Annotated in this window: 57 protein-coding genes, 4 pseudogenes and 2 other annotated features (2 of these 63 cut by a window edge); of the genes and pseudogenes, 14 read left to right on the top strand and 47 right to left on the bottom strand. The window is 34.3% G+C overall.

Annotation, left to right across the window (positions count from 1 at the left end):
- The 4 genes from ABH959_RS03875 to gntK all read right to left on the bottom strand — a co-directional run.
- Positions 1–24: the start of an NADPH-dependent FMN reductase gene (locus ABH959_RS03875; protein ID WP_002031805.1), read on the bottom strand. 513 nt of this gene lie to the left of the window's left edge; the window shows 24 of its 537 coding nt (coding positions 1–24); the start codon lies at positions 22–24; the stop codon falls past the left edge of the window.
- Between the two features lie 155 nt (positions 25–179).
- Positions 180–1,076, bottom strand: coding sequence for a phosphogluconate dehydrogenase (NAD(+)-dependent, decarboxylating) (gene gnd / locus ABH959_RS03870; RefSeq protein WP_113937795.1), 897 nt, complete (start codon positions 1,074–1,076; stop codon positions 180–182).
- 18 nt (positions 1,077–1,094) lie between these two features.
- The gene (locus tag ABH959_RS03865; protein WP_002136120.1) at positions 1,095–2,444 is read right to left on the bottom strand and encodes a GntP family permease; all 1,350 of its coding nucleotides are present in this window, start codon (positions 2,442–2,444) and stop codon (positions 1,095–1,097) included.
- Positions 2,445–2,458: 14 nt separating this feature from the next.
- Positions 2,459–3,997, bottom strand: coding sequence for a gluconokinase (gene gntK, locus ABH959_RS03860; protein WP_113937794.1), 1,539 nt, complete (start codon positions 3,995–3,997; stop codon positions 2,459–2,461).
- Between the two features lie 394 nt (positions 3,998–4,391).
- On the opposite strand from gntK, the gene ABH959_RS03855 reads away from it, so the two are divergent.
- Positions 4,392–5,294: an ABC transporter permease subunit gene (locus tag ABH959_RS03855; protein ID WP_113937793.1), complete on the top strand. Its 903-nt coding sequence runs from the start codon at positions 4,392–4,394 to the stop codon at positions 5,292–5,294.
- Positions 5,291–6,310, top strand: a complete 1,020-nt coding sequence (locus tag ABH959_RS03850) for an ABC transporter permease (protein WP_113937792.1) — start codon at positions 5,291–5,293, stop codon at positions 6,308–6,310. The genes ABH959_RS03855 and ABH959_RS03850 overlap by 4 nt, the downstream gene beginning before the upstream one ends.
- Before the next feature lie 152 nt (positions 6,311–6,462).
- Here the strand turns inward: ABH959_RS03850 and adhP are convergent, their stop codons facing one another.
- The 6 genes from adhP to ABH959_RS03820 all read right to left on the bottom strand — a co-directional run bounded on the left by adhP (position 6,463) and on the right by ABH959_RS03820 (position 13,071).
- A complete protein-coding gene (gene adhP / locus ABH959_RS03845) occupies positions 6,463–7,500 on the bottom strand; it encodes an alcohol dehydrogenase AdhP (RefSeq protein ID WP_113937791.1) in 1,038 nt (345 codons plus the stop codon).
- A gap of 525 nt (positions 7,501–8,025) precedes the next feature.
- On the bottom strand, positions 8,026–8,562 hold the full coding sequence (locus ABH959_RS03840; RefSeq protein WP_113937790.1) for a methyltransferase family protein: 537 nt from the start codon (positions 8,560–8,562) through the stop codon (positions 8,026–8,028).
- 548 nt (positions 8,563–9,110) lie between these two features.
- Positions 9,111–9,965 (bottom strand): MurR/RpiR family transcriptional regulator, encoded by an 855-nt coding sequence (locus ABH959_RS03835; RefSeq protein ID WP_001119626.1) that lies wholly within the window; start codon positions 9,963–9,965, stop codon positions 9,111–9,113.
- 276 nt (positions 9,966–10,241) lie between these two features.
- Entirely contained in the window at positions 10,242–10,877 is a 636-nt protein-coding gene (locus ABH959_RS03830; RefSeq protein ID WP_002031722.1) for a response regulator, read from the bottom strand.
- A gap of 14 nt (positions 10,878–10,891) precedes the next feature.
- The gene (locus tag ABH959_RS03825; RefSeq protein ID WP_113937788.1) at positions 10,892–12,010 is read right to left on the bottom strand and encodes a GAF domain-containing sensor histidine kinase; all 1,119 of its coding nucleotides are present in this window, start codon (positions 12,008–12,010) and stop codon (positions 10,892–10,894) included.
- A 167-nt stretch (positions 12,011–12,177) separates the two neighbouring features.
- Complete coding sequence (locus tag ABH959_RS03820; RefSeq protein WP_113937787.1) at positions 12,178–13,071, bottom strand: mechanosensitive ion channel family protein; 894 nt, start codon at positions 13,069–13,071, stop codon at positions 12,178–12,180.
- Between the two features lie 367 nt (positions 13,072–13,438).
- Between ABH959_RS03820 and ABH959_RS03815 the strand changes: the two are divergent.
- Together ABH959_RS03815 and ABH959_RS03810 are read left to right on the top strand one after the other, a co-directional pair.
- Positions 13,439–13,798: pseudogene (locus ABH959_RS03815) on the top strand (NUDIX hydrolase); the annotation flags it as partial.
- Positions 13,799–14,210: 412 nt separating this feature from the next.
- Positions 14,211–14,300 (top strand): annotated as a pseudogene (locus tag ABH959_RS03810) (NUDIX hydrolase); the annotation flags it as partial.
- 38 nt (positions 14,301–14,338) lie between these two features.
- On the opposite strand, the gene ABH959_RS03805 reads toward ABH959_RS03810, so the two are convergent.
- The 10 genes from ABH959_RS03805 to asnB all read right to left on the bottom strand — a co-directional run bounded on the left by ABH959_RS03805 (position 14,339) and on the right by asnB (position 22,946).
- Complete coding sequence (locus tag ABH959_RS03805; RefSeq protein WP_107887470.1) at positions 14,339–14,887, bottom strand: cysteine hydrolase family protein; 549 nt, start codon at positions 14,885–14,887, stop codon at positions 14,339–14,341.
- Positions 14,888–15,123: 236 nt separating this feature from the next.
- Positions 15,124–15,306: a hypothetical protein gene (locus ABH959_RS03800; RefSeq protein ID WP_404492298.1), complete on the bottom strand. Its 183-nt coding sequence runs from the start codon at positions 15,304–15,306 to the stop codon at positions 15,124–15,126.
- A gap of 151 nt (positions 15,307–15,457) precedes the next feature.
- The gene (locus tag ABH959_RS03795) at positions 15,458–15,946 is read right to left on the bottom strand and encodes a putative periplasmic lipoprotein (RefSeq protein ID WP_016092680.1); all 489 of its coding nucleotides are present in this window, start codon (positions 15,944–15,946) and stop codon (positions 15,458–15,460) included.
- Positions 15,947–16,206: 260 nt separating this feature from the next.
- Positions 16,207–16,854: a nitroreductase family protein gene (locus ABH959_RS03790; protein ID WP_113937785.1), complete on the bottom strand. Its 648-nt coding sequence runs from the start codon at positions 16,852–16,854 to the stop codon at positions 16,207–16,209.
- Positions 16,855–16,952: 98 nt separating this feature from the next.
- Positions 16,953–17,828 carry a D-amino-acid transaminase gene (gene dat / locus ABH959_RS03785; protein ID WP_404492297.1) on the bottom strand — a complete coding sequence of 292 codons (876 nt, stop codon included), beginning with the start codon at positions 17,826–17,828 and terminating at the stop codon, positions 16,953–16,955.
- 131 nt (positions 17,829–17,959) lie between these two features.
- Positions 17,960–18,922 (bottom strand): ABC transporter substrate-binding protein, encoded by a 963-nt coding sequence (locus ABH959_RS03780; protein ID WP_113937783.1) that lies wholly within the window; start codon positions 18,920–18,922, stop codon positions 17,960–17,962.
- A gap of 195 nt (positions 18,923–19,117) precedes the next feature.
- Complete coding sequence (locus tag ABH959_RS03775) at positions 19,118–20,107, bottom strand: N-acetylmuramoyl-L-alanine amidase (RefSeq protein ID WP_113937782.1); 990 nt, start codon at positions 20,105–20,107, stop codon at positions 19,118–19,120.
- A gap of 105 nt (positions 20,108–20,212) precedes the next feature.
- Positions 20,213–20,548, bottom strand: coding sequence for a hypothetical protein (locus tag ABH959_RS03770; protein WP_012260872.1), 336 nt, complete (start codon positions 20,546–20,548; stop codon positions 20,213–20,215).
- Positions 20,549–20,593: 45 nt separating this feature from the next.
- Complete coding sequence (locus ABH959_RS03765) at positions 20,594–20,953, bottom strand: GNAT family N-acetyltransferase (RefSeq protein ID WP_404492296.1); 360 nt, start codon at positions 20,951–20,953, stop codon at positions 20,594–20,596.
- A gap of 91 nt (positions 20,954–21,044) precedes the next feature.
- A complete protein-coding gene (gene asnB, locus ABH959_RS03760; protein ID WP_002085865.1) occupies positions 21,045–22,946 on the bottom strand; it encodes an asparagine synthase (glutamine-hydrolyzing) in 1,902 nt (633 codons plus the stop codon).
- A gap of 217 nt (positions 22,947–23,163) precedes the next feature.
- On the opposite strand from asnB, the gene ABH959_RS03755 reads away from it, so the two are divergent.
- A complete protein-coding gene (locus ABH959_RS03755) occupies positions 23,164–23,631 on the top strand; it encodes an Hsp20/alpha crystallin family protein (protein WP_002012708.1) in 468 nt (155 codons plus the stop codon).
- Between the two features lie 36 nt (positions 23,632–23,667).
- Here the strand turns inward: ABH959_RS03755 and ABH959_RS03750 are convergent, their stop codons facing one another.
- Positions 23,668–24,255 carry an SCO family protein gene (locus ABH959_RS03750; RefSeq protein WP_063219615.1) on the bottom strand — a complete coding sequence of 196 codons (588 nt, stop codon included), beginning with the start codon at positions 24,253–24,255 and terminating at the stop codon, positions 23,668–23,670.
- A 334-nt stretch (positions 24,256–24,589) separates the two neighbouring features.
- On the opposite strand from ABH959_RS03750, the gene ABH959_RS03745 reads away from it, so the two are divergent.
- Positions 24,590–25,564 carry an MBL fold metallo-hydrolase gene (locus ABH959_RS03745; protein WP_404492295.1) on the top strand — a complete coding sequence of 325 codons (975 nt, stop codon included), beginning with the start codon at positions 24,590–24,592 and terminating at the stop codon, positions 25,562–25,564.
- Positions 25,565–25,752: 188 nt separating this feature from the next.
- Here the strand turns inward: ABH959_RS03745 and ABH959_RS03740 are convergent, their stop codons facing one another.
- The 4 genes from ABH959_RS03740 to ABH959_RS03725 form a co-directional block, all read right to left on the bottom strand.
- A complete protein-coding gene (locus tag ABH959_RS03740) occupies positions 25,753–26,595 on the bottom strand; it encodes a DegV family protein (protein ID WP_033707617.1) in 843 nt (280 codons plus the stop codon).
- Between the two features lie 153 nt (positions 26,596–26,748).
- Positions 26,749–27,000 (bottom strand): DUF2535 family protein, encoded by a 252-nt coding sequence (locus ABH959_RS03735; RefSeq protein WP_002012715.1) that lies wholly within the window; start codon positions 26,998–27,000, stop codon positions 26,749–26,751.
- Positions 27,001–27,328: 328 nt separating this feature from the next.
- Positions 27,329–28,069, bottom strand: a complete 741-nt coding sequence (tatC, locus tag ABH959_RS03730; RefSeq protein WP_033708120.1) for a twin-arginine translocase subunit TatC — start codon at positions 28,067–28,069, stop codon at positions 27,329–27,331.
- A 57-nt stretch (positions 28,070–28,126) separates the two neighbouring features.
- Positions 28,127–28,306: a twin-arginine translocase TatA/TatE family subunit gene (locus tag ABH959_RS03725; RefSeq protein ID WP_002012719.1), complete on the bottom strand. Its 180-nt coding sequence runs from the start codon at positions 28,304–28,306 to the stop codon at positions 28,127–28,129.
- A gap of 209 nt (positions 28,307–28,515) precedes the next feature.
- On the opposite strand from ABH959_RS03725, the gene trhA reads away from it, so the two are divergent.
- A complete protein-coding gene (gene trhA, locus ABH959_RS03720; protein ID WP_113937779.1) occupies positions 28,516–29,172 on the top strand; it encodes a PAQR family membrane homeostasis protein TrhA in 657 nt (218 codons plus the stop codon).
- A 37-nt stretch (positions 29,173–29,209) separates the two neighbouring features.
- Here trhA and ABH959_RS03715 read toward each other — a convergent pair whose 3' ends face one another.
- From ABH959_RS03715 to ABH959_RS03695, 5 genes are all read right to left on the bottom strand, one after another.
- Positions 29,210–29,929: a lysophospholipid acyltransferase family protein gene (locus tag ABH959_RS03715; RefSeq protein WP_404492294.1), complete on the bottom strand. Its 720-nt coding sequence runs from the start codon at positions 29,927–29,929 to the stop codon at positions 29,210–29,212.
- Positions 29,930–30,040: 111 nt separating this feature from the next.
- Positions 30,041–30,676 (bottom strand): FMN-dependent NADH-azoreductase, encoded by a 636-nt coding sequence (locus tag ABH959_RS03710; RefSeq protein WP_002141626.1) that lies wholly within the window; start codon positions 30,674–30,676, stop codon positions 30,041–30,043.
- A gap of 238 nt (positions 30,677–30,914) precedes the next feature.
- Positions 30,915–32,900 carry a penicillin-binding protein 3 gene (gene pbpC / locus ABH959_RS03705; protein WP_113937777.1) on the bottom strand — a complete coding sequence of 662 codons (1,986 nt, stop codon included), beginning with the start codon at positions 32,898–32,900 and terminating at the stop codon, positions 30,915–30,917.
- Between the two features lie 156 nt (positions 32,901–33,056).
- Entirely contained in the window at positions 33,057–33,545 is a 489-nt protein-coding gene (locus ABH959_RS03700; RefSeq protein WP_000637202.1) for a dihydrofolate reductase, read from the bottom strand.
- Positions 33,546–33,564: 19 nt separating this feature from the next.
- The gene (locus ABH959_RS03695) at positions 33,565–34,521 is read right to left on the bottom strand and encodes a thymidylate synthase (protein WP_113937776.1); all 957 of its coding nucleotides are present in this window, start codon (positions 34,519–34,521) and stop codon (positions 33,565–33,567) included.
- Between the two features lie 198 nt (positions 34,522–34,719).
- Here ABH959_RS03695 and ABH959_RS03690 point away from each other — a divergent pair, with 198 nt between their 5' ends.
- Positions 34,720–36,177: a serine hydrolase gene (locus ABH959_RS03690; protein ID WP_113937775.1), complete on the top strand. Its 1,458-nt coding sequence runs from the start codon at positions 34,720–34,722 to the stop codon at positions 36,175–36,177.
- Between the two features lie 268 nt (positions 36,178–36,445).
- A pseudogene (locus ABH959_RS03685) lies at positions 36,446–36,893 on the top strand (helix-turn-helix domain-containing protein); the annotation flags it as partial.
- 220 nt (positions 36,894–37,113) lie between these two features.
- Here ABH959_RS03685 and ABH959_RS03680 read toward each other — a convergent pair.
- The 8 genes and pseudogenes from ABH959_RS03680 to ABH959_RS03645 all read right to left on the bottom strand — a co-directional run bounded on the left by ABH959_RS03680 (position 37,114) and on the right by ABH959_RS03645 (position 44,122).
- The gene (locus ABH959_RS03680) at positions 37,114–38,223 is read right to left on the bottom strand and encodes an alpha/beta hydrolase (protein ID WP_113937774.1); all 1,110 of its coding nucleotides are present in this window, start codon (positions 38,221–38,223) and stop codon (positions 37,114–37,116) included.
- Between the two features lie 132 nt (positions 38,224–38,355).
- Entirely contained in the window at positions 38,356–39,237 is an 882-nt protein-coding gene (locus ABH959_RS03675; RefSeq protein ID WP_113937773.1) for an AraC family transcriptional regulator, read from the bottom strand.
- 294 nt (positions 39,238–39,531) lie between these two features.
- Positions 39,532–40,464 (bottom strand): aminoglycoside phosphotransferase family protein, encoded by a 933-nt coding sequence (locus ABH959_RS03670; RefSeq protein ID WP_002136078.1) that lies wholly within the window; start codon positions 40,462–40,464, stop codon positions 39,532–39,534.
- 29 nt (positions 40,465–40,493) lie between these two features.
- Positions 40,494–40,583: pseudogene (locus ABH959_RS03665) on the bottom strand (aminoglycoside phosphotransferase); the annotation flags it as partial.
- A 22-nt stretch (positions 40,584–40,605) separates the two neighbouring features.
- On the bottom strand, positions 40,606–41,241 hold the full coding sequence (locus ABH959_RS03660; protein ID WP_181777944.1) for an HAD family hydrolase: 636 nt from the start codon (positions 41,239–41,241) through the stop codon (positions 40,606–40,608).
- Between the two features lie 108 nt (positions 41,242–41,349).
- A complete protein-coding gene (locus ABH959_RS03655) occupies positions 41,350–41,937 on the bottom strand; it encodes a YpjP family protein (protein ID WP_002012605.1) in 588 nt (195 codons plus the stop codon).
- A gap of 282 nt (positions 41,938–42,219) precedes the next feature.
- Positions 42,220–43,419: an ABC transporter permease gene (locus ABH959_RS03650; RefSeq protein WP_113937771.1), complete on the bottom strand. Its 1,200-nt coding sequence runs from the start codon at positions 43,417–43,419 to the stop codon at positions 42,220–42,222.
- On the bottom strand, positions 43,412–44,122 hold the full coding sequence (locus ABH959_RS03645) for an ABC transporter ATP-binding protein (RefSeq protein WP_113937770.1): 711 nt from the start codon (positions 44,120–44,122) through the stop codon (positions 43,412–43,414). Before ABH959_RS03645 ends, ABH959_RS03650 begins: the two co-directional genes overlap by 8 nt.
- Positions 44,123–44,275: 153 nt before the next feature.
- On the opposite strand from ABH959_RS03645, the gene ABH959_RS03640 reads away from it, so the two are divergent.
- Both ABH959_RS03640 and ABH959_RS03635 read left to right on the top strand, forming a co-directional pair.
- The gene (locus tag ABH959_RS03640; RefSeq protein WP_002136073.1) at positions 44,276–44,707 is read left to right on the top strand and encodes a GNAT family N-acetyltransferase; all 432 of its coding nucleotides are present in this window, start codon (positions 44,276–44,278) and stop codon (positions 44,705–44,707) included.
- Between the two features lie 29 nt (positions 44,708–44,736).
- On the top strand, positions 44,737–45,264 hold the full coding sequence (locus ABH959_RS03635; protein WP_404492293.1) for an HAD-IIIA family hydrolase: 528 nt from the start codon (positions 44,737–44,739) through the stop codon (positions 45,262–45,264).
- A gap of 55 nt (positions 45,265–45,319) precedes the next feature.
- Here the strand turns inward: ABH959_RS03635 and ABH959_RS03630 are convergent, their stop codons facing one another.
- The 6 genes from ABH959_RS03630 to ABH959_RS03605 all read right to left on the bottom strand — a co-directional run bounded on the left by ABH959_RS03630 (position 45,320) and on the right by ABH959_RS03605 (position 51,146).
- A complete protein-coding gene (locus ABH959_RS03630) occupies positions 45,320–45,760 on the bottom strand; it encodes a GNAT family N-acetyltransferase (protein WP_002085894.1) in 441 nt (146 codons plus the stop codon).
- A complete protein-coding gene (locus ABH959_RS03625; RefSeq protein ID WP_016102096.1) occupies positions 45,757–46,230 on the bottom strand; it encodes an SAM-dependent methyltransferase in 474 nt (157 codons plus the stop codon). The genes ABH959_RS03630 and ABH959_RS03625 overlap by 4 nt, the downstream gene beginning before the upstream one ends.
- A gap of 88 nt (positions 46,231–46,318) precedes the next feature.
- Complete coding sequence (locus tag ABH959_RS03620) at positions 46,319–47,017, bottom strand: aspartate/glutamate racemase family protein (protein ID WP_002012596.1); 699 nt, start codon at positions 47,015–47,017, stop codon at positions 46,319–46,321.
- 147 nt (positions 47,018–47,164) lie between these two features.
- A complete protein-coding gene (locus ABH959_RS03615; RefSeq protein ID WP_002141613.1) occupies positions 47,165–48,367 on the bottom strand; it encodes an iron-containing alcohol dehydrogenase in 1,203 nt (400 codons plus the stop codon).
- Between the two features lie 303 nt (positions 48,368–48,670).
- Complete coding sequence (locus tag ABH959_RS03610) at positions 48,671–50,110, bottom strand: GntP family permease (protein ID WP_113937769.1); 1,440 nt, start codon at positions 50,108–50,110, stop codon at positions 48,671–48,673.
- A 370-nt stretch (positions 50,111–50,480) separates the two neighbouring features.
- Complete coding sequence (locus ABH959_RS03605; RefSeq protein ID WP_404492292.1) at positions 50,481–51,146, bottom strand: HAD family hydrolase; 666 nt, start codon at positions 51,144–51,146, stop codon at positions 50,481–50,483.
- Positions 51,147–51,337: 191 nt separating this feature from the next.
- Here ABH959_RS03605 and ABH959_RS03600 point away from each other — a divergent pair, with 191 nt between their 5' ends.
- Together ABH959_RS03600 and ABH959_RS03595 are read left to right on the top strand one after the other, a co-directional pair.
- The gene (locus ABH959_RS03600) at positions 51,338–52,135 is read left to right on the top strand and encodes a lipid II flippase Amj family protein (protein ID WP_061673890.1); all 798 of its coding nucleotides are present in this window, start codon (positions 51,338–51,340) and stop codon (positions 52,133–52,135) included.
- Between the two features lie 24 nt (positions 52,136–52,159).
- Positions 52,160–52,735 (top strand): nucleotidyltransferase family protein, encoded by a 576-nt coding sequence (locus tag ABH959_RS03595; protein WP_113937766.1) that lies wholly within the window; start codon positions 52,160–52,162, stop codon positions 52,733–52,735.
- Positions 52,736–52,772: 37 nt separating this feature from the next.
- Here ABH959_RS03595 and ABH959_RS03590 read toward each other — a convergent pair whose 3' ends face one another.
- The 3 genes from ABH959_RS03590 to aspS all read right to left on the bottom strand — a co-directional run bounded on the left by ABH959_RS03590 (position 52,773) and on the right by aspS (position 56,897).
- Complete coding sequence (locus tag ABH959_RS03590) at positions 52,773–53,687, bottom strand: alpha/beta fold hydrolase (protein ID WP_404492291.1); 915 nt, start codon at positions 53,685–53,687, stop codon at positions 52,773–52,775.
- Positions 53,688–53,724: 37 nt separating this feature from the next.
- Positions 53,725–55,065, bottom strand: coding sequence for a sodium-dependent transporter (locus ABH959_RS03585; RefSeq protein WP_113937764.1), 1,341 nt, complete (start codon positions 55,063–55,065; stop codon positions 53,725–53,727).
- A gap of 116 nt (positions 55,066–55,181) precedes the next feature.
- Positions 55,182–55,430: a binding site (T-box leader), on the bottom strand.
- Positions 55,431–55,598: 168 nt separating this feature from the next.
- Positions 55,599–56,897, bottom strand: a complete 1,299-nt coding sequence (aspS, locus tag ABH959_RS03580) for an aspartate--tRNA(Asn) ligase (RefSeq protein ID WP_404492290.1) — start codon at positions 56,895–56,897, stop codon at positions 55,599–55,601.
- 105 nt (positions 56,898–57,002) lie between these two features.
- Positions 57,003–57,214, bottom strand: a binding site (T-box leader).
- 250 nt (positions 57,215–57,464) lie between these two features.
- On the opposite strand from aspS, the gene ABH959_RS03575 reads away from it, so the two are divergent.
- On the top strand, positions 57,465–57,671 hold the beginning of the coding sequence (locus ABH959_RS03575; protein WP_113937762.1) for a hypothetical protein. It continues 273 nt past the right edge of the window; only the first 207 of its 480 coding nucleotides appear in the window; its start codon is at positions 57,465–57,467; the stop codon falls past the right edge of the window.

Raw genomic sequence — 57,671 nt, 5'->3', positions numbered from 1 at the left:
ACCGTTAATAACGACTAGTTTCATAATTATTTCTCCCCTTTGTTTTCAAGTTATATTTATATATTATCAGAAATTTCTATACAAAATACAGTAAAAAGGGGTAATAGCTTTCATAAAATAGTATGAGAAATAAAAAAAGAACTCATACTTTCGTATGAGTTTCACAAAACTAATATTCCCTATTTTTTCACAACCTCATGTCCACCGAATTGATTACGAAGTGCAGAAACCACTTTTCCGTGGAATGTATCATCTTCTTGTGAACGGTAGCGCATAAATAATGACATAGCGATAACTGGTGCCGCTGCTTGTAATTCAAGTGCAGTTTCAACAGTCCATCTCCCTTCTCCTGAAGAGTTCATTACACCTTTAATACCATCAAGTTTCGGATCATCTGCAAATGCCTTTTCAGTTAAGTCCATTAACCAACCACGGATAACTGATCCATTTGCCCATACTTTTGCAACATCTTCATAATTGAAATCAAAATCACTTTTATCTAGTACTTCAAATCCTTCAGCGATTGCTTGCATCATTCCGTATTCAATACCGTTGTGAACCATTTTTAAGAAATGCCCACTACCGACGCGGCCTGCATATGAATAACCATTTTCTACTGCTAAATCTTTAAATAAAGGTTCTAGTTGATCATAAATTTCTTTTTCTCCACCAACCATTAAGCAAGCACCGTATCTAGCTCCTTCCACACCGCCTGATGTACCGATATCTACGTAATGTAAGCCAAAGCTTTTCGCTTCTTCAGCACGGCGTAACGTATCTTTATAGAATGAATTTCCACCTTCAATAACGATATCGCCTTCCTCTAATAATGGATATACATCTTTTAGTACTGACTCAACAACTTCTCCTGCAGGTACCATTACCCAAATTGTACGAGGTGCTTCTAGTTCAGCGATCATTTCTTTTAACGTATGACGTGCAGTAATCCCTAGTTTTCCTGCCTCTTCAACAAGTTCATTATTTACATCGTATACAACTACTTCATGCTTGTCTTCATATAAGTGTTCAGCTAATGGGAATCCCATTTTTCCTAATCCAATTAAACCTAGTTTCATATTAATCAATCTCCCATTCTATACAAATATATTTAATAACGAAATTAGCCCAAGTGCTACAACAGATAATATTGTCTCCATTGCAGTCCATGTTAATAATGTTTCTTTCACAGTCATTCCAAAATACTCTTTAATCATCCAAAATCCAGAATCATTTACATGCGATAAAATTAATGACCCTGCACCTGTTGAAAGTGCCAGTAACTCTACATTAACTCCTGGTGTACTTGCCGCAATCGGTGCCACTATTCCTGCTGCTGTCATCATGGAAACAGTAGCAGAACCAGTCGCGATTCGAATAAGTGCAGCAATTCCCCAACCTAATAATATCGGTGAAATATGTGATTCTTTCGCCATCTCCGCAATTGTAGTTCCAATTCCAGAATCTAATAACACTTTATTAAAGGCACCACCTGCACCGATAACTAACAGTATGTTTGCAATTGGGCCTAAACAATCATTTGTAACTTGTAAGACTTTGTCTTTAGAAAACCCTTTTGCATAGCCAAGACTAAAGAAAGAATATATCGTGGCAATTAATAATGCGACTATTGGATCTCCAATAAAATGCAATACTTGTGCAAGTTGGCTTGTTTTATTTAATGCTACTTCCGCTATCGATGCACCTAGCATAAGAAATACTGGAAGTAAAATAGTAAACAATGTATTTCCGAAGCTAGGAAGTTCCTTCTTCTTATCTCTTTCAATAAATTGCTCCGCTATATCTAACGGTACTTCTTTATGTATACGAGCACCAATCCATTTCCCGTAAAGCGGACCTGCAATTATTGCAGTTGGAAGTCCGACAATTAATGCATACAAAATTGTCTTCCCTACATCTGCTTTAAATATACCTACCGCTGCCATAGCTGCTGGATGCGGTGGAACAAGTCCGTGTACAACCGAAAGACCTGCTACTAGCGGAATACCGATTGTAATAAGTGATACCCCTGTTTCTAACGCAATTGTAAATACTAACGGAATTAATAGTACAAATCCAACTTGGAAAAATACCGGAATCCCTACTATAAATGCAACGAACATCATTGCCCAGTGAACACGCTTTTTCCCAAAACGTCCAATTAATGTGTTAGCAATTCGTTCAGCACCGCCAGACTCAGCCATCATTTTTCCAAGCATTGTTCCTAAAGCTAAAACAATCGCCAAAAACCCTAACGTATTACCAAGACCTAATTTAATAGAATCGATAATCCCTGGATGTTGTGGTGAAGTTCCAATTAAGGGCATCCCCATTGCTAGCCCTACACCGATTGCTGTTAAAATTAACGCGACAAATGGATGCCATTTTACTACCGTAATTAGTAAAAGTAATATAACAACAGCCGCTAGTACGATTCCAACTACCATTTCTCCCAATCCCCCTATTGTTTACGTTGGAAAGCAGCTATACAATCAAATTCTTCTTTCAAACGATTGTAAAGTCGTTCATACATATAAAACATCTCTAAATATAAAGCCGTATTTTCTTTATTCGGTACATGGTGATGGACAATATCAATCCAATCCTTCACCTCTTCAAGCGAATCAATTTTCCCAATTGCATACAAAGCAAGTGCCGCTGCCCCAAGCGCAGATGCTTCATGACTTTCTGGAACAAGTAATTCTTTCCCCATCATGTCAGATAACATTTGTCTCCAAAATGCAGATTTCGCAAAGCCTCCTGAAACACGTATTTCAGTAAGTGGCCCTGTACAATCTCGAATGGCAAGTGCTACTGAATACACACTCATACAAACACCTTCCATAACTGCTCGTATAAAATGTTCTCGTTTATGCTGAAGGTTTATACCGAAGAATGTACCACGAGCATTTGCATTCCAGTAAGGTGCACGTTCCCCAGATAAAAACGGTAAAAATAGCAATCCTTCTGCTCCAGCTGGTACACTTTCTGCATACTTAATTAATAAATCATAAGGATCAATCCCAAGCTTCCTTGCAACTTCTTGCTCTGGACTACCGAATTCATCACGTAGCCATCTTAATAAAATCCCGCCATTATTCGTCGGTCCACCGATTACCCAGTGCTCATCTGTTAATGCGTAACAAAAGGTTCTTCCTTTTTCATCTGTATTAACACTTGATGAAATTGTTCGAACCGCACCGCTTGTCCCAATCGTAATTGCAGCTGATCCAGGTGATATTGCACCGACACCTACATTTGCAAGAACACCATCACTCGCACCAATAACAACTGGAGTATCTTCATGAATGCCCATCTTTTGTGCTAATTCCGGTTTCATTCCCGATAAAATATATGTAGTTGGTACAGGTGTTGATAATTGTTCTGGTGACATATTTAACATAGTTAAAACATCTTCATCCCAGTTTAATGTTTCTAAATTAAATAACCCAGTAGCTGATGCGATTGAATGATCAACTACATAGCGTGAAAATAATTGATAAATGACATACTCTTTAATGGAAATAAATTTATAAGCAGTTCTGAATAAATCCGTTTCTTCTTCTTTCATCCACAGTAATTTAGAAAGTGGTGACATCGGATGAATTGGTGTACCAGTTCTTCTATAAATGTCATGACCATTCATTTGTTGTAATAGTTTTTCTGATTGCTTTGTGCTTCTATTATCTGCCCAAATAATAGAGCGCGTTAACGGCGCACCGTTTTCATCTACAGCAATTAAGGCATGCATCGCTGTACTAATACCGATTGAAGAAATATCTTCCGGTGACACATTACCATTTTTAATGGCAACGCTTACAGTTTTATATACAGCAGCACATATTACATCAGGATCTTGCTCAGCCCATCCGACGTTCGGTTGAATAATTGGATAATCAATTGCATGTGAAGCAACGACTTTTCCTTTTTCAGTGAATACAACCGTTTTCGTACTTGTGGTACCGATGTCAACCCCGATTACTCTCCCCCTTGTTTCCATGCGAACCTTCCCTTCGTTTCTAGCAAAATACGATCTAGTAAACCGTTTACATGAATTAGTATATAAAATATTTTTTCGTAAATCAAGTTATTAGAAGAAAATTTTTTTCAAATCAAAATGTACCTCTCATCTTCTAAACCATTCTCTTTATCTTTTTTAAATAACCTTTTTAATTTATCAAACATTCTTTCCCCTCCACCTAAAGATAATAATATATAAGTTCTCGTTTTCTTAGCTTGATGGACATAGGGCGTGGCTCCCTACTATCACTTTTTTACCTTGTAAATATATGTTCCATACTATAAAATCTAATAGTATTTATACTTTTCGGAAAAATCAAAACAGAATATGAACTTTATTGTATAATGTTGTAAAAAGATATCGGAGGGATTTAATGTTAAATACAATATCTCAATTCACAATTAAGCTTTCATCAATTCTTTTATCACTCTTACTGTTATTAAATTTACCTTATTTATTTATCACTCAACAAGGATTTACCTTTCAACCAATTTACTTTTTTAATCAGATCGTTATTATGTTAAAAGAGGTTTTCTCCCCTGAATCATTAGTGGTTATCGGATCAGACCCGAAATTTGGTAGTTTCAAAAAAACACCATTATTCCCAACTGTTTTAGAACCTTACCTATATTCATTTACTGTATTATTTATAGCCTTTTTGCTTGCACTCTTTCTATCATCTAGTATGGCATTTTTTTATTTTTTAGCAAAAGATTATATAAAAAAATGGATAAACCGAATTGTGTTCATATTAGAAGCTGTCCCTGATATGATGATGATGATTTGTTTGCAAATATTTTTCATATGGGTACTTCAGAAATTCGGGGAATCTCCTGTCACCATTATTTCTTTTAATGAAAATCGAGCTTATTTACTCCCTATTTTATCTTTAGCAGTCTTACCTACATTACAAATGTTTCGGATGATGGTGTTATACATAAAAGAAGAACATGAAAAACATTACGTAGAGGTTGCATATGGAAAAGGACTTTCATCAAGTTATATACTATGCATTCATTTATTCAAAAATATATCTATCCACTTCTTTCATCATTTAAAAACGATTTTTGTTTTCTTACTTTCTAACTTATTCATCTTAGAATTTGTTTTTAATATGGAAGGCATTATTCAATTTTTATTTAAGAAGGCGTTTATTTCACCTCCAGCTGCATTTATCATACTTGTTATGATTATCTTACCGTTTTATGCCATTTTTCAAATAATCTCATTCATGATGAATAGATGGCAAAAGCAATTGAAAGGAGCAGCATTATGAAATCTATTTGGAAATCAAAACGATTTTTAATCGGCTTTACTTATCTATTCATACTTGTTTCAGCTAGTTTTATTTATAGTTGGTTCTTTAAAGATAACATCCCAAAACCTCCTCAGTTACTTTACAATGACAATAACGAATTACTTGGAAAGGCCCCCTTTTCGCCATCGTTAATGCCGCCTTTTGGATCTGATCGTTTTGGAGATTCTGTTTTCTTACAAATTGTAGAAGGAGCAAAATTCACCATTTTATTAGCCGTGGCAATTAGCTTCTTTCGAATTTTATTCGGAACATGTATAGGAATCCTCTTAAGTTTATACGCTCCAAAATTCAAGAGATTTTTCCAGTCATGCTCAGAAGTTTTTTATTATATTCCAACTCTATTTATCGCATTTATACTCATCACGCCCGTTAATATTGTAATCACATCAAACGCTGATAGATTAGACCCAAATATTTCATTTATGTTTTATCAAGTACTCGTACTTATTTTCGTCGCTCTACCTACACTTTCTTTATATATATCCTCAGAGGTTGATGAATTTATGAAACAAGATTACATTTTAAGTTCTCAATTGCTGGGTGCTAGCCGCTTTCATATTATCAAAAAACACTTACGAGTCTTATTACTTGATCGCTTATTTGTGTTATTCATGGAACATATCGTACAAACACTCATACTCGTTATCCATTTAGCGTTGCTTAACATTGTAATTGGCGGGATACAAATGCGGGAACTCTATGACGGAGTGCCCAAACCTGTTTCTCTATCTAATGATTGGGCAGGTCTTATTGGATTAAATCGTTATGAAATGAATCTTTCATGGTGGATTATTTTTTATACTCTCGTTTCATTCTTTATTACGATTCTTTTTATTAAGCTTATGACAATCGGAATTCAAGATGCACTGAAAGCAAGAGATTCGCAAGTTGTAGCAATTCAAACCGTTCCAAATCATAAAAAATTTGTTGAAAATAAAGATTCTTTTTCGTTTGCAAATAAAGTGAATTTTTAATCATGTCTCATCAATCAAGTATTAATTGGCATTGATATTAGTAGAATATAAAAAAGATGATCCCTATTGAATACGAGGGATCATCTTTTTTATGCCGTCTAACTTTTTTACATGTCCTTTGCTAGACTCATGCTTTTTATATTTAAAATGAATTATTTACAATCACAATTATGCTGTTTAAAATCGATTACCATACGTCCTTGAATTCTACCTTGTTCCATTTCTTCGAATACATTTTGTACTTTATCTAGAGAACACGTTTGAACAACCGGCACTACTTTTCCTTCTGCGCCGAACATAAATGCCTCCTCCAGATCCTTACGAGTACCAACTAGAGAACCAACTACTTCAATCCCGTCTAATACAAGTCGTGGAATGTTTAAATCCATAGTTTCTACTGGTAAACCTACCGCAACTACTTTACCGCAAGCACGTACTGCATCAACTGCTGAGTTGAAGGCTACTTTAGAAACTGCTGTTACTACAGCAGCATAAGCACCACCAAACTCCTCTTGAACAATTTTATCAGCAGGACCTTGAGAAATTGGATTGATAGTCATATCAGCACCAACTTCTTTTGCTAAGGCTAATTTGTCGTCATTGATATCTACTGCAATTACCTTTGCACCAAATACGTTTTTAGCATATTGGATAGCTAAGTTTCCTAATCCACCGCAACCATAGATTACGATAGGTTGACCAGGTTTAATGTCTGATACTTTTATAGCTTTATATGTAGTTACGCCCGCACATGTGATTGATGATGCTTGAGCAGGATCTAATCCTTCTGGTACCTTCACCGCATAATCAGCTGTAACAATACATTGTTCAGCCATACCACCATCTACTGAATAACCAGCATTTTTCACTTCACGGCAGAATGTTTCTCTACCCGTTACGCAATATTCACAACGTCCACAAGATTGGAACATCCATGCAATACTTACACGGTCACCTATCTTTAGTGAAGTAACATCATCAGCAATTTTAGTAACAATACCTACACCCTCATGACCAAGGATGCGGCCATCGGTGTTTCCAAAATCATGATTTGCAACGTGTAAATCAGTGTGGCAAACTCCACAATACTCTACATCTACTAGCGCTTCACCCGAATGTAGCGAACGTAATTCCTTTTCAATAACTTCAATGTTTGCTTTGCTGTTTTTATTAACTACTACTGCTTTCATATGTGATCTCCCCTTTAGTGTTTTAGAGTTTTAATGAGTTTATCTCACAACTACTGTCCTCACTATTTTGGCTAATTATTGTGCCAAATTTAAGTGTTCAATCATCATTACAGGTTCATCATAACATGGAATTTCATAAGATTATTGTGAAATATTGAACAATATTTGAATTATTAACCAAGTATTTTCTTACTATATTTGAAAGGAAAACTGAAATTCCATCATATTTACATTGAAATTTATCAGGCATTTCTTTTTGGTTTATATGCAAAGAATATAGAGGTTTAAAAAATATTTTTTAAGCTTGGGAGATTATAAGTAATATATTTCTATAGACAATTAGAACCATTAAATCTAGCGGATATATCAACAACTATTCACCAATATAAAAATCCTTCTATCATTATATTTAGGTCGTACACTTTAGACTCAATAAAATCAAAGACAGGAACATATTTGTTCCTGTCTTTTTATAATGTGGTGGGACCCCGCATCCATCTATTTAAGAAATTTCTCCTATAATCCCTAGTATAAAAACGGAATAATTCGCCAAGTCTTGGACTGATATTGTTTATATTGTTCACCAAACAGCGTAATAAGAATTCTCTCTTCAATTTTTATACGATACGAATACACAAGGAAAAATAAAATAATATTTATGATAATGGCAATGAATGAAGATGAAGATATAGCAAATCCTAAAAAGGTCAAAAAAGACCCTAAATAACCAGGATGGCGAACATATTTATATAGACCGTTTTGAATTAACTTATGTCCCCCTTGCATTCCGACATTCCTACTGTAAAATCTTCCTAAGATTTTCATTGAAGAAAATCTTATCCATACACCAATTAGCCCGATAATAACACCCAAAAACAGCAATGAATTAATCTTATTTACTGTAATGAAATACATAATCTCTGGAATGGTTAACATCAATGCAAAGACTACTCCGATAAAAAAACTAGAACCACGATTTTGTTTTTCCTCTTTAACAGGTGAACTTCTATAAAATTCTAATAATAAATACAGAAAAATAGGTAAATACGCTATGAGAAACATAATTCTTTTTCCCTTCAATAAAAGTATTTTATAATTAACTCACTTATTTTTATCAATTAGGTCACAAAATTTGGAGATTCCTTCAGAAATAGCTAATTACTCTTCCTTGTTCAATGCCTTTATTTTTGCGAGTAATGGCACAAAATAATCAGAGATTAACTTTTCAATATAGTCTTTAACTTGTTCTAAAATGTAAAGACATGTATATCCCCGATCTAATTTATCAGTTTTTCGTTCTACTAAATTTTATTTTTCTAATCGGTCTATTACTAAGCTACTGATGTAACAGGTACCCCCTCTGAATCCACTAGTAGGAAAGCTTTTCTTTTTACCAATGTTTATTTCTTTAACCCTCATTAAAACACTCTCCGAGGCTTTGTCCCCCTCCCAAAAGCCAAACAAACGATTCAAATTCCATATCTACATTATACTAATCGAATTGAATATTCATTCTTTTTATTCATTATGTAAATAAAAAGGATAATCAGCCCCGTAATGGACTAACTACCCTATAAGTTATTATCTAAATTTAACATTTGAAGAGCCCTTTATATTCGTTTCATCGAAATTGTTTCACGTATACTTTGTAAATTTTGTAGTGTTTCCTCTTGTCGCTGCAATGACAATCCCACATACAAAGTATCTAATAAACTAAGCTGCGCTAATCGTGACGAACTTGCTTCTGTACGAAATTCCGTCTCACGCGTCGAAGTATATAGTGTTATATGAGCAAGTTGGCTTAATGCCGATTTTTGATAGCTTGTAATCGCAATAATGCGAGCCCCTCTTGCTTTCGCTACTTCTAATGCTTCAAGTAATCCTTTATTACTGCCCGAATGAGAAATTGCAATGACCACCGCTTCTTTTGTCAGCAAGCCAGCTCCCATAATTTGAAAATGTGAATCCGTATGAGCAATACAAGAAATACCCGTTCTCATAAACTTATGATAAGCATCCATCGCAATAATACCCGAACCACCATTTCCATAAAACTCAATTCGTTTCGCTTCATTCAGCGCACTTACTGCCTGTTCCAACGCGTTATCATTTAACAAATGTAATGTATCTTGCAGTCCTGTAATATGTGAATGAAAAACTTTTTTAGCAACAGTGACCATATTATCTTCTACCGATACTTCCTCATGAATATTTTGCATCGGGGTATGTACAATCTCACGAGCTAATGTAATTTTCAGGTCTTGAAACCCTTGAAAACCTAGGTGTTTGCATAAGCGGAATATCGTTGCTTCAGAACTATTCGTAACTTCCGCTAACTCCGTAATTGATTTATGTACAACATCTTGTGGATGTTTCAAAATATGTTCGGCAATACTTCGTAATTTCGGTGATAAACCATTTAACGAAGCCTGAATCTTTCCAATCCCACTTTTTGTACCAGGCATATCGTATCTTCCCCTTCCATAGTAGCTATATCCCGTATTAACGGGCAGTAAGACTCCCACCTCAAAATTCGATGAATGCAAGGGAGTTAGGTGGGAGATCAACTGCCCGTAAAAACCCGATTGGTTCAACTAATAATCAGTGGGGATGGCCCCCCACTGATTAAAGTTTCACTTTATTGTACCTAATAATCGAAAGAAGAAACACCTTTATTTAGCGATTTTATTTGCTCCTATGTATTCTGCCGTAACATATGACACAATTATTCATACTTATTTCTAGTTTTCCCCATGCTTTACTGCGTATAATGCAGCTTGTGTACGATCATCTACTTCTAATTTAGCCAATACGTTAGAAACGTGTGTTTTCACAGTTTGTTCTGTAATATGAAGCTCTGCTGCAATCTCCTTATTGCTTCTTCCTTTCGCAATTTCACGAAGTACTTCTTGTTCCCTTTTTGTTAACATAGAAAAAGGATTCTCTTTTTCTTTCTTGACAGCTGATCGTCCTAATAGTGCTGGTGTTACTTTCGGGTGAAAATTTGCATTTCCTTGATATACCGCAACGATTGACGCAACGAGTTGATCTGGCTGCACTTCTTTTAATTGATAACCATCTGCCCCAGCTTCTAATGCTGGTAAAACGTAATCTTGTTCTGAAAAACTACTGAGCATAAGAATTTTTATTGTCTCATCGTATTGTTTTATACGTTTTGTCGCTTCAATACCATCCATTTTCGGCATTGATAAATCCATTAATACTACATCCGGCCTTTCTGTTTGGACGAATGTTAATGCTTCTTCACCATTTGCTGCTTCCCCAATAATTTCAAATTCTTCTCTCGTCTTCAAAAAGAATACGAGTCCCCTTCGAACGATATGATGATCTTCTACAAGTAATAATTTAATTTTCACTGACGTTCTCCCTCTCAAACCGGTAATTGAATTTCTATCTTTGTCCCCTTTTCCGGTTCTGCTTTTATTCGAAAAATCCCCCTCATTAATTCAATTCGTTCTTTCATACTTTTCAAACCAAGTGCTGACTCTCTTACTTGATCCTGTATAAATCCTATTCCGTTATCTTCTATGTAAAAATGCAACTTATTATTTTCTATCCTTAAATGAATACATACTTTTTCACATGAGGCATGTTTTTTACAATTATGTAATGCCTCTTGGCTTATACGCCATAAAACTTCTTCTATTTCATCTTCAATTAAAACCATTCCATCAATTCGAACTTCCACTTGAATCCCTAACAGTTTTCCGTAATTTTGAATCGCTTCTGCTAAACCTTTCTCTAATCCTTCAGGCCTTAATTGCCAAATCAAAAGTGTCATCTCTTGTAATGCTTCCTGTGATAATTCTCCAATATAGCTTAACATCTCTTGCAAGTCTCTATCCTTCGTCATATTTAGAGTCCCTTTCGCTGTTAGCATAATTGAAAATAACAATTGTTTAACAGAATCATGTAAATCACGAGCCAATCGATTTCTTTCAGCTACAACTACATATTTTCGTTCTTTCTCAACTAATTGAATACGTTGTATTGTCGTTCCAATTTGAAATGCAATCGCTTCTAATAACGCTAACTCCTCCTCAGAAAAATGTGTTTTATGAGGCGAGGCTACATTTAATAGACCAAATTTCTCTGATCCAGATCTTAGCGGGATTGTCGCATGATGTGTAACATCTTCTGTCTCGCCCCAATTACATTCAATCGCATCCTCTATTCGTTTACATTCAATAATATTTGTCGCTTTTTCCAATCTTCCATTCACAAAACGTTCTACACACCAACAATCTCCTTCACACATCGGCTTCTTTTCCTGCCACGTAAGAGCTGGGGGTAAGTTTTGGTCTACAAGCATACGATGCTTTCCACTTTCATCAATAAAGAATATCCACCCTGTTTGTAAATTCATAACTTGTAATAATGTATGTAACACTTTTCCTAACATTTCCTGTAAGTTTGTTGCTTCATTTAGTAACTCAGCAATTTCTTTTAATGCCTCTAAACGATGCATCTCTTTTTCATCTATGCTCATTCTCATCACCAACTACCATTATAACATTAAGAAATTTCAAAATACTACAAACAAAAAAGAACCGAATTCCTTCAGCTCTTTTTTCGGAGATATCCCATACAGTACATTCAAATTTGCTGATTTGCAAATCTAAATTCTAAACCAAAACAGAAATTAGCTAGTTTTCATTAACTGTCTGATAAAGATTGTCCCACATGGATATGCTGTAAACTTTCAGTGTTAACGAACATATTCGCTGCTGGCATTTGCACTTGATTTTTATGGAACATAGACATTAATTCAAACCTTACTTGTCTAGAAGTTTCAAAATAATCTTCCGGTTTAATCAAACCTGTAATACAAAATTCATATCCAACATATTTAAGGTTAGGATTTAAGTCTGTAACTCCAACATATTTAAATGGTTCAACAGCTTCATCATCTACTCTATAAAGATTTTGGTCCGATTTTTCATTACAAATAACACATACTTCTTCTAACAATTCCTTAACTCTTGTAGGATTTTCCTGATAACTTACCGTGATGCGTTCAATAACTCGCATCCACCCTTTATTAAAATTCTGTATCGTTCTAATCTCTCCATGTGGTATGGTAAGGAGTTTCCCTGACCATTCACGAATTTGCATAAAACGAATACTAATTTCCTCAATAGTTCCTGAATTTGTTCCGTTAAAAGTTACAAAATCGCCAACACGAAACTCTTTGTCCGCTAATCTTGCGAAGCCTAATATGACATCTTTTAGCATCTGTTGTGCAGCAAAACCGATGACAACTCCCGCTATCCCTGCACCTGCAATAATACTTTTTATATCTACAAATTGACTAATTAAATATATGATCAGACTGATGATAATGATATATCTAAAAATAGATCGAATAACACTTTGAATCGTCTGCTCTACCTCTTCATCAAAAAAGCTTGATTTTTTAAAAAACCAATCAATAATGCGATTTATGACAAAAGAAATAATGATAAGAACTAAAGCAAATAGTAAAAATCTTAAAAGTAAAAATTCCCTTACATAATTAAAAAACTCTTCAGTATACGTTAATAAACTCATCCATCCACTTCCTTACTAATGAAAATTTCATGCAGAGCTACTCTATTTTAAATACACATTTATCATCTCAACACTTGTTTTCGAAACATCTTTTATCCTGATCTTAAATCGTACTTTCTTAACTATGTATTTGTATTCATTGTTCATCTTCAACAATATAACCATTTCATCAATCTTTCAACTTCAGATGTCCTTTTCTATTCACTATAAATATACCCTTTTTAATACCCTAAAGGGAGATTACAATAGAATTTTTTATAAACGACTTTCTTTTAAGTCCGCAATACTCACCTCGTTACAAGGAATATTTTCACATTACATCGAATATTGCATTTCATACTATTTTTACTCACGGAGGTTACAAACAATGGGATATATCGAAGAACTAAGAGAAGTTGTTGGATCAAGACCACTCAATCTAGCAGGAGTTGCTGTAGCTGTTTTTAATGAACAAGGACAAATATTACTCCAACAAAGACGAAATGACATTTGGGGTGTTCCTGGAGGTTTTGTGGAACTTGGTGAATCCACAGAAGAAGCTGGCAGACGAGAAGTGCTTGAAGAAACAGGTATTGAAATTGGTACACTTCAGTTAGTAAGTGTATTTTCAGGTAAAGAGTTTTTTGTACAATTACCGAACGGAGATGAATTTTATCCTATAACAATCGCATACCTTTGTAAAGACATTACAGGTGGCTCGTTAAAAGCAGACGGAGTTGAATTATTACAGAATTTACGATACGGGAAAGCCCACGCAGGACTTTAGTCCGTCTTTAGACGTGGGATGAAAGCATCGTTTTTGCATAGCAAAACATGGTATACTTTATTCATAGTCATGCAAAAGACTCTAAAACGACTGTTCTCTGAAAATAGAATACATATGAGGTTGGGGTAGCCAATTCTTCTACTCCGTAAAATGTATTAAGTCGTCATGCAAAAGACGTAAAAACAGTTGAGAACGAACAACCTGTACGGTATGGTCACAGTACCGTAGCCTACGAACCTATATGGTCTGTTGTGGGAGTGGTGATGGCACACCGCAATCTTGCACGTCAGCGATACCAGAAATGGACTTCGCCTTTGGTAGCAAGAATCCCACTGACGTTAGTCAGCTGGCCCCTTTAGGGGTGGGAGTGTCAAATGTACAATTTTTTGATTTAAATGGGCTACCAGAAAACATTAGCCCGTTCATAAAAAAACTAATTGAGCAAAATGTCGTCTCAATTTAAACGTAAAAAGAGGCCTTTTTGAAGGCCTCTTTTTCACTTCACTTCACTTCTGCATTTAAACAAGATTTAAAATGTCCAAGTGCATATTCATGCCCTTGCGCATTAAAAGATGCTACTGCTTTTTCATAAACCACAATTTGAAACCCTTTGTTATAAGCATCTACTGCTGTATGAAGGACGCAAATATCTGTACATACACCTACAAGATGCACTTCCCCTATTCCTCTTTCTCTTAGCTTCATTTCTAGATCCGTTCCTGCAAAAGCACTGTAACGTGTTTTGTCCATATAGTATACATTCTCTGCATTTTTATATTTCTCGCATACATCTTGTAATTCACCAAATAAGTCTCTCCCATTTGTACCTGCTATATTATGAGGTGGAAACAATTTCGCTTCTGGATGATATACATCATTGTCTTCATGTTTATCGATCGCAAATACTACGTAATCACCTTTTTCAATAAATTGTTTCGTTACACTTACAAGTTCCTTCTCAATTTCTTGACCTGGTTTCCCGCATGTTAAAGCACCTTTTTCAGCTACAAAATCATATGTATAATCAATATTTATAAGAGCTCTTTTCATAACTACAATCTCTCCTTCTTCTGTTTCACAGTAAACAATAGAAAATTTGTTATTACGACATCGTATGTACTATTCGACATTTCAAATGAAATCCCTACATTTCCAACTCAATACTTACCTTAATCCGAGTTTATCATAAAGCGAAACTTTAATCATAGGGGGGTATTATCCTTCACCAATCGGGCTTTTACGGGCGAGTTGATCTCCCACCTAACTTCCTCGCATGTGCCGAATTTTCAAGCGGGGTTCTTATTGTCCGTTAAGGCTTGATAAAACCGATACACAATGACAAAACATACAGCTCCAATTAAAAAGTCATGAATGTGATAATTGAGCGTAACTTCAACCGCCTCTTGTAAAGTAAACCAAATGACCGAAAACATTATAATAAATAAGAAAATACGAATAACTCGTTTCAAACTTTCAATCCCTTCCTCTTACATGATAGTAAAGAATAAGTTCTTCCTATTCATTCGTACTAGAAAGTGAAACAAATTATTCTCAACAACCTAATCCTATCCAAATTAAAAAGTACACTACCACTTTAAGTAATGTACTTTTTATCCATAATTAAGACGCAGGCTTTGTTTCAAACGTTGCTTGATTAAAGCTAATGACTTTTCCTTTCGGGTCATTGTTTTCAAACTGAGCTGCGGTAATCGTATGACTACCTGTCTCAAGCGTCTTTTCTTTTAATTGTACTGTTGTCTGTGTTGTACTAGTTACTTGATGTTTATCTGCAAATATTTGATCTACAAATACAAATGTTTCTTTATCGTTTTGAAAATTGGAAAGTTCTAATTCGACTTGCTGAATTAAAGTATCCTTTTTTATGAATACAGTTGGTATATTGCCATTTTCAGAAGTACCATCTGGAGTAGTTACTTTTACTTTCCCTTCTCCGATTGGCACTGCTCCTTCAGGAAATACGACCATATTCTCATCACTTGCATTTACAACTTGTTCTTCCTGGTTTGACTGTGCATCCTCTTTTTCCTTTGGAGTACCACAGCCTACTAATAACAATACAGACAATCCAGCGATTATGAATTTCTTCAAAATTCATTCCCCCTGTTATTTCATTATAATTTATTATACAAAAATAACTTCTTGATTTTAAAACTAGTTTTTAACACTTTCATGAACAAATATTAGCTTGCTCACGATTACTGTACCATACTTTCATTTTAAGAACATTAATTTTTTTAAAGAAATAAATAGTAATTCCAATCTATTCATCATTTTAGCCCAATTTACTAAAAAAATATCCATTCAAAATAAAAAGACATTGTCATTTCAATGTCTTTTCTACATAACATTTAGAAAATAAATGTTGTAATCTCATCAACTTCTTTTCGAGAAAGTTTCTTCGGCTTATCTTTCGGAAACCCGAGTGAAATTACCATATTAATTTGTTTTTGAGGCCCAATTTGTAAATATTGTCGCAGTTCATCCTGAGCTAATAATACAGGTCCTGTCATTGGACAAGTGCCAAGTCCTCTCGCATGTGCAGCTAGCATTAAGTTTTGTGCTGCTAGACAGCTACTCTTAATTCCTTCTTCTTCCCATACTGAATCAGGAACGAAGGCAATTGGATCAAATATCTTTTCACGAAACTTTGATTCATATGGTGTTGCTAAACATACGATTAATACTGGCGCCTCAGAGAAAGCTGTCGCATATGGACCGAAAGAACGTGTAAGTAATTTCCCTGCTTTCTCTTCTCCATTTTCTGCTGCTTTTGCCGCAAGTTTATGTAATGCATCCCATGTCATTTGTTCAATTTCTTTAATTTTCTCTCGATTCATAATGACCAAGAACTCCCACGTTTGTGAGTTCGTATCACTCGGTGCATAACGAGCACAATCAATAATTTCTTTTATATCACTAGTGGATACTTCTTGTTCTGTAAACTTTCTAACACTTCGTCTACCGTGAATTACTTCTTTAAAATCTTCATAATTCATACATTAAATCCCCTTTTTACAGCGTTTTCAAAAATTGTCCTATGGTTGAATTATATCATGAAAAAAAGCTGGAGGAATACCAGCTTTTTTCCTCATTATTAATTTGTCACTTTAAACAAACTAATACTTTCTTCATATGCAGCTTGTAGTTTTTTCGTAATTGGTCCTCTTTCGCCACTCCCAAACTTCTCATCACCAATTTGAACAACAGGGAATATTTCAAGTGGTGTTGCTGTGAAAAAGCACTCATCGGATTCGTACACTTCCTGTAATGAAAATTCACGCTCTTCTACCTCTATATGTAACGCTTTCGCTAATGTAATAACGTAGTGACGAGTAATGCCGTGTAGAATGAAATTATCGGCCGGATGTGTAATTAATTTATCATTTTTCACCATAAAGAAATTCGAATGACACCCCTCTGTTACAATTCCATCTCGCACCAATATCGCTTCTTGGTAGCCTTGCTCGTTTATTTTATTTTTAATCATGATATTAGGAAGCAGATTTAATGATTTTATATGGCAGAACTTCCAGCGTATATCCTCTTCGACAGTAACCTTTATTCCTTGTTCCATAGTAGCAGTAGGTCTTGGAAAAGAAACGATATTCGCAAAATATGTTGGTTGTAAATCTTTTTCATACACATGATTTCGTGCTTGAACACCACGTGATATTTGAAGATACACATTCCCATCTTCTTGAAATTGATTTCTTTCAATCATTTGATGTAACTCTTCCACTAACTCTTCTTTAGTAAACGGTGGAATTAGTTTTATTTCTTCCATAGAATTAAAAAATCGTTCCAAATGTAAATCCAATAAATGTGGCTTCCCATCATATAACCTAAACACCTCATATATACCATCACCAAATTGAAAGCCCCTCTCCTCTAATGGGACCATCGGCTGTTCTTCTTTCGTATTCACAATTCTTCCGTTAAATAAAATCCAATCTTTATGAGTAGCTTTCATTCCTTCCCACTCCTTTATTCCATAATTGATTTTATTGTACAACTTATCCACACTTAAAAGAAGGAATTTTCTGTATTTAACTAAATTAAAAAGTACATCACCTATTTAAAGTGATGTACTCAACCATTCATTTATTTCAGAAAATATTTTTCAATATCATCTAACATTAAGTTTGCAGCTTTAATACCGCCTGCTGTATTCCAAATTACTTCATCCACTTGGAATACTTTATTGTCTTTAGAAGCCTGCAGCTGCTTAAAGAGTGGGTCTTCTGTCCATTCTTTTGCTAACGTGGTTCCTTCGTTATTCTTATCTGCATCTTTATCAGATGTGAAGTAGAATATGTAGTCCCCATCCATATTCGAAATTTGCTCTTTTGTAATTCCTTTTATCGCAAATTCATCTTTATCTTGTAGTGGTGGTCGCTTAAATCCAATATCATTTAAAACAGCACCTGAGAATGAGTTTTTCTGATAAATACGAACGTCACCTGGTACGAAGCGAATAATAGAAACTTTAGAATTCAATTTATCTCCTAACTTCTCTTTCATTCCTTCAATACGTTTTTTATAATCTTCAAGAGCCTTTTGCCCTTCTTTTTCTTTATTTACAGCTTTTGTATAGAGTGTAAAGTTTTCCTTCCAATCCCCGCGCAATGTTTCAGCGTATACAGTTGGCGCTATTTCGTTCAATTGCTCATATATTTTTTCATGACGCATTTTATTCCCGATAATTAAATCCGGCTTAAGCTTCATAACTGCCTCTAAATTAATATCACGCTCAGTTCCTACAACTTTCGTATCTTTTAAATCTTTCGCTAAATGAGGATACCATTCATCACCAGCACGTGGTTTTGTAGTTCCAACTGGCGTTACTCCAACAGCTAAAAGTGCCTCCGCACCCTCATTTGTTAAAACAACTACTTTTTTAGGTGTACCATTTACTGTTGTTTCACCCATTGTATGCTTTACAGTATACGAATCTTTTGCTTTAGCTGATGGATCATTTCCTTTTTTCTCTTCTTTGCTACACCCTGCGATTATTACCATAAGTATCATAATGCATAACATAAATATTTTTTTACTATGTACCATATGTCCCCCTAGATGAAATTGATTATCATTAACAATCAAAGGTTAATGTATGTAATATACATTTTAGATTCTATCCGCTATTCAAATGTTTATTTTTAAAATAAAGTATATAAGTATGAAAACAATAAACGTTCTTAAAATGCGTATCTACGTTATACATAAATACGCATTCATATTACATTATAAATTTATTTCCTAATATTGATTATATTTAATATATGATGGATCATTATACACCCACTGATTTCCACCAAGGTTCAACCAACCGTTTTGATTAATATATACTAAATAAGATTCCGGATTATTTAATTTACGAATAACTGAAGAAGATGTTGATGGACCACTTCTTAAATTCACATTTGTTCCTTGTATATATGCAACACCAATTGCGCTTCCATCACTATTGCTCGTCTTTACAAAATTAATATACGAAGGGTCATTATACACCCATTGTCCATTTCCTAAGTCTAACCATCCGTTACTTTCCTGATATACGACATACGATTCTGGGGCGTTTAGTTGACGAATAACTGAAGAAGACGTTGATGGGCCACTTCTTAAATCCACATTTTTCCCAAGTATATAGGCAATCCCCTTCGTTTGTGGGTTTGGAGGTTGTGGATTTGGAGGATTCGGATTTGGAGCTACTCCAAAAATAGCTGCTATTCCGTTTGCATACGCTTGGCTTAGATCTTCGATAAATTGTGGATTTTTCAATAAATTAGCATCAAACGTTGTATCAATAAAGGCAGTCTCTGTTAAAATTGCATCCATTGCAGTCTCTCTTAGTACCGCATAATTTGCTTTTTTGGCTCCTCGGTCACGAAGACCGTATTTTGTTAATACAGGATTGACTGCTGCATGCATCTTTTGTTGCTTTTCATATGCGGAACTACTATTAGATAGCGCGTTGTAAATATAACTTTCAAATCCAGTTCCACCGCCACTATTAATGTGAAATGAGATAAAATAATCTGCACCAAATGAATTAGCAATATTAGCACGTTCTGATAAAGAGATAAACACATCACTATCACGTGTCATTTTAATATTGATTGGATAATTTGCAGATAAAATATCTCGCACACGTCTAGCAATTTGAAGTGTTAACTCTTTTTCCACTAAACCATTACCAACAGCACCAGAATCATATCCACCATGCCCTGCGTCTATAACAAGTTTCATATATCTTTTTCGTTCCTTTCTTTATTGTAATAAGCTTTCATTTCTACTCGTCCTATTTTATGATAATTGTACAAGTTCCGTTACAAGTACAAATAAAAAACCCCCTTATGTAAGGCGGTTTCTATCGCTTTGCTTTAGCCAATTTAAAATGAATATATACGATTGATAATGGATGTAACGTATGCAAAATAAAAGAAATAAAAGAAATATCCCACCGCCGCTATATAGCAACCCAAACTTCAAAAAGATGTTCAAAAGAGGTGGGAAATACGTTATGTTTTGCAATACAAATAGCATACAAAACAAAATTAAAAATACGGGAATATATTGTAATTCATATGGTCTTCTCTTCTTATACATTCTTTTCCGAATAAAAGTCTGGCATAGTTCTGCTACTATAAAACAACCTCCAACTAATACAAGACCAGAAGTTATCGTCATACGTCCACCTACCTTATATTCATATCATCACCTAATCAATATTCACTATATTTTCTTTACATATATTCCATTTCCCTCAATAAAACCAGATCCCTCTATGAAAGATTTAGCTTGTTCCGTAAACATCTCTTGCAATACTTTTATTTCTTTCACATTTCTCTGTTTCATCATTTCTTCAAATGTAAAATACGTATTTGTCCCGTAGCCATAACCTTGATAATCAAAATGAATAATTAACTGTGACAAAATAGCACTCTCTTCTTGAACGCTATAATCTATTACACCAATATATGTATCATCAACTTTTACACAATACTGAACCTTTTTCTCATCTAAGGTGTGTGAGTGAAACATTTCTTTTACAGCGCTTTCATTTTCTGTATTTACTTTCTCGAACGTAATCATATGTTGTCCACCCTTTTACTATTATTGTATCAATAATAAATGCAATTTATGAAAAAAACCTTAAGATCGAATGCGACCTTAAGGTTTTTTATTACACTAAGCTATACGCACGCTTTGTTTCTTCGTGGAACTTATTCGTATCGTATTTATGCTCAACATAAATTTGATGCCATACCATAAACGCAAGTACAGTCCAAATTTTACGGCTATAATCGCCTTTATCTGCACAATGTGCTTCCAGTAAGTTTAATACATACTGTTTGTCGATTAAATGATCCGTTTTGCTTTCTTTAATAATATTTATAGCCCAATCGTGCATTTCATCTTTTAACCAGTGACGAATTGGTACTGGGAATCCAAGCTTTTTACGATCTAATACGTGATCTGGAACAATGCCACGTGCTGCTTCACGTAAAATAGCTTTCGTAGTTCCGTTAGCAATTTTAAATTCAGTCGGAATTTTAGATGCAACGTCAAATACTTCTTTATCTAAGAACGGTACACGAAGTTCTAATGAATTTGCCATCGTCATTTTATCAGCTTTTAATAAAATGTCGCCGCGTAACCATGTGAACATGTCAATGTACTGCATTTTACTTACATCATCATAATCTTTAATTTCGTTATACAATGGTTTCGTGATATCCATATAGTTAACACTTTCATCGTAATACTTCATTAATTCAGCTTTCTCTTCTTCACGGAAGATTTTCGCATTTCCATAGTAACGCTCTTCAATTGGCGTACATCCACGCTCTAAGAAGCTTTTTCCTTTAAACCCTTCTTTAAGAGCACCACTTAATGCCTTTAGAACACTCTTTCCTGGGCTAGGAATGTAAGAGAACATTTTTAACGAGTTTGGCTCACGATAAATGTTATATCCACCAAATAGCTCGTCTGCACCTTCACCAGAAAGAACAACCGTTACATGTTTACGCGCTTCTTTCGCAACGAAATACAATGGTACAGCTGCTGGATCCGCTAAAGGATCATCCATATGCCAAATGATTTTTGGGAACTCATCCATAAATTCTTGCGCTGTAATGAATACGTTATGGTTTTTAACTCCTAATTTCTCAGCAGTTTCTTTCGCAACATCAACTTCACTGAAACCGCGTTGTTCGAAACCAATAGAGAATGTTAATAGATTTGGATTCATTTCTCTTGCGATAGAAGCAATAATAGATGAATCGATACCACCAGATAAGAAAGAACCTACTGGTACATCACTACGCATATGTACTTTTACAGAATCGTATAATACATCACGAATTGCTTGGATATGCTCCTCTTTCGTTGCGCTTGAAGCGTTGAAATAAGGATTCCAGTAGCGATGGATTTCCATCTCTTTACCGATTTCTTTTACGAAGTAATGACCAGGCTCAATTTTGTTAACATCAATTGTTAATGTTTCTGGCTCTGGACCATATTGGTACGTAAAGTAGTGTTGTAGTGACTTTGGGTTTACCCCTTTGTCTTCCATTACATGCATAATACTTTTCTTCTCAGATGCGAAGAATGTAGTATCGCCTTGTTGTGCGATGTATAAAGGCTTAATACCGAAGTGGTCACGTGCACCGAAAAGTGTCTTTTCTTCACGATCCCAAATCATAAATGCGAACATACCACGAAGGTAGTCTACACATTTTTCTTTCATATGTGCATACAATGCAATGATAACTTCTGTATCAGATTGTGTAGCAAACGTTGCACCTTTTTCAAGTAACATTTCACGTAGTTCTACATAATTGTAAATTTCACCATTAAAAATAATTACATATCGATCATTTTCATAAGTTAACGGCTGATGTCCTGCCTCTAAGTCAATGATACTTAAACGGCGGAAGCCAAATTGTACATGTTCATCACGAAAATATCCTTCGTCATCTGGACCGCGGTGGAAAATCATCGTGTTCATATTTTCAAATTGATGTTTTTCTGTTTCTGAAAACTCTCTAGGGTTTTCACATAAACATCCTACAAAACCACACATACTTCTTACCCTCTTTCAGTTTTCATTCTGTCTCAATACTACTATATCAACCCTATTTATACTAGCATAATCAACTGAATATGGCGACCAAAAACTATAAAAAACTCACTCCATTTCACATTTTTAACATTTTTTTATGAAAACATGAAAACTAGGCACTCACCTTTCTCCGCTTTTGTCATATGATATTGCAAATTGATTTCTAGGAGGTAATACCATGAGTGAAGAAAAAAAAGATTCTTCTCGCCCACCAGTTCGTAATTATTTAAAACAAATTGATGATTTTTTCGAACAAACGCCTCTTCGTGGCGTAATTGCTGATTTAAATCATTTTTTCCAAAAAGGAAACCGTTTATTAACATTCCCAGTAGATTTATACGAAGTTGGTGACGAACTCGTCGTTACAGCCGAACTACCAGGTATACAAAAAGAACAAATTCAAATTGAAATACAAAGCGAATACTTAAAAGTCTCTGTAAAAGAAGATATACTTGAAGAGACGGAAGAAGAACAAACATCTCATAACTATTATCGCCGAGAACGTTCCATTTCAGAAGCGTCAAGAATTATTAAGTTACCATATTTAATTAATAAAAAAGCAACGAAAGCTTCTTATCAAAACGGTGTATTAGAAATTCGCGCACCGAAATTACCACAACAGCATGACATATTATCCATAGACTGAATACTAATAAAAGAAGGGTGCTTAGCACCCTTCTTTTTAATCAGCTAATCGCTTCATATCACGTATAATATCTTCGTATGGCGTATTGCTAATGCCACTATATTTTTTCATTACTTTTCCATTTTGATCGACTAAGAAAAATGATGTACCGTGTATTACTTGCCCATTCTCTGGTTTATCTACAAGCGATTGGAAGTTATCTTTTGAAAACTTTGTAATATCCTCCAGTGAATAACCTGTTAACAAGTTCCAATTACTTGTATCCTCTGTAAACTTTTGAATGAATGCTTTCAAATTTTCTGGTTTATCAAGTTCAGGGTCTACACTAAACGAAACAAACTGAACGTCTAATTTCTCTTCCTTAGCCATTTTCTGTAATTTCGCCATATTAGCAGTCATTGGCGGACAAACTGTTTGACAGTTTGTAAACATGAAATCAGCTACCCAAACTTTCCCTTTTAAATCTTTTGTACCAAACGGCTTTCCTTCTTGATTTGTAAATTGGAAAGTTTCCAAATCCCAGTTTAACGGTTTACGGAGTTTTGCCCCTGAACTGCTACAACCTGAAAGTACAAAGAGACAAAATACAACCATAAGACCAATTAACTTTTGATAACGCTTCATTATTAAACCTCTTTTCTCTATCCTTAATTTATGTAAGTTATGTATATCATAACAAAAGTAAACACTATGAGAAAATTGTTTACATCATTTGTTCACGAAATCGTACGAATTTACGTATGTTACTTCTTTATTTCAAGCGAATTACTAGACAAAATATATTTTACTACTATTATTTCTCTAACCATTATTTGCGAAACGAAGTTCATTGTTAAATTTGTAAATAAATTCCCTATTTTTTTACAATTACTTAAACATTAATCCATGTTAAACACTGTATTCCTTAACAACATTTCGGTACAATACAACTACAACGATTTTAAATGAGGTGATGTTCATGGCAAAGCGCTATGAAAATATGGATAATGCAAGTACAAAAAAATCAATTCGCTCCTTCTTACGTTGGCGTAAAGAGAGAAAGCAAAACAAAAAAGACTTTTCTTTTCTAGTAGAACAATCACCTGTTAAACAAAGTAAATTTCTACTAAATAACTTTGAAAAAACGACTGTCACATGGATTGGTCATTCAACTTTTCTCATTCAAACGAACGGCTTAAATATTTTAACAGATCCAGTATGGGCAAATAAATTAAAGTTAGTTCCACGACTTACTGAGCCAGGGCTCACTATAAAAGAACTACCTAAAATCGATATCGTTCTTATTTCACACGGTCATTACGATCATTTAGACTTTTCATCTCTTCGTCAACTAAATGATGATACCTTATACCTTGTTCCTATTGGGCTAAAAAAATTATTTACTCGTAAAAAATTCACCAATGTAGAAGAATACAACTGGTGGGAAAGTACAACAATTGATGAAGTCTCTTTTCACTTCGTACCTGCCCAGCACTGGACGAGAAGAACATTATTTGATATGAACACCTCTCACTGGGGAGGATGGATCATTGATAATATGACTTCTTCAGAAACCATTTATTTTTGTGGTGATAGTGGTTATTTCCAAGGATTTAAAGAAATCGGCAAACGTTTTTCAATCGATATTGCACTTATGCCAATTGGTGCCTATGAACCAGAATGGTTTATGAAAGTGTCTCACGTTTCACCAGAAGAAGCTGTGCAAGCGTATCTAGATATAAAAGCTACACATTTCATTCCCATGCACTACGGTACTTTTTCTTTAGCAGATGAAACACCAAGGGAAGCAGTAACACGACTACGAAATAACTGGAATTTACGAATGCTACCGTGGGAACAGCTACATGTTCTCTTTTTAGGTCAAACTTTCACTTATAGCCCTATTGTCCCAGTTAAAGAACCAGCAAAAATCACAGAAACTTCTCATGTATAATAGTACTAATTTTTGCCAGTAATTTATCATATACTTTAAAAAATTGAAAAGGGTGTTTTCCATGAAAGATTATTTACAGACTCGCTATATAATTAGCGGTAGCGCCTGTATTGCCCTTCTCATTTCTTATTTTCTGTCCTGAAATAATAAAAAAGCTACTTGAAAATTCATTTCAAGTAGCTTTTTTATTACTCTGCTAAATACATAAAACCAATTGCTCCTGGTCCTGTATGAGTACTGATAACTGGTGTTGTATAGAAAATCTCTGATTGAGTGAATCCATTCACTTTTTCAACAGCAGCTTTTACACTTTCTGCTAAAGGAATTGCTTTAGCATGTGGAATCGCAACAGCTTTCACCACTTTTCCAGCAGTATCTTCCTCGAATAGTTTAGCCAACGTTTTTACAATCTGCCCTTGGCTACGTACTTTCGTTACCGGATTATATACGCCGCCTTCTAAACTTGCAATTGGTTTAATATTAAGTAAAGAACCAATAAGTGCCTTACCTTTACCGATGCGTCCACCTTTTACTAAGTTTTCTAATGTATCTACGACAACATATAAACGAGTATTCTTTCTTACTTCATCAATACGTTTTAAAATATCTTCTAGTGAGCATTCTTCTTTTGCCATTTTTGCCGCTTCAATTACTTGATATGCTAAAGCATGTGTAATAAATTGAGAATCAACAACTGTTACTTTTGTATCTGTCATTGATGCAGCGCTATTCGCTGTTGCGACAGTACCGCTCATTCCACCTGTCATATGAATGGAAAGTACTTCACTTCCATCTTCGCCTAGCTTGTCATACATTTCTACAAATGTACCCATAGCCGGTTGTGATGTTTTTGGTAATTCTTCTGATTTAATCATTTCTTCAATAAATTCATCCGGTTGTAAATCAACGCGATCTAAGTATGTTTGTCCATTTACAGAAATAGATAATGGTAAAACATGAATATCATACTTCTCAATTATATCTTTTGATAAATCTGCCGTTGAATCTGTTACAATTTTAATTTTTTGCATATTATATTCTTCCCTTTCCAATACGCTCTCCCTGTTATTATACTAGCATTCCCGATGCTTTCAACAATTTCGAATGAATTTCACCAAATTAATTATATTTTTATACCTAAAATAAAAAAGACAGAGCCTATCTAACTCTGTCCCTGCTGTATATTATGCATTCTTTTCAAGAGTATTTGTCTTATATACATTTGAATAATCATTCCACTTCAAACAACTTTGTAAATATTCACGGAAAGAGTACGAGAATCTTGGGTTTTTATGTTTTTGAATTTTCGCAATAAACAATTGAAGACGAGACTGAATTAGAAACGCTAATGGATGCTGTGTTTGTAGGACAGGGATTTCAAATATTTTAATACAATTCCCTGTTGCATGAGTGAAATAAAAACTTTTCGTAATCACAATATCAATCCTCTTTTTCGTTGGATTTTTGAACTTCCTCCACTTTATTCTTTAACACGTTTTTTAGTGTAGGTTTCCTATGAATACTAAAATATCCTTAAGCTGCCCCATTTAGAAGTTAATACTTCATTTATATCCACCTAATTCGAACCCTGTCCTATATATCCTTTGAGACGGGAGTCTTATTACCCATATATAGCTTGATAACTTCAGTATAAACTTATAAAAATGAAAAGTTTGTCTAAATTTTGGAGATTCTATAATTTTTTCCTTCTATATATTGTATACAATTATAGCTAGAGTATAACAAATAAATTAAAAAGTGCCTTTATAACGAGGCACTTTTCGACTGTATTTCTTCTCTTTTCTGTTTTCGTTTACTAACTATCTTTGATAAAGCGATACTGATTTCATAAATACAAATAAGCGGTACCGCTACTAAACTATGTGATAAAAAATCTGGCGGCGATATACATGATGCAATTATAATCAACACGACATAAGCATATCTTCTTATTTTCTGAAGAAATTCTGCCGTTAGAAGACCTATACTCGTTAAAAACATAACAACTACAGGTAATTCAAATATAACAGCAAACGGAACTGTTAAATTTAATACGAAATGAAAATATTTTTCCGTTGTAAACATCGTATTAAACATCTCATTACCAATTGTAGTTAGGAAATGAAATAAAAATGGCATGACGATAAAATAACCGAAAGATAGGCCTGCTATAAATAATATAGACAATACCGGTATATACATTAATGTCATTTTTTGTTCATTGGGATGTAAACCTGGTTTTACAAATAACCAAATTTGTATCGCAGCAAAAGGAATTGTACAAACGATAGCAAATACTGTAGCAATCGAGAAAAAAATCCACAACACATCACTTGGACCGAGAACAGTTAATTTCATTGGTAAATCTTTTACAAGCCAAAAATAAATATCCTTCGTAAAAGTAAATCCAATAATTAAAAATAATACAAAGGATAATACTGTATATATTACTCGTTTGCGAAGCTCAACAATATGTTCTACTACGCTCATTTCCCGATCTTCCATCTCGTTCACCACACTTTATTTATCCATTCCGAGAAAAACTTCAGCATATTCTTTTATTTATTTATTTTTTTCTTTCTCTTGAAATGCCTCATCAGTCAATTCTTTTGTTGATTTTTTAAATTCTTTTAACGTTTCCCCTAAAGCTTTCCCAATTTCCGGTAACTTTTTTGGGCCAAATAAAATTAACACTGCTACTAAAATTAAAATTAACCCTGGAAAGCCAATATTTGAAAACATTTCCCCATCCCCTTCATAAGTAGATTCCTTGTCCTACTATTCCATAAGTTCATTTTGTCAAAAAATTTCGCAAACGTCAATGTATCCGTTGTCTTTTGTCAAAAAAATTCGAAAATATAATCAATTGAATATCATTTTCTATTCCTTTTGTATATGATATGGTTAAGGAAAATATAACTTATCTCAATACAGTGAAAGGAATTAACATTATGACGCAAAAAATTAAAAGAATGACCCAATTTGTAAAAGAAGAAATTGCGAATGCAATTACCCATGGTATCGGTGCCATTTTAAGCATCCCTGCCTTAATCATATTAATTATTCATGCTTCCAAACATGGCACAGCATCTGCTGTTGTTGGTTTTACCGTTTATGGCGTAAGCATGTTCCTACTATACTTATTTTCTACACTGCTACATAGTATCCATCATCCAAAAGTAGAAAAGTTATTTACCATTTTAGATCACTCCGCCATATATTTATTAATTGCCGGCACGTATACACCATTTCTACTCATTACACTGCGTGGCCCGCTCGGTTGGACTTTACTCGCAATTATTTGGACCCTTGCGATTGGTGGAATTATTTTCAAAATCTTCTTTGTTCGTCGCTTTATTAAAACATCAACATTATGTTATATCATTATGGGTTGGCTCATCATCGTTGCCATTAAACCCCTTTATGAAAATTTAACCGGTCACGGCTTCTCACTACTATTAATAGGCGGCATTTTGTATTCTATCGGAGCTATATTCTTCCTTTGGGAAAAGCTTCCGTTCAATCATGCCATTTGGCATCTCTTCGTACTAGGCGGTAGTACAATGATGTTTTTCTGCGTACTGTTTTATGTCTTACCCGCAGCATAAAAAAAGTTTCAGCTTGTTTAAGCTGAAACTTTTTTTATTACTTATGTAATTGAGATGCAATAATATCTTTTGTATGCTGGGTTAACTCTTTAGCATCCATATTTGCATATTCTTCAGGTGTAATTGGCTTAGAAATCGTTACTGTTGCATGAGCTGGTTTCATACGATTTCCATTCGCTTCAAACATTTTATATGTACCATCTAACGTTACAGGTAAGATTGCTACACCAGATTTTACTGCTAGGTGAAAACTACCCGCTTTAAACTCTCCAATTTCGCCACCCTTACTTCTCGTTCCTTCAGGGAAAATTACGATAGAATGTCCATTCTTTAATAGTTCAATTCCATCTTTAATTGCCTTAAGAGATTGACGGCGATCGCTGCGGTCCATGAACACACAATTCATTAGTTCCATCCATGTTGGTACAACCGGAAACTTTTTAATTTCCGCTTTTGAAACGAATCCAATTGGCTTATTTAAGTAACCTAGTAAAACAGGAATATCCATATTACTTTGATGATTACTTACAACTAGCACCGGCTTGTCTTTTGGAACATTTTCAAGTCCCTTTACTTCTACAGTCGATCCAGTTACACCCACCATTTTCTTACCAAACCAGTTTGTTGTTTTATACACAACACTATCTTTTTCTTGCGGTGACATCGCATTTGCTTTTCTTTTTATACGCCACAACCTTGGTGTAATCGCAATTACGATTAAAATTAAATAAAAGATTTTAAAAAACGTTTGAATCATACAGAACCCCCACCTATTATCATTCCGACCTTCATTATACTAGACAAACGAAGGAAAAAGAAGAAAAAATGTCCAAACAACAAGTGTTTGGACATTTTGAAGTTTTCTATATTAGAAACGTTTTGCTAATTCGCGTGCACTTGCAATTGCTGCTTCTTTAATGTCTTGTGCTTTTTCAGGATTTGCATTCATTCCTTCAACTGCAATATATTCAGTGTCTGATACACCCATGAATCCTAATACCGCATTTAAGTGATTGCGACCGAAGTCCATAGATGCGTATGCTCCTTCAGAGTAAACGCCGCCTGTAGCTTGAATATGAAGTGCTTTTTTGCCTTCTAGTAAGCCAACTGGACCATTTTCAGTATATTTGAATGTTTTACCTGCGATTGATAAGTTATCTAAGTATGCTTTCACTACTGCTGGGTAGCTGAAGTTCCACATTGGAGTCACGAATACATAACGATCTGCATGCATAAATGTTTCTAAGTTATTGTTCATTGCTGCAACTTTTTGTTGCTGATTTTCACTTAAAGTTTCGAATCCTTCGCCTGCTGCAAATTTCCCCCAAGCAGCGAATACGTCTGCATCGATTGCTGGTACAGTTGTATTGAATAAATCAATTGTTACAACTTCGTCTTGTGGATGTTCGTTTTTATATGCTTCGATGAAAGCTTCTCCTACTGCCATACCGAAAGAACCTTCTGCTGAATTTGGATTTGCTGTAATAAATAGTACTTTTGTCATTGTATTATCTCCCTTTTTTAAATTTATCTTTAGTTTGAGATTTATTATTTTATAGTAAATAACTTACCTTATGTAAGTATAATACAAAAAGTTTTAATGACTGTCAATAAAAATAGCTACTTTTTTTTCGTAAGTTAATAAGTTATATTATTTCAGTTAGTTTTTGTATATAAATATTAAGGTTTTAATCAAATAAAAGACTATCTCCATATTTCATGGAGATAGTCTTCTTCAATTATTACTTTTGAAAAACATGTTTCACTTTTTCAGCCGGAATATTACTTCCACCTCTACCTTTTACATCTTCAATCATCATTGTAATGACCATATCAGGTGAATTTAAATCAAACGCAGCGAACCAACCTAGTTCTTTTCCTTCTGCCTCTTTTGATACTTTTAATTCTGCTGTTCCTGTTTTACCAGCAAGAGTCATACCATCAATTTTCGCAATTTTCCCCGTACCATCTGGATCGTTAATTACTTTCGTTAAAGCCGTTTTCAATATATCTTGATTTTCTTTAGAAATCACGTTCTCTTTCCAAGTTTTTGGTTGTTTATCTGTTTTAATAAGATACGGTGACGGAATCTTTCCATCATTTACAATCGGTGCATAAGTTAAAGCTAAATGAAGAGGAGTCATTAAGACTTGTCCTTGTCCATATCCTGTATCTGCCATTTGAATATCATTTTTCATGCCATCATTTGCGATTTTAGAAGCTGGGAATCCGTATTCAATTGGTAATTTCTCATCAAATCCGAATTTTTTCGCCTCAGCCATAAATTTATCTTTTCCAATTTTCAAAGCTTCTTGTGCGAAATAAATATTATCCGAGTACTTCATTGCCTTATCAAAATCAATCGGATTTGCATCTTTTACACGTGTTACGTAATAATTGCCCCAAGAAGAATCTTTCGTCCATTTCAGTCCTTCTATTTTCAATTCTTCTTTTGGATCGATTGTTTTTGTTTCAAGACCAATTGCACCTGTAATTGGCTTAAATACAGAACCTGGTACCGATAATTGTGTAAATCGATTCGTCATCGGTTTTTTCGGGTCATTATTCCAAGCCTCGCGTTGTGCTTTTGATGTTCCTCGTGCAATTAAATTAGGATTATAAGCTGGACTACTTACAAGAGCAATTGTTTCTCCACTTTTCGGATTAATTGCCGCACTTGAACCAGCTTCTCCCTTCATTTCATTATACGTTTTTTCTTGAACAACACTATCGATAGTTAAAGTTACATTTTCTCCATCAACAGCATCTGTTTTCGCTAAATTTTTAATTTCTTTTCCTTGTGCATCTTCCATGAAGACACGGCCACCTTTTTTCCCGCGTAGCTGTTCTTCCAATACTTGCTCTAATCCAGCTTTACCAACTGGATCATCGGCTTGATAGCCTTTCTTTTGAAGCGTTTTTAAATCTTCAGCATTTACCTTTCCGATATAACCAGTTAAATGAGCTGCCGCTTCCCCTAACGGATATGTACGAACATTTACTGGTTTTGTTGAAACACCTGGTAAATCGATGTACGTATTTTGCGTTGCCCCATCAGGTAAAATTCCAATTGGTACGAGATACCCTGGTTTTACCCATTTAGCAGCTAGTTTTTGATCAATTTCTTCTACAGACATATTTAACAACTTCGCTACTGTTTCTTTCGTTTGCGGAGCAGTAGCGTCTAATTTTTCTGGAACGATTCCGATCTCAGAAGCTTTCCCATTCGTCGCAAGACCTTTTCCATTACGATCGTAAACTTCACCACGTTTTGGTTGCGTCGTTTGCATACGCACTTTACTATCTTTTGTCATGCCAGGGAAAATAAAATCAGGAGTCCAATCTATTTTCCAAGATTCTTTATCTCCATCTTTTTCTTTCACCATTTTTGCTTCATGGCCAAAAGAGATATTACCACCAACTGTATCCATACTTACTTTAAAAGGAACAGGGCCATTCTCTTTCTTATCCTCTTTTACTTCGCCAGTCTCTACTTTTAAGTTTTTCACTTCTATACCTGCATAAATTTTTTCATATTTCTCTGTGAAATCTTTTTTAGAAATATTCTTTTTTGCATTTTCTGATAATTGATCATACATATCAGCAAATTTTTTCTTATTCCATGCTTTTGCATATGTATCAAACGCTTCTTGTGGTTTTTCTTCTTTACCGCATCCGACTAGCATTAATGCAAAGCAAAGAAAAAGAATCCCCCATATTTTTCTCAACCGATTCTCCTCCTCTTTCTATATGAATACTTTTGAAAATTTTAGCATTTTTCACATGCTACCTTTCATTATAGCACTATTGAATATCATCTATAAACTTACATTTATAAATACAAATAAAAAAATTGATGCGAATACTCACATCAATTTTTATTATTATTGTTGTTTCTCGTATACATGGTAATAATACGTATACGGATTTTTTTCATCCGTTAAACCTTTTTCTACAAAAATCTCTTTCCAATTTGTCATATCCATTTCTGGGAAGAATGTGTCCCCTTCAAATGCGTGGTGGATTTTTGTTATATATAACTTGTCTACATAAGGTAAAAAGAGATCATAAATTTGCGCTCCGCCAAAAATAAAAATCTCTTCTTCATTTTTACATAGTTCAAACACTTCCTCTACAGTATGAGCTACTTCGCAGCCTTCTACATGATACCCTTCATTACGAGTTACAATAATATTACGTCTTCCAGGCAATGGTCTACCAATTGCTTCATAGTTCTTTCTCCCCATAATAAGTGGGTGACCCATCGTCGTTTTCTTTACATACTGTAATTCACTCGGTAAACGCCAAGGTAAGTTATTATCTTTACCAATTACTCTATTCTCGTCCATTGCGACCATAAATGAAACAATCATCTTGTCATCTCCTCTACAATTACACTGCAACCGGTGCTTTAATTGCTGGGTGCGGATCATATCCTTCAATCGTTAAATCTTCCATTTCAAAATCAAACACAGATTTTACATCTGGATTTAATGTAAGTTTCGGGAATGGACGTGGTTCACGTGCCAATTGCTTTTCTACTTGTTCAAAATGATTTGTATAAATGTGTGCATCTCCAATTGTATGAACAAATTCTCCTACTTCAAGACCACATTCATGTGCAATTAAATGTGTTAAAAGTGAATAGCTTGCAATGTTAAATGGAATGCCAAGGAATATGTCACCGCTTCTCTGATATAACTGACAAGAAAGCTTTCCATCTGCTACATAAAACTGGAATAGCGTATGACAAGGCGGTAAAGCCATACTTGGTACATCTTCAGGATTCCAAGCAGAAACAATTAGCCGGCGTGAATCTGGTGTTTTCTTAATCATTTCAATTACATCTTTTAATTGATCAAGTGTCTCACCAGCTGTCGTTTTCCAAGCACGCCATTGCTTTCCGTATACGTCTCCTAAATATCCAAATTTCGTTGAGAATTCATCGTCTTCTAAAACGTTCTTTTTAAACAATTCCATTTGCTCATCGTATTGCTTCTTAAATTCCTCATCTTGTTGTGAGCGAAGACCGAAATCTGTCATATCAGGGCCAGTATACTCATCGCTTTCTACCCAGCTCTTAAACGCCCATTCATTCCAAATATTATTATTATGTTGCAATAAATAGCGAATATTTGTATCACCTTTCATAAACCAAAGCAGCTCACTTGCTACTAGGCGAAATGGCACTCTCTTTGTCGTTAATAGAGGAAATCCTTTACTTAAATCGAAACGCATTTGATATCCAAATACAGATACAGTACCTGTCCCTGTACGATCTTCTTTCTTCGTACCGTGCTCCATTACATGACGGCATAAATTTAAGTATTCATATTCAACATGTTTCATATGTAGAAAAACCTTCTTTCAATCGTATATGAGATTTATCATAACATGAAAAACATCGAATTTAATAATCCAAATTAATAAAAATTCTTTCAATATTTCTTACAAAATTATTAACTTTCAATATTAAAAAAGGTTTTCACTTTTCTATTACAGAAAGTATAGTGCGGAACATAAAATTTATATTTGGAGGTTGGAAGCATGTCTAAAATCAAAACTCCTGTTTTAAGTACGTTACAACATAAGGTTGAGAAGATGATGAAGGATTTACACGTTCCTGGAGCGGCTGTAGCTGTTATAAAAGATGGTGAGGTAATTATTTCAGAAGGTTTCGGCTATCGTAACATAGAGAAAAAAGAGGCTGTTACTCCGCAGACACGATTCGCAATCGGTTCTGCGACGAAAGCATTCGGTACGCTTTCATTAAGCTTATTAGCACAGCAAAAAAAGTTTAATTGGGATACTCCTGTCCAAACTTACGTACCTAACTTCTCTCTATCCGATATGCTCGCTAACTCGCAAGTTACAGGACGAGATTTAGCTTCTCATCGTACTGGGGTAAGTCGTCACGATGCTCTTTGGTACAGTTCTTCCTTAACTCGAAAAGGTCTTGTTGAAAAAATAAAGCATTTATCACTTGATGCACCGTTCCGCACAGCATTTCTTTATAACAACTTAATGTATGCGACAATTAGTTATATTGTGGAAAATATTACAAATCAAACGTGGGAGCAATACGTTGCAGAACATATTTTAGAACCTTTAAATATGAGGCATACAAACTTCTCTGTTACAGACTCACAAAATACAGATGATTATGCTTTACCTTATATTGAAAATGACGGTGAAATAAAAGAAATTCCATTCCGAAATATCGATACAGTTGGAGCGGCTGGATGTATTAACTCTACCATCGAAGATATGGCAAAATGGGTTTTGCTTCATTTAAACGAAGGAAGCACAGGAAATCATGATTTGATTTCTACTGAACTACTCCAAGACATGTATACACCGCATACTCCAATTCCAGATCAGCCAATGTTATCAACGAGTGAATCTCCATTAAATAGCTATGGACTCGGTTGGTTTATTAGTGCTTACCGCGGTTATAAAATGATTCATCACGGCGGTAATATTGATGGGTTTTCTGCACTTGCATCATTTATGCCAAACGAAAATATTGGTATTATCGTACTAACAAATTCTGGACAAACTTTACTTCCTACTTATATTACAAAGCATATTTACGATGAACTTCTCGGACTAGAATATATCGACTGGCATGAACGCGCTGTAGAAGATAGTGAAAAAATGAAAGAAATGATGAAAGAGGCAACTACATCACTTCCCGAACCAATAAAAGGGACTATCCCTTCTCATGCATTAGATGACTACACTGGAACTTTTGAGCATCCCGCTTATGGAACACTGAAAGTATACAAACAAGATGATTTCCTACATGTACAATTTATGGATATGGAATTTCAGCTAAAACATCATCATTACAACATCTTCTCAGCATCAATTAGTTTGTTCCAAATGAAAATGGGGCTTTTATTCGCTTATGATATGAATGTAAATGGTGAATTCCCGACTCTTCAATTACACGTACCTGCAACTTTAAGTACTCAGCCTCTTACATTTACGAAAATTAAATAACAAAATAATAGAGGGAAGATTACTCTTCCCTCTATTATTTTGCAATCAGAAATTCACCTTGCAACCTATAATCCTATTATTGAATTTAACAAATAAAATGAGGATAACCCAAATGCTAAATTATTTATCGTTTTCTGACAGAAGACTCCTTCCTCAAAAATGTGAAGGTGTGAAACACCAATTTTAGGTGGGAGATGAATGTCAGTAGGCGTAAGCCTACGTTTTTTTGTATACTGTAGATATACGATGAAAAAGTGAGGTGCAACCTATGTTAGTAAATAAAGCATATAAATTTCGTATCTACCCGAATAAGAAACAAGAAATATTAATTGCTAAAACAATCGGTTGCAGTCGCTTTGTATTTAACTATTTCCTTGCTCTTTGGAATGATACGTATAAAGAAGCAACAGGATACGATTTGTTTAAAAGAAGTAGATAGTATCGCTCTTCAATCCACATTAAAAAACCTCGCAGATGCTTTTTCACGTTTTTTCAAGAAACAGAATGATATGCCTCGATTCAAGTCTAAAAAGAATACAGTTCAATCCTACACAACTAAGCAAACAAACGGAAATATTGGAATTGTAGGCAACACAATAAAATTACCGAAACTTGGCCTTGTTCGCTTTGCTAAAAGTCGTGAAGTAGAAGGGCGTATCTTGCATGCAACGATTCGTCGTAACCCAAGTGGTAAATACTTTGTATCTATCCATATAAATTTTTTCAAACACATAAAAACAGTAACTGAAATAGCGACTCCAACTGTAACATCTGAAGCAAAATGGGCTCCTACCACAATACGACTCATTGGTACTAGTATCTTATTAGTTGGTTCATATAAACTATTGGATATTTGTAAGTCTGTAAATGCAAAGATACATAGTAAAATAGCGAAGCTGGAAATTAATATCACTTTTCTATTTCCCATTATTTCTCCTACTTTCCACTATGCTTAAATATAAAATTCCCCATCTCAATTGCTAAATCTTCACTTTGGGGATAAACACCTACATTATCTCCATAAGCGTGCCCTAAACCACGATAAAGGACTGTTTCAGTATCCACTCCTTTTTTAGTCAATTTAGCTGCATACGCTAAACATTCTATCATTAAAAAATCATGCTCTCCTACCGTAATAAATGTACTTGGATAGTCTGGGGATACATCAACATATGGACTTAAATACTTCGAATGAATTTCTTTCGTACCAAGTACTTCTGACATACCTCCAACCATTGAATGCATTATATTAAGCATTTTTTCTAATCCTTTTTTATACTTAGGAGCAATTTCATATTTATCTATACTCCAAGAATAAAATTCATCTTCATAGTCACACATATTAAGTGTAGGATACAAAAGCAACTGTCCCTTCACGTACTTCCTACCATCTTCCATATCTTTAGTTGTACAATACTGTGTTAAGTTCCCTCCTGCACTATCACCTGCCACAAAGATATTATTCTTATCCCCGCCTAATGTATCAGCATTTTCATAAATCCACTTTAAAGTAGTGTAGCAATCTGTATGCCCAGTTGGAAAAGGATTTTCCGGAGCTAATCGATAATCCACAGAAACGGCTAGTATATCTGTTTTTTCTACTATCAATTTCACAAGTTCTTCTACTACATCTGGTGATCCTGCCATAAATCCACCACCATGAATAAAGTATAAAACTGGCGCATTCTCTTGTTTAGAAACACTGTTATAAATTCTTATCGGAATATCATATCCATCTTCCGCTTTCACTGTTTTATGCGTAATATTAACGTCTTTAGTGACAATTGGAACACTCTTAATTCCATTAAATTGTTTTCGCATATTCCTTACCGATTTTTCAGAAGCGTCCATTTTCATCATATTTTTAGGCATAAACCTCATTACATTCATTTGAACCTTCGTGTCCTTATAAAGACGTGGATCCATCGCTCCTTTTTCATCACAATCTGGTATGTTTTTTACTAAAACTTTCGCCCCCTGTACATTAATGATTTCTTGTTTTTCTTGAATTTTTTCTAATAGGTTTAAGTCATATTTTCTAGTCATCTAGTATTCATCCCCTCTTATTTTAAACGCTTTCATTTCTTCAGATTAGATAAATCTCTATTGAATCTCACTTCGTTTACTATTACTAAATAAAAAACGTTCCATGTACAAAATGTAACATGAAACGTTTTTTTATTGTTGTTCATATTTGATTCGATTATTGTCATTTTTTGATATGATATTTTTCCTATACTGTAATGGTGTATATCCGTATTTTTCTTTAAACTGTGAAATAAATGATTTTACATTTGGAAATCCGTGTTTCACTGCTATATCTTGTATAGAATTTGTACTATTAATAATATCTTCATACGCTTTATAGAGCCTGTATCTCGTTAAAAAAGTGGTGAAATTTGATCCGAACGATTTTTTGAACATACGGGAAAAATGTTCTTCACTTACAAAAAAATGTTTAGCTACATCTTTCAGTTTAAGTTCTTCATCATAATGTTTATAAATATACGTAATCATTTCTTTCTGTTTATTTCCAAGTTGATAATTATTGTCTATACTCTCTCCATCTTTGCAATATCGCAATAGAATATAAACAATTTCATAAATTAAACTATTAATTTTTATGTAACTTAAATCATCAGAATTTGTGACTAACTCCTTTAATTCATAAAATATTTGCTGGAGGTTCGTTTTCTGAACAACTGATTCTTTTATATTAAATCTATATTTATCAAAATCTCCATTTACCTCTTTAAGAAATTCATAAGAAATAATTAACATCATTACTGCACAACTTGTATTTTCAACTTTTTCGAATTCATGAACATCTCCACTATTCACAAAAATAAATTCGCCAGCGGATACTTTCTTTTTTTGCCCATTCACATACAAGAAAACCTCTCCATATACGACTAGGCTAATTTCAATACTTCTATGCCAGTGAGGAGGAATATAATAGTGAAAACCAGTAGGTAACATTGTGTCCTCTATATATTCAACCATTCCTGGAATTCTATCGCGTACTTTTATTTCTTCATATTTACCTTGCCTGATTTTCAATAGTCCACCCCCTTTTTATATTATAAAGTGAAACTTTAATCAGTGGGGATTTTGTTCATCCCCACTGATTATTAGCCTTCACCAATCGGGCGTTTACGGGCAGCCCGACTCCCACCTAACTCCTTTGCTCAAGCCAAATTTTGAGGTGGGAGTTTTACTGCCCGACAAATAGCGGGATAAAGTAGACGTCAAGGTTTTCATTCCTTCATAAAAAAACTACATATATATTATGTAAAGAGACCGTCTCATGAGTTATTTACAAATAGCAGGTGTGAGATTCCCCACCTGCTATCCTTATTTTTTATTCATCATTTCACTATCAAACCAGATTGGCTTTAATAACTCAAAGTTTTTATGATCCTCTAAAACTATAGTAAGGCGCTCTAACGTATCATCTAACATATGCGGTGCTGCTCGTAAGCTCCAGACAACTGATGAGAAAACTGTCATGCCAACGTACACCGCATATAATTTCCAGAACTCCTCTGGAATTCTACCATTAAAGTATCCTTCTATTTGTCCGATTGAATACGGGATACTAATGTCTCTTGCAAATAATGCAATTTTCACGAAATCATGAAGTGGGTCACCCCAATCATAGCCATTAAAATCAACAACACCTACATATTTCCCATCCCGCACAATTATATTTTCTAAATGAAAATCATCGTGTTGAAATCGATTTGGGCGATTTTGTACATACATTTCATTATCATCTATAAACTTTATGATTTTATCATCATTTTTTATTTTTATTCCACATGTTTTATATGCCTCTAAATATTTTCGATGTTTTTTCATTGCTCTTTCATACCATGGAAGCATATCCTTAGGAGCTTCATATGTATGCATTTTTGCTAAATCTTTTCCTGCCTCTATACCAATATTATATTGTTCTTTTGGTGAATACGTAGGCAATAGCTTCTTCGCATCTTCCCCTTCTAAATATGAAAAAATGCCATAGCATAAACCTTCTTCTGCCAACAAACCCATTTCAATTGGTTTTTGTGCTTGCACACTACGTTTTTGCATTTCATTTAAAATTTGAAACTCTATTTTCTTTCTTTCATACTCTTTTATATCGCCTGTCCGTAACAAATACTTTTCATCTTCAATAGTCGTAATGATATATTTTTTATCAGGAGAGAAACCTTTAGAGATTTCTTCAATATTTGCTGCATCTTTTACTATTTGTATATTGCTTTGCCGTGCTGTAATTGTCTTCATGTTTATTCCCCTTACATTTCTACATTTGGTGTATACGCTACTTCTATAATAAATCCATTCGGATTGTAAAAAGTAATAGACTCATCTAAATTCGCTATCCCAAATTCAATATGATGAATACCTTATCGAAGTATATTCATATTAAGAATGTGCGCCCTGTACAACTTGTACAATTTCCATCGGCGTATTGACCATAAAATCTGGTTCATCTTTTTCTACTGTTTCAATGACATCATATCCCCAAGATACCCAAATTACATTCACACCAGCCTTTTTACACGCTGCTACGTCTCGCTGTTCATCACCAACGTATAACATATCTTGTTCTGTTAGCTTTTTCGACTTTAAAAATCTTTTAATCATTTTATCTTTACCAAACAAATTTTTAGAACAATACACTTCTTGAATATTTTCTATGCCATTACTATGTAAAAATGCCCTAATATGCTCTTCTGAGTTCGAAGATATAATCGCAATCCCGTAGCCTTTTTTATGTAGTTCATCTAATACATCTTTCATCCCATCGAATAAAACGAGATCTTTTATGGTAGGTTGATATAATTTATAAAACTCTAACGCCAATATAGGAAGTTTATAAAGTGGTACATCGAGTTTTTTACATCTTTCAGAAATAGTCAATTTTCGTAAAGGCTCAATTCCTTCCTCACTCACTGTCTTATATCCATGCTTTTCAGCAAGTTGATTATAGATTGGTACAAATATATTTTGTGAATCTACTAATGTGCCATCAAAGTCAAAAACGATATATTTTTGCATCCCCATACTCCCTTTTTTCTTTTTTCCTAAACATATGATGTTATTCAACAACATAAATGTCGTATCCTTTCATAAAGAAAAAAAGAACAAGATTTTCTCTCGTTCTTTTTAAGACAACCATTTCGGCGGTACATTCGTATTCCAATAAATATTTCCTAACTCATGGTGTCCTGAATATCCATCATCAAAACGATGATAGTGGAAATTAAAATAATATCCATCTTGCGGTGGATGATCTCTCCTCACATGAAATCGCAGTAAGTCATTTCCTGATTTCGTGTCATAAACATGAAAAATCTTTTCATTATTTCCACCAGCTGGTTTTTGAGAAATCGCTAATGATTGTAACGATTCTTCTGGCACATCATTTGCAAGTTCCGCAATTGCCTCTTCAATTTTAGGTAATACAACATCTTTAAATTCATCTTCAATTACAGGCCCAATTTTAGAGCCGAATTTTTGCATAGATTGCTTCTCTGCTTCTTGCATCGCATAGTTAACAAAAGTATCGGTGGTTAACCTATCATTTGTTTCTTCATATGTATAGGACGTACTCTCCAAATTTTGTTGCCCAGCTGTGCTCGTAGGCTTGTCCGCAGCTTTGGCATTATCAAGTAATATGGAAGGAGGCGTCACTAAACCAAACGTAAATACGGTAATTAATGCGACTAAGGTTTTTCTAAACCAATTTGGCATTTATGTTCCCTCCCCTTTCACTCATTATATTTTATATAACGGTTGTTTCTTCTATTATACAAAATGATTGTAATTTTTGCACTTTACAATTTTGTTAACGTTCACATATTTTTCACTTGAATATGAAATTGTAAGATTTCATACACTATAAATACAACAACAATGAGGGGGCAATCAGATGACTTTAGATGTCGTGTACTCAGCCGCAAGCATACTCCTTTTAGTATATTTTATTTACCAGTGTGTTACAGACTAGAAAAAGAGCCATTTCCGGCTCTTTTTCTATGGTAAAAATACAATCCAACCAATGAATACTATAAAAATAACCCCAATAATTATTGCTGGCAATAAATAAAACTGTGAGAGAATGACTGTTCCGTACATAAATACGACTGGAAGGAGCAAATAACGATCCGCCTTCCACCTTAATAATAGTAATTCTCCTTCATCACAATATAAATGAAGAAACATTTTTTTCGTAAATTCATTCCAATAATCGCGCGCATAACGAGAAATTCCAACTAAAGCAAATGCAAGAATAATAGCTGCAATCCACCTCGGACTCATGATAATACTGACAGTGCTTATACATACAATTTGAATATAAAATATTCGTGCACTACTTGTACGGAAAAATTCTTTTAAAAAGGATTCAACAATACGAGAATCCTTTTTCTTCCCTAAAAACTTTTTAGAACGAGGAAACATCCACGGTTTTTTATTCGAACTACTCGGTTTAGCCGCATGACCACCAACTTGCATAATCCCACTCGTCCAGCGCATACTTTCTTCTTTCTCTTTCTCAACTTCTTTAAAAAAGCAATTTTTATAATTTAGTTTTTCTTTTATCAATACGATAATTAGAAAAACTGCTAGACCTATACATAGTATAGAATAAAAGGAATTTTTATAAATAAGAAACAGACTCACTCCAAAAAAGGATAGACTTATAGAAAATATTACATTTTTTATAATCCATAGTAGCCATCGTTTCCCCACGCGTACATGAATAAACCTCGTTAACAACGACAACATACATCGGAATACCGTAAAGAATAGCCAAAATAATACGACTTGTACCTTCGTCACTCCAATACTTTTCATCAACACCGGTAACATAGCAACTACTACCACTACATTCGTTATCGCTATTCGAATAAACGTATATATCATGCCATACTGGATTAACTTTTGCATGTGAGAAGGGTACGAAATTAAAAATAAACTATCCGCTTGTTCAAAAAATGAACGAACTCCTCTTGAATATGTAATCACATAAAATGCGAGTAGGCCTAATCCGAAATAAACCGTCTCTCCCATCGATAGTTCTTCCATCCATAGTGAACGGTAATAAATCCCTATAAATATAAGTGCTGGAATAATTATATATAGCGCAACTGTCCAATCGGTTATAGAACGTATGGACTTCCATTTCCGCTGGAGTTCATGGCGCAATCTTTTATAAAATTGTTGTTTAATCATGCTGTTCACGCCTTACGATTACATCAAAACAGTCTAACAATGAACTCCCTGGCATTTCTGCTAACGTTTGAATTGCCTCTAAATGGCCATCTGCGACTAATGTACCTTTTGAGATGAGTAAAAATCTTTCACAAATTCTTTCAGCAGTATCTAATACGTGCGTACAAAGCAAAATCCCTGCGCCGCGTTCTTTTTCTTTATATAAATAACTTAAAAACTCTTTCGTAGCTACTGGATCTAAGCCGATAAAAGGTTCGTCAATTATATAAAAATCCGGTTCTGTTAAAAACGCTAATATAAGCATCGATTTTTGTTTCATACCTTTAGAAAATTTTGATAAATACTCATGTTTATGTTTATCCATTCGAAACATATGTAATAAATCTTCAGCTTTCCTTTCCCAGCCTCCTACTTCGTTCTCGCGAGCAGCCATTAATAATTCAATATGTTCCCAGAGCGTCAAATAATCATAATATGTCGGATGTTCCGGCACGTATGCATAAGGATTTTTCTTTTCACCAAATGATATTTCACCATTCATATTTACAAGTAAACCGAGCATCGTTTTAATCGTCGTACTCTTCCCAGCGCCATTCGCACCAATCAGTGCAACTAATTCCCCTTGTTCAATCGAAAAAGCAATATCATGAATTGTCTTTTCCCCTATATCATATCCAGCAGAGCGGATATTCACTTCTAACATACATTCCCCTTCTTTCCATTTCCAATACAATCAAGGAAAAGAATAACATATAACTATCTATATATCATTATAAAATATTTATCTTCGTAGCAGGAATAAATACTTTTTAACAGAATACTTAATGTTTGATTACATTTTATTGGAGTGGATAATATGTCTTTTCAAATTCGTGAAGCTACGATAGACGATATAGATGCACTTTGTTCTTTAACAAAAGAATTAAAAGGTTCCTCTATTTCCTATGAAGATATGAACAACCGATTGCAATTCGTACAAATGAGTCCGTTTGATTTTTTATATGTTTATGAGGAAGAAGAAACTATATTTGGATTACTTGGGTTTCGTATACGTGAAAATTTAGAAGATGTAACTCGTTATGGAGAAATTTCAATTATTAGCGTTGATTCTACAATACGGCGGAAAGGCATTGGACAAGTATTAATGGATTATGCAGAGCAATTAGCAAAGACACATAATTGTATCGGCACATGGCTAGTCAGTGGAACAAATAGATTAGAAGCACATCCTTTTTACAAAAAATTAGGATATGAAGTAAATGGGTATCGATTTGTAAAATATTTTTAAACTACTGGTACGAAGAAAGGACTATAACTATGACAAACATTGAAGCAATATTCATTGATCGTGACGGAACAATTGGCGGTGATACTACAATACATTATCCAGGTTCTTTCACATTATTTCCTTTTACAAAGGAATCTTTACAAACGTTAAAAGCCCAAAATATTAAACTATTCTCTTTTACGAATCAACCAGGTATCGCGGATGGAAAAGCAACTGCGAATGATTTTACGAAAGAATTAAAAGAGTTTGGTTTTGATGATATTTATCTATGTCCTCATAAACATGGTGATGGATGTGAATGCCGCAAACCGAGCGCAGGTATGCTCCTGCAAGCAGCGGAAAAACATGGGCTTGATTTAACAAAATGCGCTGTAATCGGTGATCGCTGGACGGATATTGTTGCTGGGGCAAAAGTAAATGCAACGACTATATTGGTTCAAACTGGCGCTGGATATGATGCTTTACATACATTCCGAGATAAATGGGCACATATTGAACCAAACTACATCGCAGAAAACTTTGAAGATGCTACAAATTGGATTTTAAATCATCAATAAAAAAATTAAATGAGACGTCTTCACATTGAAAACGTCTCATCTAACTATATATATTTCAAAAAGTTAATTCATAATGGAAATAACGATTATCTCTCAAGTATCCATTTTCAGCGTATAATCGCTGAGCTGATAAATTATCAATCTCTGTTTGTAATTTCACACCTTTTGCGCCATTTTCTAAGGCAAATTCTTTTGCAGCTTCTAACAATTTTTTACCTGTTCCGGCTCCGCGCTTCGCCTTTTGTACAAACAGATCATTTAAAATCCATAACTCTTTCATCGAAATAGAAGAAAATGATGGATATAGTTGCGTGAATCCGATATATTCTCCATCTTCAACTGCCACGAAAATAATGGATTCTTTTCTCTCGATTCGATTTCGTAAAAACACTTTTGCTCCTTCAATATCGGAATCTTGTCGATAAAATACGCGATAGTTATTAAAAACAGATGCTAGTCCATCTAAATCTGCAATTGTTGCCTCATATATTCTCATTTTGTTTTATTCCCCTTCCAATATTGTTTCATAATATCCGTTACCCATTTAGGCTGTAGAATTTCTTCTTTCGGCATAAACTCTTTCATTATCGGCTTTATATCCAATATAGGGGTGCCATCAATAGCATCTAACCCCTCAACAATAATTGATTTATCTTCTCTTTTGATCACCTTTACAATTGTAGCTCCTATGCGATTCGGACGATTTTTCCCGCGCTGTGCAAAAATGCCTACTTTAGGATAATCATTATTATTTCTAGGATGTCTAGCAAAATATTGAATTTGTTCATCAGTTACTTTATGAAAATAAAAGACAACTTCAATATGAGAAAAATCTTCAATCCCTTGTATACTTTCCTCTGTATACATATCAGTTAAAGTAATATAGGATCTTACTTCTCCCCACTCATCATCTTTTATTTCCTTTCTTTCATTATGTACAAATGCGATTGGCTGAACTGAAAACATCCGCATTCCCCCTTAAATGTAACCACTTACATTATAAAATATTTTCTGAATGTTTTCCAGACAAATGAGTTGAGTTTACATAATATAATTACAATCTATTATCTAAAGCGAAATTGACTGCTTCAATCGCATGTATATGCGTTGTATCAAATATCGGAACTGATATGTCTTCCTGCTTTATTAATAACCCTATTTCTGTACACCCTAATATTATTCCTTGCGCCCCTTTTTGCACTAACTCTTCTATAACTCTTTTATAATACTCTCTAGATTGAGATGTTATCTTTCCTAAACATAATTCTTTGTATATTACTTCATTTATTTTTTCTCTATCTTTTCCTAATGGTACTATTACTTTTATATCATTCTCTTCTATACGTGATTTATAGAAATCTTGCTCCATCGTATATTTTGTTCCAAGCAGACCAACTGATTGAATACCTTTTCTATTTATTTCTTTTGCAGTTGCATCCGCAATATGTAATACTGGAATGTTAATATTCTCCTTTATTTTCTCAACTACTTTATGCATTGTATTTGTGCAAATGATTATAAAGTCTGCTCCTCCTTTCTGCAATGAATACGCCGTATTCCCTAATACTTCTCCTGCTCCCTCCCAATCTCCGCTAGACTGGAATCGTTCAATCTCTTCAAAATTCACACTATTAATCAGACATTTTGCTGAATGTAATCCACCTAATCTACTTTTTATTTCTTCATTTAAAATTCGATAGTATTCAGAAGTTGATTCCCAACTCATACCACCTATAAGACCTATCGTTTTCATAGTAAAACACCTACCTAAACTATTTTTATAAAACCAATAACAATATTTTATTATGTATATTATACACAATAAAACAAGACTTTAAATTTATAATATAAAGTCTTGTTTTAACTATTTCCAAGGAAATTTTATTATAATATTCTGAAATTAAAGCCCTGATGTTTTTATAGCATCTTCATATTGATAATTAAAACACTCTCGATACAACTGTTTGATTTCATCATAAGAAGGAACTCGTGGATTATTTCCTGGGCTACCACTTGCAATTGCATCTTTCGCCATTTTAGAAATAGCATTTTCAAATTCAACTTCGTCAATTCCGTATTCTCTTAAATTAGGAATACGAAGATCAAAACAAAGTTTCTTAATTTCAGCAATCGTGTAGTTCGCTACTTCTTCATCAGAATGAGAATACAAATCTTTGTTTAAGCTACGTCCTACTTCTGCTAACCTTTTTATTGCACTCATTTTTGTAAACTCTAAAACTGTAGGTAATAGTATTGCATTCGATATTCCATGTGGTACATGGAATAATGCTCCCACTGGACGGGACATACCATGCACTAATGTAACAGATGCATTCGAAAAAGCAATCCCAGCTTGTAATGAAGCAATCATCATTGCTTCCCTTGCTTCCATATTATCTCCATCTTCATATGCGATACGTAAATATTTCATAATGCTTTCAATAGCTGAAAGAGCAAGAACATCTGTAAGAGGTTGTGAAACTTTAGAAATATAAGCTTCAATTGCATGGCATAATGCATCTACTCCCGTTGCTGCAGTAATATGAGGTGGTACCGAACTTGTAAAAATCGGGTCTATTATAGCAACATGAGGGATAAAGCTTGGATGTTTTATCATCATTTTCACATCTGTTTTTTTATTTGTAATTACTGCTACACTTGTTACTTCCGATCCAGTACCAGAAGTCGTAGGGATTGCGATTAGCGGTAGTGGATTGTATTCTATTTCTATATCCTTTTGGACGTAATCTTCAATTTCTCCACCATTTGTATATAACACTGCTACTGCTTTCGCAGCATCAATACAGCTTCCTCCTCCAATACCTATGATAAAATCGCATTTTCCTTCTTTACAAATAGATAACGCTTCCAATACGTGTAAATTTGTAGGCTCAGTGTTTACTTCATTGTACGTAATAACAGTAATCCCTTTCGCATTTAAGTGATCCACACATCTTTCAACATAACCGAAACTCTCCATAATTGTATCACTGACAATAAAAGCCCTTTTCCCTAACTTTCTTGATTGATCCCCTAGTTTTTCAAACGAATTTCTTCCATATAATACAGACTTCGGCATACGAAACTCAGCAACTTCTTGCAAGTACTCCACCCCTTCTATTTATAATAAATATTTGCAACTACTCAGCCATGCATTTCATTCAGAAGTTTGATAAAGTCTATTATTCCAGTTAAAATAAGCCCCCTTATTAATATACTTTGTTTTAAAACTTTGCGCGTGGCAGGAAAGGCCCTGACCGCTCCTATAAATAGCCAGGTCCTCTCTCGACCAACTTAAAAAACTTTTCTGCCGATTTTTCATAGAGTGACTGAGTAGTTACAATAAATATTTTATTATGTAAAATATCAATCTAATAAATATTTTCTTTTCGTATATTAACTAGTATTAATAGATCCCTGTTAAAGTATAGAATGCGATGACTGCAAATACAGCAATCGTTTTCAAAATTGTAATAGCAAATATATCCTTATATGACTGTTTATGTGTTAATCCTGTTACCGTTAGAATAGTAATAATTGCCCCATTATGTGGTAATGTATCCATTCCGCCTGATGCCATTGATACAATGCGGTGCATAACTTCTAATGGAATGTTATATTGCGTTGCTGCAGCAATAAATTTATCACCCATCGCACTTAACACAATTCCCATTCCGCCTGATGCTGAACCTGTAATTCCAGCTAAAATATTCGTCGTTACTGCCCCATTTACTAATGGATTCGTGAAAGTTGCAGAGATGCTATCTCTCATTATCGCAAAGCCAGGAAGTGCGGCAATAACACCACCAAATCCAAATTCAGCTCCTGTATTCATTGTTGCAAGTAGCGCTCCACCAATACTTGTATTCAATCCAGCTTGAAATCCAGTTACTACTCGTTTCCAATATAATAAAAGCGTTGATAAAATCCCTATAATAAGTGCCAATTCTACAGACCAAATCCCAACTACCGCACTTAATTCAACCTTTCCAAATGCTTTCATACCAATAGCTGAGAAATCAAAACCATCTGGATACCACTTTGGTATCATGATTGTGAAAACTTTATTCATTACACCTACTAAAATAAGTGGTACAAACGCAATTACTTGCTGTACTCTTGTAATTTCAATACTGCTTAATATCGGCATATCTTTTTGTTCTAATTGCAAAGATGCTGCCATTTCAGAATTCCCATCGTTAAAACCAAAATACCCTTCTCCTGCTGCTTTTGCCTTCTTACGCTTACTCTCTAAATAAAGTAAACCTAACGTTAAAACAAAGATTGCGCCTAAAATACCAAGTATCGGTGCTGCATAAATATCAGTTTTAAAAAAAGTTGTAGGTATTACGTTTTGAATTTGTGGCGATCCAGGAAGCGCATCCATTGTAAATGTTGCTGCTCCAAGAACGATTGTGCCAGGGATTAAACGCTTTGGAATATCCGCTTGTCGAAACAACTTCGCCGCAAACGGAAATATAGCGAACACCACTACATACACACTAACACCGCTATACGTTAAAATAGCTCCCATTAAAACGATTGCTAAAATTGTACGTTTTTCTCCAACTAACTCTACAATCGTCTTTGCGATGGAATCAGCGATTCCTGACATTTCTACTACTTTCCCAAATATTGCTCCAAGTAAAAACACTGGGAAATATAATTTGATAAATCCTACCATTTTCTCCATAAAAATATTTGAAAAGAAAGGTAATACAAAACTAGGCTCTGTCAAAAATACCGCAAATAATGCAAAAATCGGTGCGAATAATATTACAGAAAATCCTTTATATGCTACAAACATGAGTAAACTAAGTGCTAATAAAATAATAACTAGCTCCAATTATAACCCTCCTTTTAAACTGAAAATTCAATCTTTTTACGGCGGACTTTTACTCGTATTTCGAACCCTTTTATTTCATGACATTCCTCCTCTTTTTATCCCGCTATTTGCGGGCAGTAAGACTCCCACCTTAAAATTCAGCAAATGTGCAGAAGCTAGGCGGGATATCAACTGCTCGTAACAGCCCGATTGGTGAGGGCTGATAATCAGTGCCGGATGGACAAAACTTCCACTAGTTAAAGTTTTACTTTATTACAAATTTTTCATGCTAAAATTGTCTAATTATAGTATTCGATTACATATGTAAAATCCCTTTAAACAAAAACGATTTCATCGTCATATGTTATAAAGGGATTTCTAGGTTCTATTTCTATAGTTTTATCGTACTATTCTCTATACAAAAGCTTTGTAACTCTTCGACATCTTTCACTATATGAATCGCCCCAGCATCACTCAATTCAATCTCACTACCATATCCATACAATACACCTATCGAAGCAATTCCGTTACTGTTCGCACCGATTACGTCATGCTTTCTATCACCAATCATCACCATTTCTTCTTTTTTGAGTTCTTCATTTGTTTGTAAAATATGAGCAATGATTTCTTCCTTTTTTATTCTTGTCCCATCTAAATTACTCCCTACAATCTCTTCAAAAAAAGTTGTTAACTGAAAGTGCTCTATTACTTGTTTCGCAAATACAGTAGGTTTTGATGTTGCTACAAACAAACGATTATCAGCATCCTTTAATTCTTGCAATAGGGTTGTAATTCCATCGTATACTTTATTCTCTAATAAACCACTTTGCTTTAAATACTCCCGAAAGTAAAACACTGCTCGTTCTACTTCTATTTCGTTCATATTATATCTATCTACAAAAGATTGTTGTATTGGTGGGCCGATAAATGAATCTAACTCGCTTATATTTACTTCTTCAATCCCGATTTTTTCTAACGCGTATAGAACAGAATTTATAATCCCTTCTTTCGGATCCGTTAATGTTCCATCTAAATCAAATAGAAATGTTTTATACATATTTAATTCCCCCACTGATTTTATATGTACCCCATTAAAGCCATGCTCCTACTTAGCCCTTTACTATACTATCACCATTTAACTTTTCAGAAAATTACTTTTTCTTATCCTTATACTTTCAGTTACAAAATCACAAAAGATATGATAAAGTGAAAAAGTTATACTCAATTTAATAGAAACTGGTGAATCAAATGTCAATTACATTAATTTTTATAATGGCTTTCACAATTGTTATCCACGCGGTTGAAACTAGCTCTTATAGTATTCGATTAGCTGGTGTTCGTTTAAAAAAGATTGTCGTTGCCTTATCCATCGTAGGAATGGTACTACTTATTTCAAGAACATCTAACTTACTACAAGCTTTTTTAATTGGTGGTATTGTCGATGAAGCAAAACTAGATTCTTCTATTGATTTAGAGCATATTATACGGCTCGTTCTATTATCGGCTTCTGTCGGTACATTGCTCGCGATTATACTCTACCCAACTTTGACAAAGCTATTTGGATACGTTATTCAAAACTTTGAAACGGATGGTTCATTCATTCGAATGATGAAAACAAATAACATTCAAAAATTAAAGTACACAAAAAAATATGTACGCTTTCCAAAGCTTGAGATGATTCATCGAATGCGTATTGGCGGAATTCCGAAGCGAATTATGCTTATTAATATGTTTGCCACTGCCATTTATACAGCTGGTGTTCTTTCCGCACTATATGCTTCTTTTTTAAATCCGACTTATGCAACAAATGCAAGTACAGCTTCTGGTCTTGTGAATGGTTTCGCCACTATTTTATTAACAGTGCTACTCGATCCACGCATTGCCCTTTTAACAGAACGTGCTTTACAATCCGAAAAGGGTGCTGAGGCAATGAGTAAAATGTATGGTTGGCTAATGATATCTAGACTTTTCGGCACATTATTGGCACAACTACTATTTGTACCAGGTGCTTACTGGATTTTATGGATTATTGAACTGATGCATTAATTTACTAGAAAGGTGAATATATCAATGAAGATAAAAACAGAGCAAGATATAATTCGTTTTATAGAAAACGACGAATGGATGATGTATGTATTAAAAATGGCAAAATCACTAGAGCTACCTGATTGGTGGATTTGTGCTGGGTTTGTCCGTTCTAAAATTTGGGATACTTTACATAACTACGAAGTAAGAACGGCTACGCCAGATGTCGATGTCATTTATTATGATCCATTACATAAAGATGAGGCGTACGAACAATCATTAAAACAGAAGCTGGCGAATATGGATGCCTCTATCCCTTGGTCAGTAAAAAATCAAACTCGCATGCATGTAGTGAATGGAATGCCACCATACTCTTCTTCTGTTGATGCTATTTCTAAATTTCCTGAAACAGCAACCGCTTTAGGAGTTACGCTTGACGAGCAAAACAATCTCATATTAACAGCTCCATGTGGAATTGAAGATGTACTTTCATTACAAGTGAAACCTACACCTCATTTTCTGGAAACGAAAGAACGAATACATATGTACAACAAAAGAGTTAATCAAAAGAAATGGCAAAGCAAATGGCCTAACATTACAATCACTTATCCCGAAATTTAAAAAGAGTGCTTCTCATTATTAGAAGCACCCTTCTTTTTTATTTCAAAAAATGCATGATTGTTTCTGCGAATCTCTCTGCTTCTTCATAATGCGGTGAATGACCACTTTCTCCGAATACAATATACTTCCCATTTGAAGCATCATTATTAAATATTTCAATTTGTTTTTCACACGTTACTACATCGTATTTTCCTACAATTAATAACATTGGATTTTGTATATCTTTTATTTTAGATAATAATGACGTATGACATGCTCCCTCTGATTTTAATCTATCAAAATGGATTTTGGAGCGATTTGAAAATACTTCCCACTCTTCATCACTATATAAACTCTCGTCTATCTCATCCTCCTTATAATTGTAAATCTCCATTCTTTTTTCTTCTAATTCATCGCTTAATCTTATATAAGCTTCTAACAACTCTTCTGAACTAGCATTACTAGATGAATAAGCAATGCACTCTTCTGCCGCTAATTCTTTTCCATACTTTTTTAATAAAATTCCTGTCTTTTGTAATAGAGCCCTACTTGTTAATGCAAAATCGAAAGTCGGACCTTCAAATATTATTTTCTCTATTGAATTTGGATACATCGACGCATATAACAACGCTAAATATCCACCGAAAGAGTGCCCGATTACAGACCATTTCTCAATTTGTAATAGTTTTCTTATTTCCTCACAGTCTTCAACTAAATCATTTAATCCAAAAGATTCTTCCTCAGTAATTCCTTCTGATCGACAAACTCCTCTTTGATCTATCATAATTACATATAAGGAATCTTTTAATCGTTCCGCTTGATGAAATGAAAAATCATAACAGCTTTCACCTGGGCCACCGTGTAAAAATAATACTGGTTTATTTTTAGGACTTCCATGTGTTTCAACGTATAGCTTTTTCCCTCTAATGTTCATATATTTCCCAACTTCAATCAAATTTGTTTTTATTATCATCACCTTCTTTTTTTACTGAATATTATAACATTTAAACTTAAATAATCCCTATTACATTTAAAAATACGATAACTATCGCAAGTGGTGCTACAAATCGAAGTAAAAATGCCCAGATAGTAAATACTATCTTTCCATAATTTCCACCTACAAAAAATTCAGCTTCTAACACTTTCTTTTCCATCTTGAATGATACGAAAATACTAATAAATAATGCTCCCAGCGGCATTAATATATTACTAGATAAGAAGTCTACTGCATCAAAAATATTCTTCCCAAAAATCGTAATATCACTCCATACTCCAAATGATAAGGCAGATGGTATACCTGCTAGGAAAATGCAGAACCCGATGATCCATGATAGTTTAGCTCTTCTTTCTTGTTCACCATTTGCTAATGCTGAAACAACCGTCTCTAGTAGAGAAAATGCCGAGGTTAATGTGGCAAATGTAAATAGCGCAAGAAATACAGTTAAGAACAATCCTCCGAATGGAATTTGGCTAAATACAGATGGCAATACGATAAATAGTAAGCCTGGCCCTTCTGTCGGCTCCATGCCTAACGAAAATACTGCTGGAAAAATGGCAAGACCTGCAAATAAAGAGACGAATAAATTCAATCCAACAATTGTTATTGCTGATTTTGGTAAACTTTCTTTTTTATTTAAATACGAGCTATACGTAACCATAATCGAAATCCCTATACTAATCGCAAAGAATGATTGGCCCATTGCGAATAAAATACTTTCTGAAGTAATCTTCGAGAAATCTGGTTGTAAGAAAAACTTCACGCCTTGCATCGCATTATCCAGTGTTAATGAACGAATAATAAGAGCGACAAATAAAACGAACAATGCTGGTAGCATATATTTACTTGCTTTTTCAATTCCATTTTGTACACCTTTTGATACAACCCATATCGTAATGAACATAAATGCAAAATGACCGATAATGGCCCAAGTCGGATTTCCAATTGTCTCTGTGAATAATGCACTATAATTTTGTCCCGGAGTAATAAGCTGTCCTGTTACTCCCCTGAAAAAATATATTAAAACCCAGCCACCTACAACACTATAAAATGATAGCAATATAAAACAAGTTCCAACGCCAAGACGGCCAATCCAGTGCCATCCTGTATTTGGTGCGATACTTTTAAATGCTCCAACTGCTTGTTTCTGTGTACTGCGTCCAATCATAAATTCAGCTATAAGTAGCGGTAGTCCAATTAATACAGTAAATAATATAAAGATTAAAAAGAATGCCCCTCCCCCGCTCTTTCCAGCGATATAAGGAAACTTCCATATTGCGCCAAGTCCAATTGCTGATCCTGCTGCTGCCATTATAAAACCTAATTTCGAAGTCCATTGCTCCGTCTGTTTCATCCTATTTTCCTCCTGTTAAAATCATTTTATATTAATAAATAAATATTATTGATCAATCTGAATAAAACCTCCATTTCTTTTTCTATAAAATAAAAAAATGGCCCAACGTCTCTATATAAAGAGACGCTAAGCCATTTACTTAACGCGGTACCACCCTTATTGATTCCATTATGAATCCACCTTAGTAGTAATCGTTTGATTACAAACCTAATATCGAAGGTTAACCGTTAAGATTTACTAAGAATGTGATTCCGTTCCACCTTACTGCTCCTAGGCGAGTTCAGGATGTCATTTGACTATGTCGCACCAACCCATAGCTCTCTGTACAAATACATGACCTTACTACTCCTATTCAATGCATTTTAATATTTAGAATATATTTTCTTTTGAAATTAATATGAAGTATATCGGTTATATTTATAACTGTCAAGGGCTATGTTAATTTTTTGTCGAAAATGATTTTTATAAACTTTCAATGTAAAAATGAAAGAACAGTAAAAAAGCATCTTCGCGATAATCGCGAAGATGCTTTTTTATGGTATAAGACGTGTACAATCTCTCGGAAAAGCACTCGCTTCTCTAACATTTGATAATTCTAAAAGCTTATACACAACTCGTTCTAATCCAATTCCAAAGCCACCATGCGGTGGACATCCGTAGCGGAATGTATCTAGATACGATTGAAATTTCTCTGGATGTAATCCTTTTTCTTTAAAAGATGCGAGTAACGTTTCATGATTGTGAATACGCTGTGCACCTGACGTTATTTCTAATCCTTTATATAATAGGTCAAATGAATCCGTTACGGCTTCATTCTCCTTATTCGGTATTGTATACATCGGTCGCGATTCTTTCGGATAATGTGTAATAAAGACAAATTCACTTTTATATGTTTCCTTCACATATTTCCCTAGTAACTTTTCACCTTCTGTATCTAAATCCCCTTCAGGAGATTCTTTCCGATACTTCATTTTCAAAATTTCTTGCGCTTCTGCCAATGTGATTTTAGGAATTTCTGTAATGACAGGTACTGTTATTTGTAATAGTTGTAGTTCTTTTTCACATTTTCCTCCTACTTGTTGAAACATGTATCGTAAAATATCTGTTTCTAATTGCATTACTTCATGAAAATCATGAATAAATCCAAGTTCTACATCTAACGATATATATTCATTTAAATGTCTTGAAGAGTTATGATGTTCAGCCCGGTACACAGGAGCAATTTCAAAAACACGTTCGAGTCCTCCCGCTACCATCATTTGTTTATAAAACTGTGGTGATTGAGCTAAATACGCTTCTTTTTGGAAATATGGAAGCTTAAAAACATTCGCTCCTCCTTCTGCCCCTTGCGAGACAATTTTCGGAGTAAATATACGTGTGAAATCGTTCTCTATTAGGAATTCACTAAAGCTCTGAACGAGTATAGATTTCACTTTAAATATCGCCGCGATTCGCTCATGCCTTAACGATAATACTCGCTCATTCAATAATTGATCTAGGCCAACTTGTAACTTTTTTTTATTTATTTCAAATGGGAGTGATTCTGCTCCATTTAGTACTTCCACTTCATGTGCAAGTACTTCAACACCTAATTCTGTTTTCGGTGTCTCTACTATTTCTCCAATTATTTGGACCACACTTTCAACATCAACTTTGTATCCGGCTAACTCGTTTTCTAATACACATTGAATAACTCCCGTTCGGTCCCTTAATAATAAAAAACTAACATTCCCTAGATGACGAATCTTTTTTACCCATCCTTGTAGTAATACAACCTTCCCGCCATGTTCCGTACATTCTCGTGTGAGTGAACGCTTCATTATTTGATCCATTATATTTCCCTCCATTAATTTTATTTTTATTTACGTTATTGTTGTCATCGTCATCATCCACGGTCACTCACCTCCTTTCAAAGAATACAAAAATCCGCCCCTATAAATAGGGACGGATTTTTCCGCGGTACCACCCAAATTGTCATAATGACCATCTTAGCCCTGATAACGGTAGGTACCGTTTGCTTTTACTAATTATCACGTTCAAAGCAACACTCACAGGTGTCTTTCCATCATGCGGTATCGCAATCTTCCCAGCAACCGATTGCTCTCTGTAGACCCTTGCATCATGTACTTTTCCTAATCATCACTTTTTATATTTACAGAGTATTCTATCTCTTTATTTTATAAAACGCAAGCCCTTTTAGAAAAATATTGCATTTCACTAAACAGACCCCTTCTAAAGATATGTAACATGAACATTGAACTCTATACAATTATCATTTGACAGCTTAGAAATATTTTATCCTTATCAAATTCTTTCAATTGAACTTTTTTTCCATTTTATTACATAAAACACGAGTTTCCCACGCATATTATTATTAAAGTTTTATCGGAGGTGTACATATGAAAAAAACAATTAGTTTCTTTCTCCTACTATTATGCTTAGTTGTAGTTAATGAAGCATATGCCTATTCACCAAAATCTTTACCAATCTCTCAAAATTCTGATCAATGGCAAGTAAATATTGATGAAGTAAAAAGAACGAGTGAAAAATTGTTACAACCCAAAAAAGGTGTATTTCAAACATATCATTTCTCTGTAAAAAATCTT

The sequence above is a fragment of the Bacillus sp. RC51 genome (assembly GCF_044908115.1).
GTDB lineage: Bacteria > Bacillota > Bacilli > Bacillales > Bacillaceae_G > Bacillus_A > Bacillus_A mycoides.
Note: the sequence above shows the minus strand (reverse complement) of the source record. Positions and strands in the feature narration are given on the sequence as shown.

Bases quoted from the DNA above. Each gene is read 5' to 3' on its own strand.
- ABH959_RS03775 (WP_113937782.1), bottom strand. From the start codon at position 20,107: ATGAAACTTGTTATAGACGCAGGGCATGGTGGATATGATTCTGGTGCT.
- ABH959_RS03855 (WP_113937793.1), top strand. From the start codon at position 4,392: ATGTTAAATACAATATCTCAATTCACAATTAAGCTTTCATCAATTCTT.
- ABH959_RS03745 (WP_404492295.1), top strand. From the start codon at position 24,590: ATGGCAAAGCGCTATGAAAATATGGATAATGCAAGTACAAAAAAATCA.
- ABH959_RS03825 (WP_113937788.1), bottom strand. From the start codon at position 12,010: ATGAGCATAGATGAAAAAGAGATGCATCGTTTAGAGGCATTAAAAGAA.
- ABH959_RS03770 (WP_012260872.1), bottom strand. From the start codon at position 20,548: ATGACGATAACTTCTGGTCTTGTATTAGTTGGAGGTTGTTTTATAGTA.
- ABH959_RS03700 (WP_000637202.1), bottom strand. From the start codon at position 33,545: ATGATTGTTTCATTTATGGTCGCAATGGACGAGAATAGAGTAATTGGT.
- ABH959_RS03620 (WP_002012596.1), bottom strand. From the start codon at position 47,017: ATGAAAACGATAGGTCTTATAGGTGGTATGAGTTGGGAATCAACTTCT.
- ABH959_RS03725 (WP_002012719.1), bottom strand. From the start codon at position 28,306: ATGTTTTCAAATATTGGCTTTCCAGGGTTAATTTTAATTTTAGTAGCA.
- ABH959_RS03670 (WP_002136078.1), bottom strand. From the start codon at position 40,464: ATGAAGACAATTACAGCACGGCAAAGCAATATACAAATAGTAAAAGAT.
- ABH959_RS03865 (WP_002136120.1), bottom strand. From the start codon at position 2,444: ATGGTAGTTGGAATCGTACTAGCGGCTGTTGTTATATTACTTTTACTA.
- ABH959_RS03655 (WP_002012605.1), bottom strand. From the start codon at position 41,937: ATGCCAAATTGGTTTAGAAAAACCTTAGTCGCATTAATTACCGTATTT.
- ABH959_RS03695 (WP_113937776.1), bottom strand. From the start codon at position 34,521: ATGAAACATGTTGAATATGAATACTTAAATTTATGCCGTCATGTAATG.
- ABH959_RS03640 (WP_002136073.1), top strand. From the start codon at position 44,276: ATGTCTTTTCAAATTCGTGAAGCTACGATAGACGATATAGATGCACTT.
- dat (WP_404492297.1), bottom strand. From the start codon at position 17,828: ATGAAAGCTACTCATAAAGATTGGATTTTATTTAACGGAAGAATTGTG.
- ABH959_RS03605 (WP_404492292.1), bottom strand. From the start codon at position 51,146: ATGTATAAAACATTTCTATTTGATTTAGATGGAACATTAACGGATCCG.
- ABH959_RS03850 (WP_113937792.1), top strand. From the start codon at position 5,291: ATGAAATCTATTTGGAAATCAAAACGATTTTTAATCGGCTTTACTTAT.
- ABH959_RS03625 (WP_016102096.1), bottom strand. From the start codon at position 46,230: ATGTTTTCAGTTCAGCCAATCGCATTTGTACATAATGAAAGAAAGGAA.
- ABH959_RS03755 (WP_002012708.1), top strand. From the start codon at position 23,164: ATGAGTGAAGAAAAAAAAGATTCTTCTCGCCCACCAGTTCGTAATTAT.
- ABH959_RS03635 (WP_404492293.1), top strand. From the start codon at position 44,737: ATGACAAACATTGAAGCAATATTCATTGATCGTGACGGAACAATTGGC.
- adhP (WP_113937791.1), bottom strand. From the start codon at position 7,500: ATGAAAGCAGTAGTAGTTAATAAAAACAGCAAAGCAAACATTGAAGTT.
- ABH959_RS03715 (WP_404492294.1), bottom strand. From the start codon at position 29,929: ATGATTCAAACGTTTTTTAAAATCTTTTATTTAATTTTAATCGTAATT.
- ABH959_RS03790 (WP_113937785.1), bottom strand. From the start codon at position 16,854: ATGAATTATGAAGATTTTAAAGAAGTAATTCACGGTAGACGAAGTGTT.
- gnd (WP_113937795.1), bottom strand. From the start codon at position 1,076: ATGAAACTAGGTTTAATTGGATTAGGAAAAATGGGATTCCCATTAGCT.
- ABH959_RS03835 (WP_001119626.1), bottom strand. From the start codon at position 9,965: ATGCCTGGTACAAAAAGTGGGATTGGAAAGATTCAGGCTTCGTTAAAT.
- trhA (WP_113937779.1), top strand. From the start codon at position 28,516: ATGACGCAAAAAATTAAAAGAATGACCCAATTTGTAAAAGAAGAAATT.
- tatC (WP_033708120.1), bottom strand. From the start codon at position 28,069: ATGGAAGATCGGGAAATGAGCGTAGTAGAACATATTGTTGAGCTTCGC.
- ABH959_RS03660 (WP_181777944.1), bottom strand. From the start codon at position 41,241: ATGCAAAAATATATCGTTTTTGACTTTGATGGCACATTAGTAGATTCA.
- ABH959_RS03645 (WP_113937770.1), bottom strand. From the start codon at position 44,122: ATGTTAGAAGTGAATATCCGCTCTGCTGGATATGATATAGGGGAAAAG.
- ABH959_RS03805 (WP_107887470.1), bottom strand. From the start codon at position 14,887: ATGAAAAGAGCTCTTATAAATATTGATTATACATATGATTTTGTAGCT.
- ABH959_RS03600 (WP_061673890.1), top strand. From the start codon at position 51,338: ATGTCAATTACATTAATTTTTATAATGGCTTTCACAATTGTTATCCAC.
- ABH959_RS03765 (WP_404492296.1), bottom strand. From the start codon at position 20,953: ATGATTACGTTCGAGAAAGTAAATACAGAAAATGAAAGCGCTGTAAAA.
- ABH959_RS03780 (WP_113937783.1), bottom strand. From the start codon at position 18,922: ATGGTACATAGTAAAAAAATATTTATGTTATGCATTATGATACTTATG.
- ABH959_RS03650 (WP_113937771.1), bottom strand. From the start codon at position 43,419: ATGATTAAACAACAATTTTATAAAAGATTGCGCCATGAACTCCAGCGG.
- ABH959_RS03590 (WP_404492291.1), bottom strand. From the start codon at position 53,687: ATGATAATAAAAACAAATTTGATTGAAGTTGGGAAATATATGAACATT.
- ABH959_RS03750 (WP_063219615.1), bottom strand. From the start codon at position 24,255: ATGAAGCGTTATCAAAAGTTAATTGGTCTTATGGTTGTATTTTGTCTC.
- ABH959_RS03630 (WP_002085894.1), bottom strand. From the start codon at position 45,760: ATGAGAATATATGAGGCAACAATTGCAGATTTAGATGGACTAGCATCT.
- ABH959_RS03690 (WP_113937775.1), top strand. From the start codon at position 34,720: ATGTCTAAAATCAAAACTCCTGTTTTAAGTACGTTACAACATAAGGTT.
- asnB (WP_002085865.1), bottom strand. From the start codon at position 22,946: ATGTGTGGTTTTGTAGGATGTTTATGTGAAAACCCTAGAGAGTTTTCA.
- ABH959_RS03740 (WP_033707617.1), bottom strand. From the start codon at position 26,595: ATGCAAAAAATTAAAATTGTAACAGATTCAACGGCAGATTTATCAAAA.
- ABH959_RS03680 (WP_113937774.1), bottom strand. From the start codon at position 38,223: ATGACTAGAAAATATGACTTAAACCTATTAGAAAAAATTCAAGAAAAA.
- ABH959_RS03585 (WP_113937764.1), bottom strand. From the start codon at position 55,065: ATGAAACAGACGGAGCAATGGACTTCGAAATTAGGTTTTATAATGGCA.
- ABH959_RS03710 (WP_002141626.1), bottom strand. From the start codon at position 30,676: ATGACAAAAGTACTATTTATTACAGCAAATCCAAATTCAGCAGAAGGT.
- gntK (WP_113937794.1), bottom strand. From the start codon at position 3,997: ATGGAAACAAGGGGGAGAGTAATCGGGGTTGACATCGGTACCACAAGT.
- ABH959_RS03820 (WP_113937787.1), bottom strand. From the start codon at position 13,071: ATGAGTTTATTAACGTATACTGAAGAGTTTTTTAATTATGTAAGGGAA.
- ABH959_RS03840 (WP_113937790.1), bottom strand. From the start codon at position 8,562: ATGTTTCTCATAGCGTATTTACCTATTTTTCTGTATTTATTATTAGAA.
- ABH959_RS03595 (WP_113937766.1), top strand. From the start codon at position 52,160: ATGAAGATAAAAACAGAGCAAGATATAATTCGTTTTATAGAAAACGAC.
- aspS (WP_404492290.1), bottom strand. From the start codon at position 56,897: ATGGATCAAATAATGAAGCGTTCACTCACACGAGAATGTACGGAACAT.